Source organism: Streptomyces zaehneri (genome assembly GCF_032248645.1).
Taxonomy (GTDB): Bacteria; Actinomycetota; Actinomycetes; order Streptomycetales; family Streptomycetaceae; genus Streptomyces; species Streptomyces coriariae.
Genome location: NZ_JASTTJ010000025.1, coordinates 57,672 through 115,342, shown reverse-complemented (window position 1 = coordinate 115,342; position 57,671 = coordinate 57,672). Strand labels below are relative to the sequence as shown.

The 57,671-nt window shown below is 70.8% G+C and carries 47 protein-coding genes (2 of these 47 cut by a window edge); 31 read left to right on the top strand and 16 right to left on the bottom strand.

Features of this window, described 5'->3' with window-relative positions:
- The 5 genes from QQM72_RS33105 to QQM72_RS33085 form a co-directional block, all read right to left on the bottom strand.
- A protein-coding gene (locus QQM72_RS33105) for an FAD-dependent monooxygenase (protein ID WP_314224517.1) crosses the window boundary here: on the bottom strand, positions 1-519 show its 5' portion. 1,104 nt of this gene lie to the left of the window's left edge; the window shows 519 of its 1,623 coding nt (coding positions 1-519); the start codon lies at positions 517-519; its stop codon lies off the left edge, out of view.
- Positions 520-694: 175 nt separating this feature from the next.
- Positions 695-1,597: an amino acid ABC transporter permease gene (locus QQM72_RS33100; RefSeq protein ID WP_314224516.1), complete on the bottom strand. Its 903-nt coding sequence runs from the start codon at positions 1,595-1,597 to the stop codon at positions 695-697.
- The gene (locus tag QQM72_RS33095) at positions 1,594-2,259 is read right to left on the bottom strand and encodes an amino acid ABC transporter permease (RefSeq protein WP_314224515.1); all 666 of its coding nucleotides are present in this window, start codon (positions 2,257-2,259) and stop codon (positions 1,594-1,596) included. Before QQM72_RS33095 ends, QQM72_RS33100 begins: the two co-directional genes overlap by 4 nt.
- Positions 2,260-2,373: 114 nt before the next feature.
- Entirely contained in the window at positions 2,374-3,231 is an 858-nt protein-coding gene (locus QQM72_RS33090; protein WP_314224514.1) for a glutamate ABC transporter substrate-binding protein, read from the bottom strand.
- Between the two features lie 62 nt (positions 3,232-3,293).
- Positions 3,294-4,070 (bottom strand): amino acid ABC transporter ATP-binding protein, encoded by a 777-nt coding sequence (locus tag QQM72_RS33085; RefSeq protein WP_054243698.1) that lies wholly within the window; start codon positions 4,068-4,070, stop codon positions 3,294-3,296.
- Between the two features lie 314 nt (positions 4,071-4,384).
- Here QQM72_RS33085 and QQM72_RS33080 point away from each other — a divergent pair, with 314 nt between their 5' ends.
- Both QQM72_RS33080 and QQM72_RS33075 read left to right on the top strand, forming a co-directional pair.
- Positions 4,385-5,071, top strand: coding sequence for a response regulator transcription factor (locus tag QQM72_RS33080; protein WP_314224512.1), 687 nt, complete (start codon positions 4,385-4,387; stop codon positions 5,069-5,071).
- 12 nt (positions 5,072-5,083) lie between these two features.
- Positions 5,084-6,490 carry a sensor histidine kinase gene (locus QQM72_RS33075; RefSeq protein ID WP_314224511.1) on the top strand — a complete coding sequence of 469 codons (1,407 nt, stop codon included), beginning with the start codon at positions 5,084-5,086 and terminating at the stop codon, positions 6,488-6,490.
- A 9-nt stretch (positions 6,491-6,499) separates the two neighbouring features.
- On the opposite strand, the gene QQM72_RS33070 is transcribed toward QQM72_RS33075, so the two are convergent.
- Positions 6,500-7,498, bottom strand: coding sequence for a TAXI family TRAP transporter solute-binding subunit (locus tag QQM72_RS33070; protein ID WP_314224510.1), 999 nt, complete (start codon positions 7,496-7,498; stop codon positions 6,500-6,502).
- Positions 7,499-7,597: 99 nt separating this feature from the next.
- Between QQM72_RS33070 and QQM72_RS33065 the strand changes: the two genes are divergently transcribed.
- Complete coding sequence (locus tag QQM72_RS33065; RefSeq protein ID WP_314224509.1) at positions 7,598-8,005, top strand: pyrophosphohydrolase domain-containing protein; 408 nt, start codon at positions 7,598-7,600, stop codon at positions 8,003-8,005.
- Between the two features lie 254 nt (positions 8,006-8,259).
- Here QQM72_RS33065 and QQM72_RS33060 read toward each other — a convergent pair whose 3' ends face one another.
- Together QQM72_RS33060 and QQM72_RS33055 are read right to left on the bottom strand one after the other, a co-directional pair.
- The gene (locus QQM72_RS33060; protein ID WP_314224508.1) at positions 8,260-9,483 is read right to left on the bottom strand and encodes a cation:proton antiporter; all 1,224 of its coding nucleotides are present in this window, start codon (positions 9,481-9,483) and stop codon (positions 8,260-8,262) included.
- Between the two features lie 4 nt (positions 9,484-9,487).
- Positions 9,488-9,973, bottom strand: a complete 486-nt coding sequence (locus QQM72_RS33055) for a cation:proton antiporter regulatory subunit (protein WP_314224507.1) — start codon at positions 9,971-9,973, stop codon at positions 9,488-9,490.
- Between the two features lie 352 nt (positions 9,974-10,325).
- Between QQM72_RS33055 and QQM72_RS33050 the strand changes: the two genes are divergently transcribed.
- From QQM72_RS33050 to QQM72_RS33035, 4 genes are all read left to right on the top strand, one after another.
- Positions 10,326-11,306, top strand: a complete 981-nt coding sequence (locus tag QQM72_RS33050; RefSeq protein ID WP_314224506.1) for a sensor histidine kinase — start codon at positions 10,326-10,328, stop codon at positions 11,304-11,306.
- Positions 11,306-12,004 (top strand): response regulator transcription factor, encoded by a 699-nt coding sequence (locus tag QQM72_RS33045; RefSeq protein ID WP_314224505.1) that lies wholly within the window; start codon positions 11,306-11,308, stop codon positions 12,002-12,004. Before QQM72_RS33050 ends, QQM72_RS33045 begins: the two co-directional genes overlap by 1 nt.
- Positions 12,005-12,092: 88 nt before the next feature.
- Positions 12,093-13,622 (top strand): tRNA (N6-isopentenyl adenosine(37)-C2)-methylthiotransferase MiaB, encoded by a 1,530-nt coding sequence (gene miaB, locus QQM72_RS33040; protein WP_314224504.1) that lies wholly within the window; start codon positions 12,093-12,095, stop codon positions 13,620-13,622.
- 60 nt (positions 13,623-13,682) lie between these two features.
- Positions 13,683-14,399: a class III extradiol dioxygenase subunit B-like domain-containing protein gene (locus QQM72_RS33035; RefSeq protein ID WP_314224503.1), complete on the top strand. Its 717-nt coding sequence runs from the start codon at positions 13,683-13,685 to the stop codon at positions 14,397-14,399.
- Between the two features lie 124 nt (positions 14,400-14,523).
- Here the strand turns inward: QQM72_RS33035 and QQM72_RS33030 are convergent, their stop codons facing one another.
- Together QQM72_RS33030 and QQM72_RS33025 are read right to left on the bottom strand one after the other, a co-directional pair.
- Positions 14,524-14,793 (bottom strand): antitoxin, encoded by a 270-nt coding sequence (locus QQM72_RS33030; protein ID WP_314224502.1) that lies wholly within the window; start codon positions 14,791-14,793, stop codon positions 14,524-14,526.
- A gap of 24 nt (positions 14,794-14,817) precedes the next feature.
- Positions 14,818-15,039 carry a gliding motility protein gene (locus tag QQM72_RS33025; protein WP_314224501.1) on the bottom strand — a complete coding sequence of 74 codons (222 nt, stop codon included), beginning with the start codon at positions 15,037-15,039 and terminating at the stop codon, positions 14,818-14,820.
- Positions 15,040-15,304: 265 nt separating this feature from the next.
- Between QQM72_RS33025 and miaA the strand changes: the two genes are divergently transcribed.
- The 6 genes from miaA to hflX all read left to right on the top strand — a co-directional run bounded on the left by miaA (position 15,305) and on the right by hflX (position 23,649).
- Positions 15,305-16,243 carry a tRNA (adenosine(37)-N6)-dimethylallyltransferase MiaA gene (gene miaA / locus QQM72_RS33020; protein ID WP_314224499.1) on the top strand — a complete coding sequence of 313 codons (939 nt, stop codon included), beginning with the start codon at positions 15,305-15,307 and terminating at the stop codon, positions 16,241-16,243.
- 108 nt (positions 16,244-16,351) lie between these two features.
- On the top strand, positions 16,352-16,861 hold the full coding sequence (locus tag QQM72_RS33015) for a hypothetical protein (RefSeq protein ID WP_314224547.1): 510 nt from the start codon (positions 16,352-16,354) through the stop codon (positions 16,859-16,861).
- A gap of 104 nt (positions 16,862-16,965) precedes the next feature.
- The gene (gene dapF / locus QQM72_RS33010; RefSeq protein ID WP_314224498.1) at positions 16,966-17,835 is read left to right on the top strand and encodes a diaminopimelate epimerase; all 870 of its coding nucleotides are present in this window, start codon (positions 16,966-16,968) and stop codon (positions 17,833-17,835) included.
- Positions 17,836-18,135: 300 nt separating this feature from the next.
- Positions 18,136-20,331 carry a RelA/SpoT family protein gene (locus tag QQM72_RS33005; protein ID WP_314224497.1) on the top strand — a complete coding sequence of 732 codons (2,196 nt, stop codon included), beginning with the start codon at positions 18,136-18,138 and terminating at the stop codon, positions 20,329-20,331.
- Between the two features lie 177 nt (positions 20,332-20,508).
- Positions 20,509-22,020 (top strand): M1 family metallopeptidase, encoded by a 1,512-nt coding sequence (locus QQM72_RS33000; protein ID WP_314224495.1) that lies wholly within the window; start codon positions 20,509-20,511, stop codon positions 22,018-22,020.
- 135 nt (positions 22,021-22,155) lie between these two features.
- The gene (gene hflX / locus QQM72_RS32995; RefSeq protein ID WP_230194448.1) at positions 22,156-23,649 is read left to right on the top strand and encodes a GTPase HflX; all 1,494 of its coding nucleotides are present in this window, start codon (positions 22,156-22,158) and stop codon (positions 23,647-23,649) included.
- 305 nt (positions 23,650-23,954) lie between these two features.
- On the opposite strand, the gene QQM72_RS32990 is transcribed toward hflX, so the two are convergent.
- Positions 23,955-25,178: a trypsin-like serine peptidase gene (locus QQM72_RS32990; RefSeq protein ID WP_314224494.1), complete on the bottom strand. Its 1,224-nt coding sequence runs from the start codon at positions 25,176-25,178 to the stop codon at positions 23,955-23,957.
- A gap of 446 nt (positions 25,179-25,624) precedes the next feature.
- On the opposite strand from QQM72_RS32990, the gene QQM72_RS32985 reads away from it, so the two are divergent.
- The 4 genes from QQM72_RS32985 (at position 25,625) to QQM72_RS32970 (ending at position 32,272) form a co-directional block, all read left to right on the top strand.
- On the top strand, positions 25,625-27,322 hold the full coding sequence (locus tag QQM72_RS32985; protein ID WP_399079560.1) for a diaminobutyrate--2-oxoglutarate transaminase family protein: 1,698 nt from the start codon (positions 25,625-25,627) through the stop codon (positions 27,320-27,322).
- 157 nt (positions 27,323-27,479) lie between these two features.
- Complete coding sequence (locus tag QQM72_RS32980) at positions 27,480-29,420, top strand: IucA/IucC family protein (protein ID WP_399079526.1); 1,941 nt, start codon at positions 27,480-27,482, stop codon at positions 29,418-29,420.
- Complete coding sequence (locus tag QQM72_RS32975; protein WP_314224544.1) at positions 29,326-30,120, top strand: GNAT family N-acetyltransferase; 795 nt, start codon at positions 29,326-29,328, stop codon at positions 30,118-30,120. The genes QQM72_RS32980 and QQM72_RS32975 overlap by 95 nt, the downstream gene beginning before the upstream one ends.
- A 175-nt stretch (positions 30,121-30,295) precedes the next feature.
- Entirely contained in the window at positions 30,296-32,272 is a 1,977-nt protein-coding gene (locus QQM72_RS32970) for an ATP-dependent DNA helicase (RefSeq protein ID WP_314224493.1), read from the top strand.
- Positions 32,273-32,426: 154 nt separating this feature from the next.
- On the opposite strand, the gene lexA is transcribed toward QQM72_RS32970, so the two are convergent.
- Positions 32,427-33,206, bottom strand: a complete 780-nt coding sequence (lexA, locus tag QQM72_RS32965; RefSeq protein ID WP_314224492.1) for a transcriptional repressor LexA — start codon at positions 33,204-33,206, stop codon at positions 32,427-32,429.
- A 582-nt stretch (positions 33,207-33,788) separates the two neighbouring features.
- Here lexA and nrdR point away from each other — a divergent pair.
- Positions 33,789-34,358: a transcriptional regulator NrdR gene (gene nrdR, locus QQM72_RS32960; protein WP_314224491.1), complete on the top strand. Its 570-nt coding sequence runs from the start codon at positions 33,789-33,791 to the stop codon at positions 34,356-34,358.
- Between the two features lie 165 nt (positions 34,359-34,523).
- Positions 34,524-37,424 (top strand): vitamin B12-dependent ribonucleotide reductase, encoded by a 2,901-nt coding sequence (locus tag QQM72_RS32955; protein WP_314224490.1) that lies wholly within the window; start codon positions 34,524-34,526, stop codon positions 37,422-37,424.
- Positions 37,425-37,552: 128 nt separating this feature from the next.
- Here QQM72_RS32955 and QQM72_RS32950 read toward each other — a convergent pair whose 3' ends face one another.
- Positions 37,553-38,086: a TerD family protein gene (locus tag QQM72_RS32950; protein ID WP_314224489.1), complete on the bottom strand. Its 534-nt coding sequence runs from the start codon at positions 38,084-38,086 to the stop codon at positions 37,553-37,555.
- A gap of 155 nt (positions 38,087-38,241) precedes the next feature.
- Between QQM72_RS32950 and QQM72_RS32945 the strand changes: the two genes are divergently transcribed.
- The 3 genes from QQM72_RS32945 to QQM72_RS32935 all read left to right on the top strand — a co-directional run bounded on the left by QQM72_RS32945 (position 38,242) and on the right by QQM72_RS32935 (position 40,601).
- A complete protein-coding gene (locus QQM72_RS32945; protein ID WP_020125079.1) occupies positions 38,242-38,847 on the top strand; it encodes a YdbC family protein in 606 nt (201 codons plus the stop codon).
- A gap of 161 nt (positions 38,848-39,008) precedes the next feature.
- A complete protein-coding gene (locus QQM72_RS32940) occupies positions 39,009-39,668 on the top strand; it encodes a histidine phosphatase family protein (RefSeq protein WP_314224488.1) in 660 nt (219 codons plus the stop codon).
- 12 nt (positions 39,669-39,680) lie between these two features.
- Entirely contained in the window at positions 39,681-40,601 is a 921-nt protein-coding gene (locus tag QQM72_RS32935; protein ID WP_314224487.1) for an ADP-ribosylglycohydrolase family protein, read from the top strand.
- Positions 40,602-41,023: 422 nt separating this feature from the next.
- On the opposite strand, the gene QQM72_RS32930 is transcribed toward QQM72_RS32935, so the two are convergent.
- Positions 41,024-42,571, bottom strand: a complete 1,548-nt coding sequence (locus tag QQM72_RS32930; protein ID WP_314224486.1) for an MFS transporter — start codon at positions 42,569-42,571, stop codon at positions 41,024-41,026.
- Between the two features lie 202 nt (positions 42,572-42,773).
- On the opposite strand from QQM72_RS32930, the gene QQM72_RS32925 reads away from it, so the two are divergent.
- From QQM72_RS32925 to QQM72_RS32915, 3 genes are all read left to right on the top strand, one after another.
- Positions 42,774-43,397 (top strand): TetR/AcrR family transcriptional regulator, encoded by a 624-nt coding sequence (locus QQM72_RS32925; protein ID WP_314224485.1) that lies wholly within the window; start codon positions 42,774-42,776, stop codon positions 43,395-43,397.
- A 93-nt stretch (positions 43,398-43,490) separates the two neighbouring features.
- Positions 43,491-44,192 carry a ribonuclease HII gene (locus QQM72_RS32920; protein WP_314224484.1) on the top strand — a complete coding sequence of 234 codons (702 nt, stop codon included), beginning with the start codon at positions 43,491-43,493 and terminating at the stop codon, positions 44,190-44,192.
- Between the two features lie 68 nt (positions 44,193-44,260).
- Positions 44,261-44,899, top strand: coding sequence for a hypothetical protein (locus tag QQM72_RS32915; RefSeq protein WP_314224483.1), 639 nt, complete (start codon positions 44,261-44,263; stop codon positions 44,897-44,899).
- A 207-nt stretch (positions 44,900-45,106) separates the two neighbouring features.
- On the opposite strand, the gene QQM72_RS32910 is transcribed toward QQM72_RS32915, so the two are convergent.
- On the bottom strand, positions 45,107-45,727 hold the full coding sequence (locus tag QQM72_RS32910; RefSeq protein ID WP_020125086.1) for a hypothetical protein: 621 nt from the start codon (positions 45,725-45,727) through the stop codon (positions 45,107-45,109).
- 355 nt (positions 45,728-46,082) lie between these two features.
- Entirely contained in the window at positions 46,083-48,248 is a 2,166-nt protein-coding gene (locus QQM72_RS32905; RefSeq protein WP_314224482.1) for a RecQ family ATP-dependent DNA helicase, read from the bottom strand.
- A 167-nt stretch (positions 48,249-48,415) separates the two neighbouring features.
- Here QQM72_RS32905 and QQM72_RS32900 point away from each other — a divergent pair, with 167 nt between their 5' ends.
- The 6 genes from QQM72_RS32900 to QQM72_RS32875 form a co-directional block, all read left to right on the top strand.
- Positions 48,416-50,284: a DUF4192 domain-containing protein gene (locus tag QQM72_RS32900; protein WP_314224481.1), complete on the top strand. Its 1,869-nt coding sequence runs from the start codon at positions 48,416-48,418 to the stop codon at positions 50,282-50,284.
- Positions 50,285-50,984: 700 nt separating this feature from the next.
- Positions 50,985-52,904, top strand: coding sequence for a glycogen debranching N-terminal domain-containing protein (locus QQM72_RS32895; protein ID WP_314224480.1), 1,920 nt, complete (start codon positions 50,985-50,987; stop codon positions 52,902-52,904).
- Positions 52,905-53,034: 130 nt separating this feature from the next.
- Positions 53,035-53,793 carry an NUDIX hydrolase gene (locus QQM72_RS32890; protein ID WP_314224479.1) on the top strand — a complete coding sequence of 253 codons (759 nt, stop codon included), beginning with the start codon at positions 53,035-53,037 and terminating at the stop codon, positions 53,791-53,793.
- 130 nt (positions 53,794-53,923) lie between these two features.
- Positions 53,924-56,173, top strand: a complete 2,250-nt coding sequence (locus QQM72_RS32885; protein ID WP_314224478.1) for an ABC transporter ATP-binding protein — start codon at positions 53,924-53,926, stop codon at positions 56,171-56,173.
- Positions 56,174-56,335: 162 nt separating this feature from the next.
- The gene (locus QQM72_RS32880) at positions 56,336-57,223 is read left to right on the top strand and encodes a FadR/GntR family transcriptional regulator (protein WP_314224477.1); all 888 of its coding nucleotides are present in this window, start codon (positions 56,336-56,338) and stop codon (positions 57,221-57,223) included.
- Between the two features lie 425 nt (positions 57,224-57,648).
- On the top strand, positions 57,649-57,671 hold the 5' end (the start) of the coding sequence (locus tag QQM72_RS32875; RefSeq protein ID WP_314224476.1) for an RNA polymerase sigma factor. Its footprint extends 1,516 nt past the window's final position; 23 of the gene's 1,539 nt are visible here — the first part of the coding sequence; the start codon lies at positions 57,649-57,651; the stop codon falls past the right edge of the window.

The following is a 57,671-nucleotide window of genomic DNA, read 5'->3' as shown; positions in this document are numbered from 1 at the left end:
ACGGCCGGGAAAGCGGATGTCGAGGAGTTTGCGGACGGTGGAGCGCGGGCCGTCACAGCCGACCAGATGGCTGCCGCGCCACCAGGTGCCCTGGGGGCCGCGCGTGTGAGCCGTGACACCGGAAGGTTCCTGCTCGATGCCGTCCAGGCGGCTGTCCACGACGATCTTCACCAGCCGCCGGCTCACGAGGGCGGCGCGCAGGACGCCCGTCAGCACATGCTGGGCGATGTGCAGGGGAGCGGGATCCGTCGCGTCGTCGAACCTGACCTCGCGTGTCACCTGCTTGCGCCGCATCGACCGCCATCCGGCCCAGCGCAGCCCGGCCGCGTCGAGGGACGTTCCGGTGAGCCGCTCGATCAGGGCGGCGGTGTCCTCGCGCAGGACGACGGTGCGCGCGAGCCGTGGTTCGTCCTTGCCGGGGCCCTCGTCGAGGACCACGGACGGCACCTGCTGGCGCGCCAGCGCCAGGGCGAGCGTGAGCCCCACCGGCCCCGCTCCGACGATGATCACCGGGTCCACGGCGTGCCGCCCCCTGCCCGCGACGGTGTCCTCAGGGACGTAAGGGAACAAGAGGTAGGAGCAGGGTGCACGATCACAGAACGTATGCAACCCATTGCCGCTGCTTGCGTCAAGTGACGGAGGCAGCGGCGCGCACGCCACTGCCTCCGTACAGGTCACACCACTTGAGCGGGCGTCAGGCGGACGCGCCGCTTCCGAAGCCGCCGCCGACCTCGGCCGCGTTCAGGTCGTCCACCTTGTCGACGCCGAGGACCGCGCCCGTGCTGCGCTTGCTGCGCCGCAGGTAGCGCTCCAGCCAGCTCGCGAAGCTGGTGAGGATGAAGTTCAGCACGATGAACATGATCGCGACGACGATGAAGCTCGGAATCTGGTTGGCGTAGTTGGCCGCCAGGGTGCCGCGCGAGTTGAGCAGTTCGGTGAACCCGATCATGACCCCGCCCAGTGCGGTGTCCTTCACGATGACCACCAGCTGGCTGACGATGGCCGGGAGCATCGCGGTGACCGCCTGCGGCAGCAGGATGCTGCTCATCGTCTGACCCTTGCGCAGACCGATGGCGTACGCGGCCTCCGTCTGGCCCTTGGGCAGCGACAGGATGCCCGCCTTGACGATCTCGGCGAGGACGGCCGCGTTGTAGAGCACCAGACCGGTGACCACGGCGTAGAGCGGACGGTCGTCGCTGCTGACGTCCGTGGAGCGGGCGTAGAACTCGTTGGCGAACAGCATCAGCAGCAGCACCGGGATGGCCCGGAAGAACTCCACCACCGTGCCGGCCGCGCCGCGCACCCAGCGGTGGTCGGAGAGGCGGGCGATGCCGAAGACGGCGCCCAGCGGAAGGGCGATCACCATGGCGAGCGCCGCGGCTTTCAGCGTGTTGGCGAGGCCGGGCAGCAGATACGTCGTCCAGGCCTGGGACTCGGTGAACGGCTTCCACTGAGCGGACGTGAACAGGTCCTTGTCGTCCATCTTCTGCCACACCCACCACAGGAGCAGGACGAGCAGTACGGCGAAGACCACCGAGAACAGGACGTTGCGCCGCTTGGCACGGGGGCCGGGAGTGTCATAGAGGACCGAACTCATCGCTTCACCGCCAGTCGCTTGCCGAGCCAGCCCAGAATGAGGCCGGTCGGCAGGGTCAGTACCACGAAGCCGAACGCGAAGACCGCGCCGATGAGCAGCGTCTGCGCCTCGTTCTCGATCATCGTCTTCATCAGGTAGGCGGCCTCGGCGACGCCGATGGCGGCCGCCACCGTGGTGTTCTTGGTCAGCGCGATCAGGACGTTGGCCAGCGGACCGATGACCGAGCGGAACGCCTGGGGCAGCACGATGAGCCGCAGGGTCTGGCTGAAGTTGAGGCCGATCGCGCGGGCCGCTTCCGCCTGTCCGAGCGGCACTGTGTTGATGCCGGAGCGCAGCGCCTCGCACACGAAGGCCGCGGTGTAGGCGATGAGACCGAGGACAGCCAGCCGGAAGCCCTGGATCTTGAAGTCGTCGGAGCCCAGGGTGACACCGAAGACGTCGGCCAGGCCGAGCGAGCAGAAGAGGATGATGACCGTCAGGGGAATGTTCCGGACGATGTTGACGTAGGCGGTGCCGAACCCGCGCAGCAGCGGGACGGGGCTGACCCGCATGGCGGCCAACAGGGTGCCCCAGATCAGGGAGCCAACGGCGGAGAGGGCGGTGAGTTTCACCGTCATCCAGAACGCCCCTAGGACGTCGTAACCTTCAAGAAAGTCGAACACGATCTCCCGCGCTTCCGGGTGGGTGGCGTATGAGGAGGGCGGGGCGCGCCGCCGCCGTGATCGCGACGGACGGCGGCGCACCGCGAAATACCCCGCTTGGCTGAGCCGTGTGGTTTACGAGGCGTTCGGAACGATGACGCCGATCTTCGGGGCCTGCTCGTTCTTGTAGTTGGCCGGGCCGAAGTTGTCCTTGACTGCCTTGTCCCACGAGCCGTCGCTGACCATCTGCTCCAGCGCCTTGTTGATCTTGTCGACGGTCGCGGTGTCGCCCTTCTTGACGCCGACGCCGTAGTTCTCGTTGCTGAGCTTCAGACCCGCGAGCTTGAACTTGCCCTTGTACTGCTCCTGGGACGCGAAGCCGGCGAGGATCGAGTCGTCGGTGGTCACCGCGTTCACGGCGCCGTTCTGCAGAGCGGCGATGCACTCGGAGTAGGTGCCGTACTCCTTCAGGTTCGCCTTCGGGGCGATCGACTTCTGCACGTTCTGTGCCGAGGTCGAACCAGTCACGGAACACAGCTTCTTGCCGTTGAGGTCCGTAGCCTTGGAGATGTCTGAGTCCGACTTGACCAGCAGGTCCTGGTGGGCCAGCAGGTACGGGCCGGCGAAGTCGACCTTCTGCTTGCGCTCGTCGTTGATCGAGTAGGTGGCCGCGATGAACTTCACGTCACCACGCGCGAGGGCGTTCTCGCGGTCGGCGCTCTTGGTCTCGACGAACTCGATCTGGTCCGGCTCGTAGCCGAGCTGCTTGGCGACGTAGGTGGCGACGTCCACGTCGAAGCCGGCGAAGGACCCGTCGGGCTTCTTCAGGCCGAGGCCGGGCTGGTCGAACTTGATGCCGACCTTGATCTTGCCGCTGCCGCCGCTGGAGCTGCTGCCGCTGTCGTCCTTGTTGTCGTCGCCACCGCAGGCGGTCGCGGTCAGGGCGAGGACGAGGGCTGCGGCGGAGGCGGCGGTGACCTTGCGAAGCTTCATGAGGAACTTCCTTAGAAGAGTGGTGAAGTACTGCGTGCGGTGCGGGTTCCGTCAGATGCAGGTCAGTGGTGCAGGATCTTCGACAGGAAGTCCTTGGCACGGTCGCTGCGCGGATTGCTGAAGAACTGGTCGGGCGCAGCCTCTTCGACGATGCGTCCGTCCGCCATGAACACCACGCGGTTTGCAGCCGATCGTGCGAAACCCATCTCGTGGGTGACGACGATCATCGTCATGCCGTCCCGGGCCAGCTGCTGCATGACTTCGAGGACCTCGTTGATCATCTCGGGGTCCAGAGCCGACGTCGGCTCGTCGAAGAGCATGACCTTCGGGTCCATCGCCAGCGCCCGTGCGATGGCGACGCGCTGCTGCTGGCCGCCGGAGAGCTGTGCGGGGTACTTGTCGGCTTGGGTGGCCACACCGACCCGGTCGAGGAGGGCGCGCGCCTTCTCCTCGGCCTTCTTCTTGTCGGTCTTGCGGACCTTGATCTGGCCGAGCATCACGTTCTCGAGCACGGTCTTGTGCGCGAACAGGTTGAACGACTGGAACACCATGCCGACGTCGGCGCGCAAGCGGGCCAGTGCCTTGCCCTCCTGGGGCAGCGGCTTCCCGTCGATGGTGATCGCGCCCTCGTCGATCGTCTCCAGGCGGTTGATGGTGCGGCACAGGGTCGACTTGCCGGACCCGGAGGGTCCGATGACCACGACGACCTCGCCGCGGTCGATCGTGAGGTCGATGTCCTGGAGAACGTGCAACGCGCCGAAGTGCTTGTTGACGCTCCTCAGGACGACCAGTTCTCCGCTCGCGACCGCGTCTTCCTTGGTCACCGATACTTCGGTCATCGCTCTGGTGCTCCGTCCTCCTCGGTTTCGGAGGACAGTAGTGACCTGCCGCGACCAGCGTCATTACATCTGAGGGGAATCTGAGCATCACGATCCGATAGCAATCGGACACGTGTCGTAGCACTTGTGACCTGCGGGCGTATCGGGCGGATAACGGTGACCCGGTGCAACCGGAACCCTCTTGACGGCGTCCTCGTCCATCAGCGTGACTGCCATGATGCACACACGCGTGTGCCCGCGTTTTCCCGACCGGAGAACCGAACGCCTGTTTTAGTGAGTCAGACCGTATGCCCGATGAACCGGAGGAGGCCGGCATGAGACTGCTGCTCGTCGAGGACGACAACCACGTCGCCGCCGCGCTGTCCGCGGTCCTGAAGCGGCACGGCTTCGACGTCACCCATGCGCGCAGTGGCGAGGAGGCCCTCCAGGCGCTCGTCCCGGAGGGCCCCGGCTTCGGGGTCGTGCTCCTCGACCTGGGCCTTCCCGACCAGGACGGGTACGAGGTCTGCGGCAAGATCCGCAAGCGCACCGCCACGCCGGTGATCATGGTGACCGCCCGCTCCGACGTGCGCTCGCGCATCCACGGCCTCAACCTGGGCGCCGACGACTACGTGGTGAAGCCGTACGACACCGGGGAACTGCTCGCCCGTATCCACGCCGTCAGCCGCCGCACCGTCCACGAGGACACGGAGGCCGGCGGGGAGGACGCGTTGCTCCTGGGCCCCGTGCACATCGAACTGCCCACCCGGCGCGTCACCGTGGACGGCGCGGTCGTCCAGCTGACCCGCAAGGAGTTCGACCTGCTGGCGCTGCTCGCCCAGCGTCCCGGTGTGGTCTTCCGCCGGGAACAGATCATCAGTGAGGTGTGGCGCACCAGCTGGGAGGGAACGGGGCGCACCCTGGAGGTGCATGTGGCCTCGCTGCGCGCCAAACTGCGCATGCCCGCGCTGATCGAGACCGTGCGCGGCGTCGGCTACCGGCTCGTCGCCCCGGGCGCGTAGCGGGGACCTCGGTTGCGTACACGTCTCCTGCCGCTGCTCATCGTGCTGATGGCGGCCGTACTGCTGGCCCTCGGGGTGCCGCTGGCCGTCAGCGTGGCGGGCGCCCAGCAGCAGAACGTCGTCGTCGACCGCATCGACGACACCGCGCGGTTCGCGGCGCTCGCCCAGTTCGTCACCGCCTCGTCGGGCGTCAACGACTCCGCGTCGGCCACGAACGAGCGACGCGCGACGCTCAGCCGGGAGCTCGACAGCTACTACGACGTCTACGGCATTCGTGCCGGTGTCTTCTACGGCACCGACACCCCCATGGCTCATGCCCCGAGGGACTGGTACCTCCCTGAAACGGGGGAGGTGCGGGAAGCCTTCGAGGAGGCTCTGCTCAGCCGTCGCAGCCACGACCCCCGGCAGGTGTGGCCATGGCAGCGCAACCGGCTCGTCGTGGCGTCGCCGGTCATCCGGGACGGTGATGTCGTCGCCGTCGTCGTCACCGACTCGCCCACCGGGCCGATGCGGTCGCGGATCCTGCACGGCTGGCTGGTGGTCGGCGCGGGCGAGATCGCCGCGATGCTGCTGGCCATCGGCGCCGCCCTGCGGCTGACCGGCTGGGTGCTGCGGCCGGTGCGGGTCCTGGACGCCACCACCCACGAGATCGCGAGCGGCCGCCTGAAGTCCCGGGTCGCGGTGGCCGGCGGGCCCCCGGAACTCCGGCGGCTGGCCGGGGCGTTCAACGAGATGGCGGACAACGTCGAGGACGTGCTGGAGCAGCAGCGCGCCTTCGTCGCCGACGCCTCGCACCAACTGCGCAACCCGCTCGCCGCACTGCTGCTGCGTATCGAACTGCTCGGGTACGAACTCCCTGAGGGCAACGAGGAGATCGCCTCCGTCCAGAACGAGGGCAAGCGCCTGGCCCAGGTCCTGGACGACCTGCTCGACCTGGCCCTGGCCGAGCACGCGGAGGCCGACCTGCGGGTCACCGACATCGGCGCGCTGGCCGCCGAGCGCGTGGCCGCCTGGGCGCCCACCGCCGCGGCCAAGGGCGTCCGGCTGGTCGGCGACTGCCCGCCCACCACGGCATGGGCCGACCCGGTGACGCTGTCCAGCGCGCTGGACGCCGTGATCGACAACGCGGTGAAGTTCACCCCGGAGGGAGAGAGCGTCACGGTCACGGTCACGGCCGACGGCGAGACCTCGACCGTCGTCGTCACCGACAACGGCCCCGGGCTGACCGACGAGGAACTGACCCGCGTGGGCGACCGTTTCTGGCGCAGCGGCCGTCACCAGAACATCAAGGGCTCGGGCCTCGGCCTGTCCATCTCCCGGTCCCTGCTCGCGGCGGGCGGCGGCTCCCTCTCGTACGACCATCACCAGCCGCGTGGACTGACGGCGACCGTGTCGGTGCCGAGGTCGCCGACGTCGTAGCCGGGAGTCCTACGGCTTGACGGAGCGGTAGTAGCGCCGGGCGCCCTCGTGCAGCTTCAACGGGTCGGTGTAGATGGCCGTACGCAGGTCGACCAGTTGCGCGGAGTGCACATGCGCGCCGATGCCGTCCCGGCTCTTGATCACGGTCCGGGTCAGCCACTCGGTGAGCCGGGGAGCCATGTCCGTCCGGGTCATCAGCAGGTTGGACACCGCGATCGTCGCCACGGTCGAGCCGTTCTGGATGGTGGGGTACGCCGACTCCGGCATGTTCGTGGCCCGGTAGAACCCGGTGGAGTCGTCCTGGTCGTGCATCTTGGCGACCAGGTCGGGGCCGATCGGCACGAACCGGAAGGTGAAGGAGTCGGCCAGCTTCTCCAGCCCGGCCGTGGGCACCCCGCCGGACCAGAAGAAGGCGTCGATCTTGCCCTTCTTCAGCTCCTCGGGGCCGGTGTCGATGCCCTGCGACACCGCCTTGATGTCCTTCGCCGGGTCCAGGCCCGCCGCCTTGAGCACCCGCTCGGCGATCAGCCGCACGCCCGAGCGGGGCAGCCCGGTCGCCACGGTCCTGCCCCGCAGGTCGGCGACGGACCGGACATCGGAGTCACGCGGCACCACGAGCTGGACGTAGTCGTCGTACAGGCGGGCCACCCCGCGCAGCCGGGCGGCCGAGCCTGGATGCTGCCGTTCGTACGTCTCCACGGCGTCGGCCGCGGCGATGGTGAAGTCGGCCTCGCCGGTCGCCACGCGCGCGACGTTCTCCTGCGATCCGTTGCTGGTCGACAGCTTCACGTCCAGGTCCGGCATGTCCCGGGCGAGCTCCGCGCGCAGGCGGCTGCCGTACTCGTAGTAGACGCCGCTCGTCGTGCCCGTGCTGAAGGTGATCGACCCGCTCGGCGGGTCCTCGCCCAGCGGCAGCAGCCACCACAGCAGCAGCCCGAGGACGACGACACCGGCGGCCGTGCCCTGGAGGGCACGGCGCCTGCCGATACGGGAGAGCGACGGGGACATGGGCGCGATCCTGCCAGCCGGAACGCCGTGCTGACCAGGGCGGGGCTCACAGGGCCGGTTCCGGGCCGCAGTGTCGGTGCCCGTCGTTACAGTCGGTGCATGAGTTCCTCGCCCGCCGAACTGGTCCGTGAGTTCCACCGCGCCTTCGGGCTCGACGCCCGCAGCACGCCGACGGAGGTGTCGCCCGGCCTCGCCGCGCACCGTGGCGAGCTCCTCGCCGAGGAGGCGGCGGAGGTCGCCGAGGTGTCGGTGAGCGGCCCGCTGGACCGGCTCGCGCACGAGCTGGCCGACGTCGTCTACGTCGCCTACGGCACGGCCCTGGTGCACGGGATCGACCTCGACGCGGTGCTCGCCGAGATCCACCGGTCCAACATGACGAAGCTGGGCCCCGACGGCCGGGTCGCCCGTCGTGCCGACGGCAAGGTCCTCAAGGGGGAGCACTACGAGATACCGGACGTGTCCGCCGTGCTGCGCCGCCAGGGCTGGAACCCCGGCGGCGCGGCCTGAATCCGGTGGACCGCTCAGGCGGGTGACCCGCCGCCCGCCTGCTTCCACTCCCGGTGCAGCGCGCCCAGCGGATGTCCCGCCGGAACACCGGCGTGCCGAAGACCCTCAGCCGCAGCCGCAGGGTGCCGCTCGGTTCGACACCGCCGTACGCGGCCCGGGAACCGTCGGCTTCGAACACCGAGTCGGTGCCGGTGACCGTGCCGGGTGCGGTCCGGGCGCCCACCGCGCCCCGTGGCGCATTCCCGTGGTACGCCTCAGTCGCGCACCGCCGTCTGCGTCCTGGCCTCGGGAAGCCGCTCGGTGGTGCCGTGGTCGGGGGGTGTCCGGCGCCGCGCCCACCAGGCCGCCAGTGGCTCCGTGTAGCGGGCGGTCAGCGGGCCCAGCACGACCAGGATCAGGACGTACGCCGTGGCCAGCGGTCCGAGAGAGGGCTCGATCCCCGCGGTCACCGCCAGCCCCGCGATGACGATCGAGAACTCCCCGCGCGCCACCAGCGCGCCGCCCGCACGCCAGCGCCCCTTGACCGAGATGCCGGACCGCCGGGCCGCCCAGTAGCCGGTGGCGATCTTGGTCGCGGCGGTGACGACGGCCAGCGCGAGGGCGGGCAGCAGGACGGGAGGGATGCTCGCCGGGTCGGTGTGCAGCCCGAAGAAGACGAAGAAGACGGCGGCGAACAGGTCGCGCAGCGGGCTCAGCAGCGTGTGCGCGCCTTCGGCGACCTCTCCGGACAGGGCGATGCCCACCAGGAACGCCCCCACGGCCGCCGACACCTGGAGCTGCTGCGCCACGCCGGCGACCAGGATGGTGAGCCCCAGCACGACGAGCAGCAGCTTCTCCGGGTCGTCGCTCGACACGAACCGGGAGATGACCCGGCCGTAGCGCACCGCCGCGAACAGCACGAGCCCCGCGACGCCCAGCGCGATCGCCAGGGTGATGCTGCCGGCCGCCAGCCCGACCCCGGCCACCAGGGCGGTGACGATCGGCAGGTAGACCGCCATGGCCAGGTCCTCGAGGACCAGCACGCTGAGGATCACCGGAGTCTCCCGGTTGCCGACCCGGCCCAGGTCGCCCAGCACCTTGGCGATCACCCCGGACGAGGAGATCCAGGTGACGCCCGCGAGCACCACGGCCGCCACCGGCCCCCAGCCCAGCAGCAGCGCGGCGGCCGCGCCCGGCAGGGCGTTGAGGGCGCAGTCGACGAGACCGGCCGGATAGTGGGCCTTGAGGTTGGAGACCAGATCGCTGGCCGTGTACTCCAGGCCCAGCATCAGCAGCAACAGGATGACGCCGATCTCGGCGCCGGTGGCGACGAACTCCTCGCTCGCGCCGAGCGGCAGCAGCCCGCCCTCGCCGAAGGCCAGACCGGACAGCAGGTACAGCGGGATCGGCGAGAACCGGAAACGGGCGGCGAACCGGCCGAGCAGGCCGAGGCCGAGGATGATGGAACCGAACTCGATCAGCAGGACCGCGGAGTGCACTCGATCACTCCCGACCGAGTATGGCCGCGGCCGCGTCCACACCTTCGCGGGTGCCGATGACGATGAGGGTGTCGCCGCCCGCGAGACGGAAGTCCGGTGTCGGGGACGGGATCGCCTCGGCCCGCCGCAGCACCGCGACGATGGAGGTGCCGGTCTCCGTGCGCATCCGGGTATCGCCCAGCAGCCGTCCGTTCCAGCGCGAGGCGGCCGCGACCTCGATGCGCTCGGCGACCAGCCCCAGGTCCGTCGTGTACAGCAGGCTCGCGCTGTGGTGGGAAGGCATCAGCGCGTCGATCAGCGAGCCCGCCTCGGCACCGGTCAGCCGCAGGGAATGGGCGCAGGAGTCGGGGTCGTCCGCCTGGTAGAGGCCGACCGTCCGTGTGCCGTCGCGGTGGGCCACCACGGACAGGTGGCGCTGCTCCCGCGTCACGAGGTCGTACTGGACTCCGATGCCTGGTAGCGGTGTCGTCCGGAGGCGTGGAGCAGACACGTTTCTTCCCCTTGCTGGTCGTTGCTGGTCGTTTCCTGCGACGTCTGGGACGAGTGCCCAAAACCGTCATGCTGCCATTCCCCCGTACGGTGACGACATGGGTGTCGTGACGGATGGACAGGGCCGGCGGTGGGCGGAGAGGCTGGTCACGGCAGTGCCATGGAGGGGCGGAGGTGCGGCACGAGCCGCACGGGACCAGCCGGACGGAAACGAAAGGCGGGACGGGCGCGACGAGCCGGCCCGACACGACAGGCGAGACGCACGCGACAAGCGAGTCGGTCGAGACAGTCGAGACAGTCGAGTCAGGCAAGTAGGGCAAGTAGGGCGAGTGGGGCAAGGAGGAGCTGCGCACATGTCACTGTTCTGGCGGATCTTCGTGCTCGACGCCGTCGGTCTGATCGTCGCGGCCGCGCTGCTGCTGGGCCCGGTCACCGTCTCCACGCCCATACTGCCGGGCGAGGTGCTCGTCGTGGTCGCGGGTCTGGCCGCGCTGCTGACCGTCAACGCGGTCGTGCTGCGCGTAGGACTGGCCCCGCTGGGGCGGCTGGGGCGCGCCATGGCCGACGCCGACCTGTTGCACCCCGGGGCCCGTGCCGTGGTGTCGGGACCGGTGGAGACGGCCGAGCTGATCACGACGTACAACGCCATGCTGGACCGGCTGGAGGCCGAGCGCGCCGCCAGCGCGGCCGGGGCGCTGTCCGCCCAGGAACGCGAGCGCCACCGCATCGCCCGTGAACTCCACGACGAGGTCGGTCAGACCCTCACCGCCGTGCTGCTCCAGCTCAAGCGGGTTGCCGACCGGGCCCCGCGGGACCTGCGCGAGGAACTGGGCCAGGCGCAGGAGGCCACCCGGGCCGGTCTCGACGAGATCCGCCGCATCGCCCGTCGGCTGCGCCCGGGAGTCCTCGACGAACTCGGGCTGCTCAGCGCCCTGCGCTCGCTCGCGGGCGAGTTCACCACCCATGGACTGACGGTGCGCCACGACCTTCGCACCGGCCTGCCCCCGCTGACCGAGGAGACGGAACTCGTGCTCTACCGCGTGGCCCAGGAGGCCCTCACCAACACCGCCCGGCACTCCGGCGCCGACCGCGCCGAGCTGAGCCTGCGCCCGGTCACCGACGGCGTCGAGCTCCTCGTACAGGACAACGGGCGGGGTCTGGGCCCGACTGCCGGGGAGGGCGCCGGGATCCGGGGGATGCGGGAGCGGGCCCTGCTGATCGGCGCGACCCTCACGGTGTCGTCCAGGACCGACGGCGGCGGGACGGACATACGGCTGCGGGCGGCCGCGCGGGCCGGCCGGGCGGCCGTGGCGGCCCCTGTGGGAGGCCGCTGATGGCGGACGGCACAGCACCGGCCGCGTCCGGTTCGGGGCTGTCCGCGACGCGCGTCCTGCTCGCCGACGACCACACCCTCGTACGCCGGGGGGTACGGCTCATCCTGGACGGCGAGCCCGACCTGACGGTGGTCGCCGAGGCCGGGGACGGCGCCGAGGCGGTCGAGCGCGCTCGGGCCGGGGACATCGACCTGGCCGTCCTCGACGTGGCCATGCCCCGGATGACCGGTCTTCAGGCGGCCCGTGAACTCTCCCGTCGCCTTCCGGCCCTGCGCATCCTCATCCTGACGATGTACGACAACGAGCAGTACTTCTTCGAGGCGCTGAAGGCCGGCGCCGGCGGGTACGTCCTGAAGTCGGTCGCCGACCGGGACCTGGTCGAGGCGTGCCGGGCGGTGGTGCGGGACGAGCCGTTCATCTATCCGGGCGCGGAGCGGGCCCTGGTCCGCTCGTACCTGGACCGGCTGCACCGCGGCGGCGGTGTCGACGGGCTGCCCGAGCGGCCCATCACCGAGCGCGAGGAGGAGATCCTCAAGCTCGTCGCGGAGGGGCACACGTCCAGGGAGATCGGCGCGCTGCTGTTCATCAGCGCCAAGACGGTGGAACGGCACCGCGCCAACCTCCTGCAGAAGCTCGGCATGCGCGACCGCCTGGAGCTCACCCGCTACGCGATCCGCGCGGGCCTCATCGACCCCTGACGCCCTGACGCCCTGAGAGGCTGGCGGTGGAGGGCGCAGAGGAGGCCGGACGGGCGGGCGTTCTTCGGGGAGCGCCTACCCTTGAGCCATGACCAGCAGCAGCGACCGGAGCCTCGCAGTGGACGTTCACACACCCAAGAGCTACGAGATCCGCACCTATGGGTGCCAGATGAACGTCCATGACTCCGAGCGATTGTCCGGGCTGCTCGAAGAAGCCGGCTACGTGCGCGCCCCCGAGGGGTCCGACGGTGACGCGGACGTCGTCGTCTTCAACACCTGCGCGGTGCGCGAGAACGCCGACAACCGCCTCTACGGCAACCTCGGCCGGCTCGCGCCGAGGAAGGCGAGCCGGCCCGGGATGCAGATCGCGGTCGGCGGCTGTCTCGCCCAGAAGGACCGCGACACCATCGTGAAGAGGGCGCCCTGGGTGGACGTCGTCTTCGGCACGCACAACATCGGCAAGCTCCCGGTCCTGCTGGAACGCGCGCGCGTGCAGGAAGAGGCCCAGGTCGAGATCGCCGAGTCGCTCGAGGCGTTCCCGTCCACCCTGCCGACGCGGCGCGAGAGCGCCTACGCGGCGTGGGTGTCGATCTCCGTCGGCTGCAACAACACCTGCACCTTCTGCATCGTCCCGGCCCTGCGGGGCAAGGAGAAGGACCGCCGTACCGGCGACATCCTCGCCGAGATCGAGGCGCTGGTCGGCGAGGGCGTCTCCGAGATCACCCTGCTCGGCCAGAACGTCAACGCCTACGGCTCCGACATCGGCGACCGCGAGGCCTTCAGCAAGCTGCTCCGCGCGTGCGGCGCGATCGAGGGCCTGGAGCGCGTCCGCTTCACCTCCCCGCACCCGCGTGACTTCACCGACGACGTCATCGCGGCCATGGCCGAGACGCCCAACGTGATGCCGCAGCTGCACATGCCCCTCCAGTCCGGCTCGGACACGGTCCTGAAGGCGATGCGCCGGTCGTACCGGCAGGAGCGCTACCTGGGGATCATCGAGAAGGTGCGGGCCGCCATCCCGCACGCGGCGATCACCACCGACATCATCGTGGGCTTCCCCGGCGAGACCGAGGAGGACTTCGAGCAGACCCTGCACGCGGTCCGCGAGGCCCGTTTCGCGCAGGCGTTCACCTTCCAGTACTCCAAGCGCCCCGGCACCCCGGCCGCGACCATGGAGAACCAGATTCCCAAGGAGGTCGTGCAGGCGCGCTACGAGCGTCTTGTCGCCCTTCAGGAGGAGATCTCCTGGGAGGAGAACAAGAAGCAGGTCGGCCGCACCCTGGAGTTGATGGTGGCCGAGGGCGAGGGCCGCAAGGACGGCGCCACCCACCGCCTCTCCGGCCGCGCCGCCGACAACCGGCTGGTCCACTTCACCAAGCCGGAGCAGGAGGTGCGCCCCGGCGACGTCGTGACCGTCGAGGTGACGTACGCCGCCCCGCACCACCTGCTGGCCGAGGGCCCCGTCCTGGAAGTGCGCCGCACGCGCGCGGGGGACGCCTGGGAGAAGCGCACCGCCGAGAAGGCGGCGAAGCCGGCCGGCGTCCTGCTCGGCCTGCCCGGGATCGGCGTGCCCGCGCCGCTGCCGGTGGCCACGGGCAGCGGCTGCGGCTGCGACTGACGGCGACGCAACGCCTGGTCGGTGCCCCCGTGGTTCCGGTACGGGGTTACCCTGCCGGTCATGCTTGTCGCCGCCGCAGTCTGTCCCTGTCCGCCCCTGCTGGTGCCCGAGGTCGCCGCGGGCGCCGCTGCCGAGCTGGACACCGCGCGAGCCGCCTGCTCGGACGCGCTGGCCGTGCTGGCCGCCGCCCGGCCGGACCGGCTCGTGGTAGTCGGGCCGGCCGGGCAGTCCGGGCGTGGCCCGCACCCGGAGGGCGGCCGGGGTTCGTTCGCCGGCTTCGGGGTGGATCTCGTCGTACGGCTGGGCCGGGGCGGCGGGGACCCGCCGCCGGCACGCGAACTGCCGCCGTCCCTCGCCGTCGCCGCGTGGCTGCTCGACCGGACGGGGTGGTCGGCCGCCCCCGTCGAGGGACTCGGCGTCGGGGAACCGCTCGCGGCCGACCGGTGCGTCGACGTCGGCAGGGGCATCGGCGCGGCGGCGGATCGGGTCGCGCTCCTGGTCATGGGTGACGCCAGCGCGTGCCGGACGCTGAAGGCGCCTGGCTACCTCGACCAGCGCGCGGCACCGTTCGACGCCGAAGTCGCGCGGGCGCTCGGCACGGCGGACATCGAGGCCCTCAAAGCGCTCGACGCCGAGCTGGCGTACGAGCTCAAGGCCTCGGGCCGGGCACCATGGCAGGTGCTGGCTGGCGCGGCCGAGGACGCCGGACTGGCGGGCGCGCTGCTCTACGAGGACGCGCCCTACGGGGTGGGATACGTGGTCGCGACCTGGTCGTAGGCGGCCGGACGGCGGCGTCCTGCGGCGCCCGGCCGAGCGGCGCCGACCGGGCGAACGGCGGACGGCCGCGAGCGTCCGCGCCGCGCGGCCGTCCGCCGATCGATGGGCCGGCGTGAGGTGTTGCTCAGGAGGCCGGCGGGGGAGTGTTCGGCGGGGTGAAGGTGTCGCCGCCCCCGGCGGGTCCGTCCTTGTGCGCGAGCCGGTCCATGGCGCCCTTGGCCTTGCCGGTGCCCGACTGGATCCGGTCGCTGTACTTGCCCTTGGTCTTCTCGTCGACGACCTTCGCGGCCTTGTCGAGACCGTGCTGGACCTTGTCCCCATGCTGTTGCGCCAGGTCGGAGACCTTGCCCTTGGCCGGGGAGAGTCTGGCCTTCAAACTGTCCAAAAGACGCATGGGGCACCTTCCTCGCGGGTTCCGCTACGCGCGGGCGCCTTCGCCCGCTTCGCTGTCGGCCGCCTCTTCGGCGGACTGCTGCCGGGGAATCTCGACCCCGTCGGTGCCGGCGACGGCAGCCGGTTCCGTCGTCTTTTCCGTCTCCGGCTCGGCGGCGTTCCCGGCCTTCTCGGCTTCGACCTCGGCATCGACCGAGTCCCGCGCCGACGTCGGCTCGCCCGTCCGCTCCGCCTCGACGCCGTCCACCGGAGTTCCGATCCATGCGTCGGCGGCGCTCGCCGCCTCCGCCGTCGCCTTCGACCTCCGGAAAATTCGCGCCAATACGCCCATATCCACTCCATACGGTACTCGTGCGGGCGAAATCCCGCGTTGACCGGTGCGTCCGTCCGCGTCACCGGGGTCACCGCCCCCGCGAAGGGTGACGGGAATCTCGCAACGGGCAACGACCTCGGACCGGCGCTGTCACGTAACTCGTTCGAGGGTGGTGGCCGGGGTTTGCGAGACTGGTGCCGTGAGCAGCGCACCCCCCGTCCCCCACGTCATCGCCGTCGTCGGACCGACCGCGGCCGGAAAGTCCGATCTGGGCGTTTTCCTGGCCCAGCGGCTCGGCGGCGAGGTCGTCAACGCCGACTCCATGCAGCTCTACCGAGGGATGGACATCGGTACCGCCAAGCTGACGCCCGAGGAGCGCGGCGGCGTCCCGCACCACCTCCTGGACGTCTGGGACGTGACGGAGACCGCCTCCGTCGCCGAGTACCAGCGGCTGGCCCGGGAAAGGATCGACGCCCTGCTCGCCGAGGGCCGTTGGCCGATCCTCGTCGGCGGCTCCGGGCTGTACGTCCGTGGCGCCGTCGACAACCTGGAGTTCCCCGGCACGGACCCCGAGGTCCGGGCCCGGTTGGAGGAGGAGCTCACGCTGCGCGGTTCAGGTGCGCTGCACGCCCGGCTGGCCGCCGCCGACCCCGAGGCCGCGCACGCCATCCTGCCCGGCAACGGCCGCCGTATCGTGCGGGCCCTCGAGGTGATCGAGATCACCGGCAAGCCCTTCACGGCCAACCTGCCCGGTCACGACTCGGTCTACGACACCGTCCAGATCGGCGTCGACGTGGCTCGCCCCGAACTCGACGAGCGCATCACCCGCCGCGTCGACCGGATGTGGGACGCGGGGCTGGTGGACGAGGTCCGCGCGCTGGAGGCGCGAGGCCTGCGTGAGGGGCGCACGGCCTCGCGCGCGCTCGGTTACCAGCAGGTCCTCACCGCCCTGACCGGCGAGTGCACGCAGGACGAGGCGCGCGCGGAGACGGTCCGTGCCACCAAGCGCTTCGCGCGCCGTCAGGATTCGTGGTTCAGGCGCGATCCGCGGGTGCACTGGCTGAGTGGGGCCGCGGCTGACCTCACAGAACTTCCGGAGCTCGCGCTGGCGTTGGTGGAACGACCGGTCACAGCCTGATCACGTCATGGCATCGGGACGCCCAGGCCGTCATCCGGGCGTCCGACGCCGTGCCATCATCGAGCTTCGATCGACCAAGTGGAGTCCGAGTTGGGAGGGCGCGTGGCGATGGAGGCCGGCCCTCGCGACACCGCAAAAGGCACCGAGCACCTCACTACCGAGCGTGGTGAACCGGAGCCCGAGGAAGGCCGTCTGAGCCCCGACGGGCCGGACGAGGACGACACCCGGGACGGCGTGAGCGACGACGGTCCCGAGCCCGAGGAGATGTTCGCGGGCGGACCCGAGGTCGAGGTCGAGCTGCGCCCGCAGCGCCGGCTCCGGATCTGGCAGCTCGCGCCCATCGTGGCGCTGGCCGCAGGCGGCTCCCTGATGTTCGCCTTCCCGCTGGCCTTCGACTTCGGTGACAGCGGCGCCATGATCGCCATGCTCGGGCTGCTGATCTGCCTCTGCGCGGCCGGCTGGGGCATGACGGCCGCGCGCCGCGTGGGTTACACGTGGCCCGGTCTGCCCCAGCGCGGCTCCGGGCGCCGTCCCGACTGGCGGGTCGTCCTCGCGTACGTCGTGCTGGTCGCCGCGGTGGTCGCCCTGGCCGTCGGGCGGGTCGCCCGGCTGCGCTGAGCTCCACGCGCGCGCTGTCCACCGGCACTGAGCCCCACGGGCGCGTGCTCACCGGCGCCGCGACCCCGGGACGGGGTGTCCTGGCCACCCCGTACGATCGAGGAATGAGCACGCGGATCGCCTTCCTCAAGGGTCACGGCACCGAGAACGACTTCGTGATCGTCCCGGACCCCGAGAACGCCGTCGACCTTCCCCCGGCCGCTGTCGCCGCCCTGTGCGACCGGCGTGCGGGCATCGGCGGTGACGGGCTGCTGCACGTCGTGCGGTCCGTGGCGCACCCCGAGGCGAAGGGCATGGCGGCCGAGGCGGAGTGGTTCATGGACTACCGCAACGGCGACGGCTCCGTCGCGGAGATGTGCGGCAACGGCGTCCGGGTGTTCGCGCGCTACCTCCAGTACGCCGGGCTCGTCACCGAGGGCGACATCGCGGTCGCCACGCGCGCGGGCGTGAAGCGCGCGCACCTCGACAAGGAGGGTGACGTCACCGTCGGCATGGGCAGGGCCCGCCTGCCCGAAGGGGATGTCACGGTGAGCGTCGGCGAGCGCAGCTGGCCCGCGCGGAACGTGAACATGGGCAACCCGCACGCCGTCGCCTTCGTGGCGGACCTCGCGCACGCGGGCGACCTGTCGGCCCCGCCGCCGTTCACCCCCGCCTCGGCCTACCCGGACGGGGTCAACGTCGAGTTCGTCGTGGACCGCGGTCCGCAGCACGTCGCCCTGCGCGTGCACGAGCGCGGGGCAGGGGAGACCCGCTCGTGCGGCACGGGCGCGTGCGCCGTCGCCGTGGCGGCCGCGCGCCGGGACGGCGCCGACCCGGCGGCCACCGGTGTGCCGGCCACGTACGTCGTGGACGTCCCCGGCGGACGTCTGGTGATCACCGAGCGGCCCGACGGCGAGATCGAGATGACCGGGCCCGCAGTGATCGTGGCCACAGGCGAGATCGATCCGGAGTGGCTGGAAACGGTTGCCCGCTGATTCCGCGCGGGCTTGGCATCGGAGGCGGGAGCGGCTCGCCGACCCGAAGAGCCGCTCCCGGGGGTCCGGTCGTGGGCTCGAATTCGCGATCGAGATCAGGCCGGGTGGCGCAAAACCGTAAACCTCCGATCCGTCGCTCGAATGGGTGATCCGTTTCACGCTCGGCGAGAGGCGGTCAGTCGCACGTGATGGGCTCGGTAGCATCAAGCACCGGCCCGGACGGGGGACCGTTCGCCAGTCCCCTGAGCCGTGTCCGCCCTGGGACACCCCGTCCGCCGGTCCACGCAGCCGGAGGTGCCCATGAGTGCGGAGGCCACGAATCCCGCGACCCCAGGCCCGGTAGTGCCTTCAGCGCCCCGCAGGCGCAGTCGCCCCCGGATCGACCTGCGTCGCCTCGGCCGGGCGGCGCTGCTCGGCCCGGCCTCCCGCGGCCGGCTGCCCGACGCGATCGGTCACGTCGTCGAGGCCCATCGCGCCCACCACCCGGACGCCGACCTGGAACCGCTGCACCGTGCCTATGTGCTCGCCGAGTCCTCGCACCGCGGCCAGATGCGCAAGAGCGGCGAGCCCTACATCACCCACCCGCTCGCCGTGACCCTGATCCTCGCCGAACTCGGCGCGGAGACCACGGCCCTGACCGCCTCGCTGCTCCACGACACCGTCGAGGACACCGATGTGACGCTGGATCAGGTCGGTGAGGAGTTCGGCGCCGAGGTGCGCTATCTCGTCGACGGCGTCACGAAGTTGGAGAAGGTCGACTACGGCGCGGCCGCCGAGCCCGAGACCTTCCGCAAGATGCTCGTCGCCACCGGCAACGACGTCCGCGTGATGTCGATCAAACTCGCCGACCGGCTGCACAACATGCGCACCCTGGGCGTGATGCGGCCCGAGAAGCAGGAGCGCATCGCCAAGGTCACCCGCGACGTCCTCATCCCGCTCGCCGAACGCCTCGGTGTCCAGGCCCTCAAGACCGAGCTGGAGGACCTCGTCTTCGCGATCCTCCATCCCGAGGAGTACCAGCACACCCGCGAACTGATCGTCGACAACGCCTCCCGCGCGGACGACCCCCTCGCGGAGTTCGCCGAGGCGATGCGCACGGTCCTGCGCGACGCCGACATCCAGGCCGAAGTCCTCATCCGGCCACGGCACTTCGTCTCCGTGCACCGCGCGTCCCGCAAGCGCGGCCGGATGCGGGGCGCCGACTTCGGCCGGCTGCTGGTGCTGGTGAACGAGGACGCCGACTGTTACGCCGTCCTGGGCGAACTGCACACCTGTATGACGCCGGTCGTCTCGGAGTTCAAGGACTTCATCGCGGTTCCCAAGTTCAACCTGTACCAGTCGCTGCACACCGCCGTGGCCCGCGAGGACGGCCAGGTCGCCGAAGTCCTCATCCGCACCCACCAGATGCACAAGGTCGCCGAGGCCGGCGTCATCGCTCTCGGCAATCCCTACACGGCTCCCGCGGAGGAGCAGGCCCGGGGGCGGGTTCCGGCCGACGAGGAACGCGTCGACCCGACCCGGCCCGGCTGGCTCTCCCGCCTCCTGGACTGGCAGGAGGCCGCGCCCGATCCCGACACCTTCTGGTCCACCCTGCGCGAGGACCTCGCCCAGGACCGCGAGATCACCGTCTTCCGCCCCGACGGCGGCACGCTCGGCCTGCCGGAGGGCGCCACCTGCGTCGACGCCGCGTACGCGCAGTACGGCGAGGACGCCCACGCCTGCATCGGCGCCCGGGTGAACGGCCGTCTGGCGACTCTCAGCACCGTTCTGCGGGACGGCGACACGGTCCAGCTCCTCATGGGCCAGGACCCCGCCTCGGAACCCTCCAGGGAGTGGCTGGAGCACGCCCACACCCCCGCGGCCCGCATCGCCATCCAACGCTGGCTGGCGACACACCCCGCCCCGGCCGAGCACGAGGGCGCGGAGCCGGCCGAGCACTCCGGGGCCGCCAAGCCGACCAAGGCCGCAGAGGGGACCGCCCGGACCCCGGCCGACACGGTCAAGCCCGAGGCCCCCGCCCCGCGGCCCGGCGCCGCGATCACCGTCGTCGACCGGCCCGAAGCGAGCGTCCGGCTCGCCGGGTGCTGCACGCCCGTGCCCTTCGACGAGGTCACCGGCTTCGCGGTGCGCGGCGGAGTGGTGACCGTGCACCGCGCCGAGTGTTCCGCCGTGGCGCGCATGGCCGACGCAGGGCGCGAAGAGGTCGACGTGCGCTGGGGCGACACCAGCGGCTGCCGGGTCACCCTGGTCGCCGAATCGTTCGGCCGCCCGCATCTGCTCGCCGACCTCACCGAGGCCATGGCACTGGAGGGTGCCGAGATCGTCTCCGCGACCGTCGAGCCCCCGAGCCAGCAGCGGGTGCGCCACACGTACACCGTGCAACTCCCGGACGCCGGCCACCTGCCCACCCTCCTGCGCGCCATGCGGAACGTGCCCGGCGTCTACGACGTGGGCCGCGCGCAGCATCACGCTCCCGCCTCCCCGGAACCGGCGTAGGCCTGCTCACGCGCGCGTGACGTGGACGGCCGCGCCGGTGTCCACGCGCGCGTGGAGCGAGGGCGCGTCGCGCGGTCGTCCTCCCGAGCGTCAAGCGCGTGCGCGTGCGCAACCCGTTCGAGTGGGCCGGGTGCGCGTCGCCGACGCCACGGACGCGCGCGCTGGTAGCGGTGGTGCATGCTGCTCACCCCTCGCGCCCGGCTGAAATCCGCGCTCCTCGCCTCGGCCGTCTCCGTCTGCCTCGTCGCCGCGAGCGCTCCGGAGGTCCCGCTCGGCGTCGGCGACCGCCTCTTCCCGTACCTGGGCAACCCCGGGTACGACGTCGCCTCGTACGACCTGGCCTTCACCTACCCCGGCACCAACACCAAGCCCCTCCAGGCGGTCACCACCATCGACGCGTGGACCACCACCGCCCTGGACCGGATCAACCTCGACTTCGCCCAGGGCAAGGTCGAATCGGTCGAGGTCGACGGCGCACCAGCCACGTTCGTCAGCGCCGGTGACGACCTGGTGGTCACCCCGGAGGACTCGTTGCCGGCCGGCAGCTGGATGCGGATCACCGTGCGGCACACCAGCGATCCCGTGAGCACCGGCGGCCGGGACGGCGGCTGGGTACGGACCGCCGACGGCCTCGCCATGGCCAACCAGGCGGACGCCGCGCACCTGGTCTTCCCGTGCAACGACCATCCCTCCGACAAGGCGATGTTCACCGTCCGGATCACCGCTCCCAACGGCTACACGGCCGTCGCGGGCGGGCTGCCGACCGGGGTCGAGCGGACCGGCGAGGCCACCACCTGGACCTATCGCACCCAGCACCCCATGGCCACCGAGCTCGCCCAGGTGTCCATCGGCCGCTCCACGGTCGTACACCGCGAGGGGCCGCACGCACTGCCCGTACGGGACGTCGTGCCCACGAAGGACCGCGAACTCCTCGAACCGTGGCTGAAGAAGACTCCCGGCCAGATCGCCTGGATGGAGCGCAAGGTCGGCCCCTACCCCTTCGAGACCTACGGCCTGCTCATGGCGGAGGCCTCCACCGGGTTCGAACTCGAGACGCAGACCCTCTCCCTCTTCGAGCGAGACCTCTTCACGGAGCCCGCCTACCCCAAGTGGTACGTCGAGTCGATCATGGTGCACGAGCTGTCCCACCAGTGGTTCGGCGACAGCGTCAGCCCGGGCACCTGGTCCGACCTGTGGCTGAACGAGGGGCACGCCACCTGGTACGAGGCGCTGTACGCCGAGGAGACGGCGGGGCGCACCCTGGAGACGCGGATGAAGGCGGCGTACGGCGCCTCCGACCGCTGGCGCACCACGGGGGGCCCGCCGGCGCAGCCCAAGGCACCCAACCCCGGCCAGAAGATCAGCATCTTCCGGCCCAACGTCTACGACGGCGCGGCCCTGGTCCTCTTCGCCCTGCGCCAGGAGATCGGCCGCACCGCGTTCGAGCACCTGGAGCGGGCGTGGGTCCACAACCACCGGGACTCCACGGCGACCACGGCCGACTTCGAGCGCCTCGCCCAGGAGATCTCCGGACGCGATCTCGCCCGGTTCTTCAAGGACTGGCTGTACGGCGAGAAGACCCCGCCGATGCCCGGCCACCCGGACTGGAAGCCGGCGGCGCTGCTCGCCAAGGGCGAGCCGAAGGCCGTACCGAAGGTCGCCCCGCCGGCAGCGCGGGCCGCGAAATAAGGCCGTGACGAGACGGGCCGTACCGTGCGACCATCGTGAGGTCGGTGCAGCGCGGGACGCGGGAATCTCCCGGGGCGCTCGCGCGTTGTCCACCATGAAGGCAGCCGTACCGGCATCCAACGACGTAAGGACCCAATGACCTCCTCTTCTTCCCCTTCCCAGGACACCCAGCGCGTCACGAACGCCTACCCCGAAGGTCTCCGGGCCGATGCCCTGATGGAAGAGGACGTCGCCTGGAGCCACGAGATCGACGGAGACCGGGACGGCGACCAGTTCGACCGCTCCGAGCGCGCGGCCCTGCGCCGCGTGGCGGGCCTCTCCACCGAACTCGAGGACGTCACCGAGGTCGAGTACCGCCAGCTCCGCCTGGAGCGGGTCGTGCTCGTCGGTGTGTGGACCACGGGAACCGCACAGGACGCGGACAACTCCCTCGCGGAGCTGGCCGCCCTCGCGGAGACGGCGGGCGCGCTGGTGCTCGACGGCGTGATCCAGCGCCGTGACAAGCCCGACGCGGCCACCTACATCGGCTCCGGCAAGGCCCAGGAGCTGCGCGACATCGTGCTCGAGACGGGCGCGGACACCGTCATCTGCGACGGTGAGCTCAGCCCGGGCCAGCTGATCCACCTCGAGGACGTCGTCAAGGTCAAGGTCATCGACCGTACGGCCCTGATCCTGGACATCTTCGCCCAGCACGCCAAGTCCCGAGAGGGCAAGGCGCAGGTCGCGCTCGCGCAGATGCAGTACATGCTGCCGAGGCTGCGCGGCTGGGGTCAGTCGCTGTCCCGTCAGATGGGCGGCGGCAAGGGCGGCGGCCTCGCCACCCGTGGCCCCGGTGAGACCAAGATCGAGACGGACCGGCGCCGGATCCGCGAGAAGATGGCGAAGATGCGCCGTGAGATCGCGGAGATGAAGACCGGCCGCGAGATCAAGCGCCAGGAGCGCAAGCGCCACAAGGTGCCGTCCGTGGCCATCGCGGGCTACACCAACGCCGGCAAGTCGTCGCTGCTCAACCGCCTCACGGGCGCGGGCGTCCTGGTCGAGAACGCCCTGTTCGCGACGCTGGACCCGACCGTGCGCCGGGCGGAGACGCCGAGCGGCCGCCTGTACACGCTGGCGGACACGGTCGGCTTCGTCCGGCACCTGCCGCACCACCTGGTCGAGGCGTTCCGCTCCACCATGGAAGAGGTCGGCGAGTCCGACCTGATCCTGCACGTGGTGGACGGCTCGCACCCGAACCCGGAGGAGCAGCTGGCCGCCGTACGCGAGGTGGTGCGTGACGTCGGCGCCACCGGCGTGCCCGAGATCGTCGTGATCAACAAGGCGGACGCGGCGGACCCGCTGACGCTCCAGCGGCTCATGCGGATCGAGAAGCGCTCCATCGCGGTCTCGGCCCGCACCGGCCAGGGCATCGACGAGCTGCTCGCGCTGATCGACAACGAGCTGCCGCGGCCGTCGGTCGAGGTGGAGGCGCTCGTGCCGTACACCCACGGTGGCCTGGTCGCCCGCGCCCACACCGAGGGCGAGGTGATCTCCGCGGAGCACACGGCGGAGGGCACCCTGCTGAAGGTGCGGGTGCACGAGGAGCTGGCGGCGGACCTCGCGCCGTACGTACCAGCTCCGCTCGGCTGATTCTTCGCGGCCCGCGCTACGCCGGAAGGCCCGCCCCCTGCGTCGAGCAGGGGGCGGGCCTTCCGGCGTGCTCGGCTCACCGACCGCCGTGCGTCTTGCTCATGTTCCGGTAGAGCGCCGCGGCCTCCCGGCCGGGCCGGTGCCCGGACAGCCAGCCCGCAGTGTCATGAGCCTGCCAGACGCGCTTTCGGGTCGACGCCGCGCTCGCTCACAGGCAACACCCCGTCATGCCCGGGGAATTCGGGACGATCGGCGGTGGGACGGCGAAGATTTCCGTCAGGCGTGGCGTCCCACCGCCGATCAAGCTACTGACCGGCGAACTTGTCGCTCACCGAGTCGTACACACCCTTGGCCACATCGCCCAGCCGCGGCCCCGCGAGCCACCCCGCGTTCACCGGGCCGATCGAGGTGTTGGACACCAGCGCGGGCTTCCCGTCCGACCCCGCCGCGACCCAGCCGCCGCCCGACGAACCGCCGGTCATCGTGCAGCCGATGCGGTACATCGTCGGGTCCGAGGAACTCAGCGAGAACCGTCCGGGCTTGTCCTGGCACTGGTAGAGCTTCTGCCCGTCGTACGGTGCCGCCGCCGGGTAGCCGGTCGCGGTGATGCTGCTCACCTTCGGCACGGCCGGGGCGTTGAAGTTCACCGGGAGCGCCGAACCGACCGTCTCCTCCAGTGACTTGCCCGTACCGCCCGCCTCCGGCGTCACATGGATCACGGCGTAGTCGTACGAGGCACCGTCACCGCCGGTCTGCCCGCCCTGCGCGATCCACTGGTCGGACGTCTTCGTCCAGTCGCCCCACCAGACCCCGTAGGGGGCCACCTGCTCCTTGGTGGCCGTCTCCAACTGCTCGGCCGACATGCCCGAATCGTTGTACGACGGCACGAACGCGATATTGCGGTACCAGCCGCCACCCTTGCCGGCGTGCACACAGTGGCCGGCCGTCCACACGAGGTTGGACTTCCCGGGGTGAGCCGGGTCCTTCACGACCGTCGCCGAGCAGACCATCGTGCCCTCGGGGGAGTCGAAGAGCACCTTGCCCGCCTCGGCGGCGTTCTCGTGGTACGAGGGCGAAACGGCCTTCGCGTCCACCTCCTGCGGCGTCGGGTCGGTCACCCCCTGGTCGCCTGAGAGGTCGTTCTCGTCGACGCTCCGGTCCGGGTCCTCGGCCTCCCGCATCCGGTCCGGGTCCCACAGCCCCTCGATGATCGGGTTGACGTAGTCCTGCGCCTCACGCAGCCAGTCGTCCTTGTCCCAGTTCTTCCAGGCGCCGTTCTTCCACTTGTCGAGGTCGATCCCGTGCTCTTTGAGCCTGTCCTTGATGTCGTCCGGAATCGTGATCTTGCCGTCGCTGCCGGTCGACGCCGTCGCGCCGGCCTGGTTGTCCGCCTCGGTGTCGCCCGAATCACAGGCGGTCGCGGTGAGCGCGAGCACCGAGGCGAGGGCCACGGCGCCCAGTACGGGGGAGGTTCTGCGGCGCGCGTTCCTCCCCCGCCGAGCGGTGAACGACGGCCGTATGGATCGCATGATCTGACTCCCCCTGCTGTCAACGAACTTGAAGTACCGGCCGCCCCCGCCGAGTGGAACTCATGGTGATCTCACACCGAGTTCAAACGGGTCTCACGGCCATGTGTGATGCCACCACACGATATGCGGTCGCCGCGTGCGACTCCCGACCGAATGGCAACTGTTCCGCCACAGACCGCTGACGGAACCGGCCAGGAGAGGGACCGCGGTGGGCGGCACGTGGCCGCCTCGGCGCCGACGTGGGGCACGGTCATTCTCGTAACGACCCGTAACCGGCACGGCCGTCCGGTGTTGGTAGCGATGAGGTCTGCTGTGTTTGTGCTCGCCCTTCGACGGGCGGGAGGACAGGGGGAGGCGTGGCCGTGACCGAGCCAGTACCCGAGGAGGCCCCCTCGGGGCGTGCCATCGGAACTCGCGCCGACGGAGCCTCCGGCCCGGCATCGCCCGTGGCCGGATCCTCCGTCACGGGAGCCCTCGGCGCCGGAACGGCCGCCGCGGGGAGCCGGCCGGACGGCCGGCCCGCGCACGAGGGGATCCTGCGGCGCCAGTCGGCTCGCGAGTCGGCGGCGCGTACCTACGCGCGTGCCCTGCCGATCGTGCCGGTAAGGGCGCGCGGGCTGACCATCGAGGGCGCGGACGGCCGCCGTTACCTCGACTGCCTCTCGGGGGCCGGAACCCTCGCGCTCGGCCACAACCATCCCGTCGTACTGGAGGCCATCCGCAAGGTCCTCGACTCGGGGGCACCCCTGCACGTCCTCGATCTCGCCACCCCGGTCAAGGACGCCTTCGTCACCGAACTGTTCCGGACCCTGCCGCCGGGTCTCGCGGACCACGCGCGCGTGCAGTTCTGCGGGCCGGCCGGTACGGACGCCGTGGAGGCCGCCCTCAAGCTGGTCCGGGCCGCCACCGGCCGCTCCGGTGTCCTGGCCTTCACCGGTGCGTACCACGGGATGACCGCCGGATCCCTCGAAGCCTCCGGGGGCGCCTTCGACGTGCGAGTGGCGCGGCTGCCCTATCCGCAGGACTACCGCTGTCCCTTCGGCATCGGCGGCGAGCGCGGCGCCGAACTCGCCGCCCGCTGGACCGAGTCCGTCCTCGACGACCCCAAGTCGGGGGTGCGGCAGCCCGCCGGGATGATCCTCGAACCGGTCCAGGGCGAGGGTGGTGTGATTCCCGCGCCGGACGGGTGGTTGCGGCGTATGCGGCAGATCACGGCCGAGCGCTCGATCCCCCTGATCGCCGACGAGGTCCAGACGGGCGTGGGCCGGACCGGCGCCTTCTGGGCGGTGGAGCACAGCGGGGTCGTCCCCGACGTGATGGTCCTGTCGAAGGCCATCGGAGGCAGCCTGCCGCTCGCCGTCGTCGTCTACCGCGACGCCCTCGACGTCTGGCAACCCGGAGCCCACGCGGGCACGTTCCGCGGCAACCAGCTCGCCATGGCCGCCGGTACGGCCACCCTCGCCTACGTCCGCGAGAACCGTCTCGCCGAACGCGCGGCCACCCTGGGAGGCCGCATGCTGGGTCAACTCCGCCTTCTCGCCCAGGAGTTCCCGTGCATGGGAGATGTGCGGGGCCGCGGGCTGATGATCGGGGTCGAGATGGTGGACCCCGAGGGCGGTGGCCGGCCCGGCGCGATCGGCGCTCCGCAGGCCGCCGCGTGGACCGGTGACGAGCCCGGCGCGTCGGCCGACGGTGTCCGGGCCCATGACGTCACGCCCCGCCCGGCGCGGCCTTCGGCTCCCGGGCGCGCCCCCTGCCCCGCCGCGCCCGAGCTGGCCGCCGCCGTCCGACAGGAGTGCCTGCGCCGGGGCCTCATCGTCGAACTCGGCGGGCGTCACGCCAGCGTCGTACGGCTGCTTCCGCCCTTGACGATCACCGACGAGCAGGCCGCCGCGGTGCTCGACCGGCTGTCGGACGCGATGGCGGCGGTGTCCCGAAGCCACCTCCGCGGTGCGGGACCCAGGGTGCCCGATCAGCCGAACCGTCAGCCCGAGCGCCGACACCAGCCGGAGCACCGACCCCAGCACCGATCGCAGAACCAACCCCAGAACCAACCCCAGAACCAACCCCAGCCACTGGACCGGCCAGGACGGCCGCCGGGGCCGGACCGGTGCCAGGACGGTCGTGCCGGATGGACGGGGTAGCGCCGGGCAACCGGCGGCGTACCCCCGGGCCCGCGGACGCCGACGGCACCGGTGCCGACCCCTCCATCGGTGTGGGTCGCCCACGCGGCACGCGGGCGCGCGGGCTCCGCACCACTGCCTGCTCGCGGCCGACTCCAGCACTTCACGAGGAACGACCTTGACCACCTCCTCCCACCTGTCCATCTCCCGTACGTCCCCCGTCCCCCATCAGCAGGGCGACGCCGTCCACGTGGCATCGCCGAGCCGCGCCGCCGATCTCCTCGACCACCCCGATCCGCACACGGCGGCCGACGTGGCCGCCGTGGAGAGCCTGCTGCGCTGCTGGGTGCGCGAGACGGGCTTGCCCGCACCCCACGACGGCGTCCTGCGCGTGCCGATGCCCGCCAGCGGCATCACCTTGCTCGCTCCCGTCCACTACTGGTCGCCGGCCGGCTGGCACCGCTTCGGCCTCCCTCGTCTGGCCGGCGCACCCGAGCACTCCCCGCCTGCGGACGCCGTCACGGTCGCGGCCCTGCTGGTCCGCGAGACGCTCCAGGACGGTGGCCCGTCCGACGGAACCGCCGAAGCCGTGGCAGCGGCCCAGGCGGGTATCCTCCCGGAGGAGCACGCCACCGCTGCCGAGCCGACCCCCTGTCCCGCGCACACGAACAGGAGCAGCGGCGAAGGCATCGACCTCGTCGCCCGCGTCGCCGATTCCGTCCGCCGCACCGCGGTGTTCATCGGCGAGCGCCGGAAACGCTCCGACGACCAACCCGACCTGTTCCTCACCGCCGAACAGGCACTGCTGCTCGGGCATCCGCTGCACCCGACGCCGAAGAGCCGGGAAGGCCTCTCGGAGGGCGAAGCGCGTCTCTACTCACCGGAGTCGCGTGGCTCCTTCCCCCTTTGCTGGCTCGCTGTCGCTCCTTCCGTGGTCGCCACCGACTCCGCCTGGACCGAAGGCGGCCGTCCCGTCCCCGCCGCCCGGTTGACGGCCCGACTCGGCGGCGCCGGGCTGCCGTTGCCGACCGGGTTCGCCGCCCTGCCGGTGCATCCCTGGCAACTGCGCGAGGCCAGGCACCGCCCCGAGGTCGAGGCCCTGTTGGACGCCGGGCTCCTCCAGGACCTGGGCGCCCACGGCCCTTCGTGGCATCCGACCTCCTCCGTACGCACCGTGCATCGGACCGGAGCCCCCGCGATGCTCAAGCTCTCGCTCGGTCTGCGCATCACCAACTCCCGTCGTGAGAACCTCCGCAAAGAACTCCACCGCGGTGTCGAGGTGCACCGGCTACTGCGCGCGGGCCTGGCCAGGCAGTGGCAGGCTGCCCACCCGGACTTCGACATCGTCCGAGATCCGGCCTGGCTCGCGGTCGACGGTGCCGACGGCCTCCCGCTGACAGGCCTCGACGTGATGATCCGCCACAACCCGTTCGCCCCGGAGGACGACGTCTCCTGCATCGCCGGTCTCGTCGCACCCCGGCCGGACACGGCTTGCGCCGGCCGCTCCCGGCTGGCCGCGATCGTCGGGAACCTCGCCGCACGGACAGGCCGGCCGCTCTCGGCTGTCGCCGCCGAGTGGTTCCTGCGCTACCTGGAGAAGGTCGTCCGCCCCGTCCTGTGGCTCGACGGTGCGGCAGGCATCGCCCTGGAGGCGCACCAGCAGAACACGCTTCTCCTCCTGGACCCCGACGGCTGGCCCGTCGGCGGCCGCTACCGCGACAACCAGGGCTACTACTTCCGCGAGTCCAGCCGCGCGGAACTCGAGGCCCGGCTGCCCGGCATCGGCGAACACAGCGACACCTTCGTGTCCGACGACGTCACCGACGAGCGCTTCGCCTACTACCTCGGCATCAACAACGTGCTCGGACTCATCGGTGCGTTCGGTTCCCAGCGGCTCGCCGACGAGCAACTGCTGCTCGCCGCCTTCCGGCGCTTTCTCGCCGACGTCGCCTCCGGCCCTCGCCGGCTGCGTGGCTCGCTGCCCACCCGACTGCTCGATTCGCCCCGCCTGCGCTGCAAGGCCAATCTGCTCACCCGGTTGCACGGCCTCGACGAACTCGTCGGTCCCGTGGACACCCAGTCCGTCTACGTCACCATCGCCAACCCCCTGTGGTCCTGAGCCGTCGCTTCACCGGCCACCCCGCCCCCTGCCCTTCTCCGAGGAATACATCCCGCCCGACCTGCCGAGAGGAGCTGCCGTGGTTCCCGTCGAGACAGCCTCCGACAGCCGCCGTACCCTTCCCGCCTCCTCCGACCTGCTCGACAGTGTCTGCGGCTGGGGGCCCGCCCCCACCGCGGCGGGTGCGTTCCAGCTGGTTCCCGTACAGGTCGAGAGGGACCTCCCGCTCGTCTGCCGGTGGATGAACGACCCCGTAGTCGCCGCGTTCTGGGAACTGGCGGGGCCCGAATCCAGGACGGCGCTGCACCTGCGCCGCCAACTCGACGACGACGGGCGCAGCATCCCCTGCCTCGGGGTACTGGAGGGCCGGCCCATGAGCTACTGGGAGATCTACCGGGCGGACCTCGACCCGCTGGCGTGCCACTACCCGGCCCGACCGCACGACACCGGGGTCCACCTCCTCATCGGCGGTGGCGCCGACCGAGGGCGAGGCCTTGGCAGCCGTCTGCTCAGAGCCGTGGCCGACCTGATCCTCGACAGGAGGCCCGGTTGTGCCCGTGTCGTCGCCGAACCCGACCTGCGCAACATTCCGTCCATCGCCACCTTCCTGAGCGCGGGATTCCGGTTCCTCACAGAGGTCGACCTGCCCACCAAGCGGGCCGCCCTCATGGTGCGGGACCGAGCCCCGGGTGATCTGTAATGACGCTGAGTGATCGAGCTGTCACAAAGGGAACGCTCGTCGCGGCGCATCGGTTCCCGACCCCGCCGAAGCCCGGCTTCCCCACTCGCACCGAGAAGCCCACCGTCTTGATCCCTTCCCTCCCGTCCGCCTTGACCACACGTTTGTCAGTGCCGCGCCGTAGGGTGGTCGCGCTATGACGAAGCCCTCACTCCCCGAACTCCTGCACGCCGCCGTCGCCGCTGTCGGCGGCACGGAGCGCCCCGGCCAGGTGACCATGGCCGAAGCCGTCGCCGAGGCGATCGACGACGGATCCCATCTGCTGGTCCAGGCCGGCACCGGCACCGGCAAGTCGCTCGGCTACCTCGTGCCCGCGCTCGCGCACGGGGAGCGCGTCGTGGTCGCGACCGCCACGCTGGCCCTCCAGCGCCAACTCGTGGAGCGGGACCTGCCGCGTACGGTCGACGCGCTGCACCCGCTGCTGCGCCGTCGCCCCGAGTTCGCGATGCTCAAGGGCAGGTCGAACTACCTGTGCCTGCACCGACTCCACGAAGGTGTCCCGCAGGACGAGGAGGAGGGCCTCTTCGACCAGTTCGAGGCGGCCGCGCCCACGAGCAAGCTGGGCCAGGACCTGCTCCGGCTGCGGGACTGGTCGGACGAGACCGAGTCCGGCGACCGGGACGACCTCACGCCGGGTGTCTCCGACCTGGCCTGGGCGCAGGTGTCGGTGTCCTCCCGGGAGTGCCTGGGCGCCACGAAGTGCGCCTACGGCGCCGAGTGCTTCGCGGAGATGGCCCGCGAGCGCGCCAAGCTCGCCGAGGTCGTCGTCACCAACCACGCCCTGCTCGCCATCGACGCCATCGAGGGTGCGCCGGTACTTCCGCAGCACGAGGTGCTGATCGTCGACGAGGCGCACGAGCTGGTCTCGCGGGTCACCGGTGTGGCCACCGGCGAGCTCACTCCCGGCCAGGTCAACCGGGCCGTTCGCCGGGCGGCGAAGCTCGTCAACGAAAAGGCCGCCGACCAGCTGCAGACCGCAGCCGAGGGCTTCGAGCGGCTCATGGAGCTGGCGCTGCCCGGCCGTCTGGAGGAGATCCCGGAAGACCTCGGGTATGCCCTCATGGCGCTGCGTGACGCCGCGCGGACCGTCATCTCGGGGATCGGCGCGACCCGCGACAAGTCCGTGCAGGACGAGGACGCGGTCCGCAAGCAGGCCCTGGCATCCGTGGAGAGCGTGCACGACGTGGCGGAGCGGATCGTCAACGGCTCCGAGTACGACGTCGTCTGGTACGAGCGGCACGACCGTTTCGGTGCCTCCGTGCGCGTCGCGCCCATGTCCGTGTCGGGCCTGCTGCGGGAGAAGCTCTTCGCAGACCGCTCCGTGACCCTGGCCTCGGCGACCCTGAAACTGGGCGGGGACTTCAACGGTGTGGGCGCCTCGATGGGGCTGGCGCCGGAGGGCACCGAGGGTGAGGACGTCCCGCAGTGGAAGGGCATCGACGTGGGGTCGCCCTTCGACTACCCCAAGCAGGGCATCCTCTACGTGGCCAAGCACCTGTCGCGTCCCGCGCGGGACGGCGACCGCGGCGACATGCTCGACGAGCTGACCGAGCTGATCCAGGCGGCCGGCGGACGCACGCTCGGCCTGTTCTCCTCCATGCGGGCCGCGCAGCTCGCCGCCGAGGAACTGCGCACGCGTGTTCCCGAGTTCCCGATCCTCCTCCAGGGCGAGGAGACACTCGGTGAGCTGATCAAGAACTTCGCGGCGGATCCGCAGACATGCCTCTTCGGCACGCTGTCGCTCTGGCAGGGCGTCGACGTCCCCGGTCCCAGCTGCCAGCTGGTCGTCATGGACAAGATCCCGTTCCCGCGCCCGGACGATCCCCTGATGAGCGCCCGCCAGAAAGCGGTGGAGGAATCCGGCGGCAACGGCTTCATGGCCGTCGCGGCCACCCATGCGGCGCTGCTGATGGCCCAGGGCGCGGGACGACTCGTGCGGGCGTCGGGGGACCGTGGTGTGGTCGCCGTTCTGGACCAGCGGCTGGCGACGGCCCGCTACGGGAGCTATCTGAAGGCGTCCCTGCCGGACTTCTGGTACACGACGGACCGCAATCAGGTCCGCAGGTCGCTCGCGGCGATCGACGCGGTGGCCAAGCAGGCGGAGGCGCAGTGAAGGAGGGGGCCGTCCCGCTTCCGGGACGGCCCCCTCCTTCACTGCTGATCGGGTTCATGGCTGATCGGGCACAGCACAGGGCCCCGGAACCGGCGCAGGGATCCCGGGGCCCAGCTTCAAGGGGCGGACGGAGGTGTCCCGTCCACCGCCGTACTCAGATGCGGCGGAGTACGGCCACCACCTTGCCGAGGATGGTCGCGTCGTCACCCGGGATCGGCTCGTAGGCAGCGTTGTGCGGGAGGAGCCACACATGGCCGTCCTCGCGCTTGAAACGCTTGACGGTGGCCTCGCCGTCCAGCATCGCCGCCACGATGTCGCCGTTCTCGGCGACGGGCTGACGGCGGACGGTGACCCAGTCGCCGTCGCAGATCGCGGCCTCGATCATCGAGTCACCGACGACCTTCAGGACGAACAGTTCGCCGTCACCCACCAACTGCCGCGGGAGGGGGAAGACATCCTCGACCGACTCCTCGGCGAGGATCGGGCCACCGGCGGCGATGCGTCCGACCAGTGGGACGTACGACGCGGCGGGTTTGCCGGCGGTGTCCGTGGGCTGCACGGAGCTGGCCTGGTCGGAACCTCGCACCTCGTAGGCGCGTGGCCGGTGCGGGTCGCGGCGCAGGAAGCCCTTCCGCTCCAGTGCCATCAACTGGTGGGCGACCGAGGACGTGCTGGACAGGCCGACCGCCTGACCGATCTCCCGCATGGACGGCGGGTATCCACGCCGCTGTACGGAGTCCCTGATGACCTCGATCACTCGGCGCTGCCGGTCGGTGAGTCCCGAGCTGTCGGCGCGGATGCCTGGAGGTCGCCCAGGCAGAGAGCGCTTGTGTCCCTCGGGATTCATGGCTTCGTTCATCGCATGCACCGGCTCGAGTCGGCCCTGGGAGCGGTCCTGGGCAGTGATGGTGGCACTGTCTGCGGTGGTGGTCACGTCGGCCCCTCTCGATTGTCTCCCTGCTGGACAACGGTAGTTGCTTTCGAAAGGTTGCGCCAAACACACGTTCGAGTGAAAAAGCGTGGATAGCCGGACTTGATCATGTGTCTGGGTGTATGGCTAACGTGCCGCCCGGCGGACAAAAGAGCTCATTGTTGTACTCTTCACCGCCGAGACGGATGACCTTGTGAGGCGTGGCCTCAGTCTGCCATCCGGCGCCCCGCAGGCCGGGAATTGGCCCCGCTCTGCGCGAGAGTCCCACCTCTCCTCCCTGTGGCGCCCACGGTATCGCCGTATACGGCGCGCCGACGCGGGTGCACGCACGCGTGCGCGGGTGGTTTTCGGGTGCTGGGTGTGACGGCGGGATCGCGAGGGGTGAAGGTGTCGGACGCGACACGCGTCGCAACCTGGGTGTATGGGCCAAGCCCCCATATGTAGTGGTTGGATTGCACCAGTGGCCCAGAAGTTGTGGTCCCGGTGTCTTCGGATGCTCGTGGATCCCCTATGCTTGGGGCTGCTTCGAGGGGCCTGTGAGGCCCGGCGAGGCCATTGAGTCTGCTGTGAGGAGGGTTGGAGTTCATGCACTGCCCCTTCTGTAGGCACCCCGACAGCCGTGTCGTCGACAGCCGTACGACGGATGACGGCACGTCGATCCGCAGGCGCCGCCAGTGCCCTGACTGCTCCCGTCGTTTCACGACCGTGGAGACGTGCTCGCTCATGGTGGTGAAGCGGTCCGGAGTCACCGAGCCCTTCAGTCGTACCAAGGTCATCAACGGCGTGCGCAAGGCATGTCAGGGGCGGCCTGTCACCGAGGACGCGCTGGCTCAGCTCGGCCAGCGGGTCGAGGAGGCGGTCCGGGCCACCGGAAGTGCCGAGTTGACCACCCATGACGTGGGGCTGGCCATACTCGGCCCGTTGCAGGAGCTCGACCTCGTCGCCTATCTGCGATTCGCCTCCGTCTACCGGGCGTTCGACTCGCTCGAGGACTTCGAGGCCGCCATCGCGGAACTCAGGGACCAGACGGCTCGCCCCGCCGCGGACGACGACGACCGCGAGGGCGATGCAGGGACTGTAGTGGGGAGCCGGGGAGACGGAGGCGGGCCCGGAGGGGCCGCGCAGGTCCCCGAGCCCGCCCACGCCGCCGACTGACCGGAGGGCCGGAACCGGGGTTTCGAGCCTGAGGAAGGCCGGGCGGCGGCGGACCAAGACCTGCTGTGGGTGAGAGCGCGTGGGGCCCACAGCACAAGACAGAACACCGTGTCACGGGAACAAACGTGGCATTTTAGGGCGTTTTCGCCCGTAGAGGGAGGCGGCATGACAGAGACGGCGAGCGGTCCGGCACGAGGTTCCCGAGCCAAGGGCACCAAGACCACCAAGGGCCTGCGCATCGAGCGCATCCACACGACCCCCGGCGTGCACCCCTACGACGAGGTGGCCTGGGAGCGTCGTGACGTCGTCATGACCAACTGGCGCGACGGCTCGGTCAATTTCGAGCAGCGTGGCGTCGAGTTCCCCGACTTCTGGTCGGTGAACGCGGTCAACATCGTCACCAGCAAGTACTTCCGCGGTGCCGTCGGCACCCCGCAGCGCGAGACCGGCCTCAGGCAGCTGATCGACCGCATCGTGAAGACGTACCGGAAGGCCGGTGAGGACCACAGGTACTTCGCCTCGCCCGCCGACGCCGAGATCTTCGAGCACGAGCTGGCGTACGCCCTCCTGCACCAGATCTTCAGCTTCAACAGCCCTGTGTGGTTCAACGTCGGTACGCCGCAGCCCCAGCAGGTCTCCGCCTGCTTCATCCTCGCCGTCGACGACTCCATGGAGTCGATCCTCGACTGGTACAAGGAAGAGGGCATGATCTTCAAGGGCGGCTCCGGCGCCGGCCTGAACCTCTCCCGCATCCGCTCCTCCAAGGAGCTCCTCTCCTCCGGCGGCAACGCCTCGGGACCGGTCTCCTTCATGCGTGGTGCCGACGCCTCCGCCGGCACCATCAAGTCCGGTGGCGCCACCCGTCGCGCGGCCAAGATGGTCGTCCTCGACGTGGACCACCCGGACGTCGAGGACTTCATCGCCACGAAGGTGAAGGAAGAGGAGAAGATCCGCGCCCTGCGCGACGCGGGCTTCGACATGGACCTCGGCGGCGACGACATCACGTCCGTCCAGTACCAGAACGCCAACAACAGCGTCCGCGTGAACGACGAGTTCATGACGGCCGTCGAGAACGGCACCGAGTTCGGCCTGCGCGCCCGTATGACCGGCGAGATCATCGAGAAGGTCGACGCCAAGGCGCTGTTCCGCAAGCTCGCCGAGGCCGCGTGGGCCTGTGCCGACCCGGGCATCCAGTACGACGGTGTGATCAACAACTGGCACACCTGCCCCGAGTCCGGCCGGATCACCGCGTCGAACCCGTGCAGCGAGTACATGCACCTGGACAACACGTCCTGCAACCTCGCCTCGCTGAACCTGATGAAGTTCCTCAAGGACGACAGCAAGGGCAACCAGTCCTTCGAGGCCGACCGCTTCCAGAAGGTCGTCGAGCTCGTCATCACCGCGATGGACATCTCCATCTGCTTCGCCGACTTCCCGACCCAGAAGATCGGCGAGAACACGCGCGCGTTCCGCCAGCTCGGCATCGGCTACGCCAACCTCGGCGCCCTGCTGATGGCCACCGGCCACGCCTACGACTCCGACGGCGGCCGCGCGCTGGCCGGCGCCATCACCTCCCTGATGACGGGCACGGCGTACCGCCGCTCCGCCGAACTGGCCTCCGTCGTCGGCACGTACGACGGCTACGCCCGCAACGCCGACGCCCACAACCGCGTCATGAAGCAGCACTCCGACGCCAACGGGACGGCCGTCCGCATGGACGACCTGGACTCCCCGGTATGGGCCGCCGCCACGGAGGCATGGCAGGACGTCCTGCGGCTCGGTGAGAAGAACGGTTTCCGTAACTCCCAGGCGTCCGTGCTCGCCCCGACCGGCACCATCGGTCTGGCGATGTCCTGCGACACCACCGGCGTCGAGCCCGACCTCGCCCTGGTCAAGTTCAAGAAGCTGGTCGGCGGCGGCTCGATGCAGATCGTCAACGGCACCGTCCCGCAGGCCCTGCGTCGCCTGGGTTACCAGGAGGAGCAGATCGAGGCGATCGTCGCCCACATCGCCGACAACGGCAACGTGATCGACGCCCCCAGCCTCAAGCCGGAGCACTACGAGGTGTTCGACTGCGCCATGGGCGAGCGCGCCATCTCCCCGATGGGCCACGTCCGCATGATGGCCGCGATCCAGCCCTGGATCTCCGGTGCCATCTCCAAGACGGTCAACATGCCGGAGACGGCGACCGTCGAGGAGGTCGAGGAGATCTACTTCGAGGCCTGGAAGCTCGGCGTCAAGGCGCTCGCGATCTACCGCGACAACTGCAAGGTCGGTCAGCCCCTCTCCGCGAAGACCAAGGAGAAGGAGAAGACCGAGATCACCGAGAAGGCCGAGGAGACGATCCGCACCGCGGTCGAGAAGGTCATCGAGTACCGCCCGGTCCGCAAGCGTCTGCCCAAGGGCCGGCCCGGCATCACGACCTCCTTCACGGTGGGTGGCGCCGAGGGCTACATGACCGCCAACTCCTACCCGGACGACGGTCTCGGCGAGGTCTTCCTGAAGATGTCCAAGCAGGGTTCGACCCTCGCCGGGATGATGGACGCCTTCTCCATCGCGGTCTCCGTCGGTCTCCAGTACGGCGTGCCGCTGGAGACGTACGTCTCGAAGTTCACCAACATGCGCTTCGAGCCGGCCGGCATGACCGACGACCCGGACGTGCGGATGGCGCAGTCGATCGTCGACTACATCTTCCGTCGCCTGGCGCTCGACTTCCTGCCCTTCGAGACGCGTTCCGCGCTCGGCATCCACTCCGCCGAGGAGCGTCAGCGCCACCTGGAGACCGGTTCGTACGAACCGACCTTCGAGGAGGAGAACGTGGACGTAGAGGGGCTCGCGCAGTCCGCTCCGCGTCCGACGGACCTGAAGGCCGTGGCCGCCCCCAAGGCCGACGTCGAGGTGATCGAGCCCGCCCCGAAGCAGGCTCACACCAGCGCCGAGCTGGTGGAGATGCAGCTGGGCATCCAGGCCGACGCCCCGCTGTGCTTCTCCTGCGGTACGAAGATGCAGCGGGCCGGTTCCTGCTACATCTGCGAGGGCTGCGGTTCGACCAGCGGTTGCAGCTGATTACTGCGGTGCCGGTCAGGTCGCGATGACCTGACAAAGGGCGGTGGAGCCGGTTCCCGGCTCCACCGCCCTCGGTGTTTTCCGGAGGTTCCACCGTCAGCGATACGGCGGTGGCGTCCTCCGCGCCTTCAGGAGCGGCGCACCTGGCCCATGATCCTCGTGAACGCCGCAGGGTCGTCCTCGAAGCCCTGGACGCCGGAGTGGAACGACCATCCGTCGGACGACTCGCGCAGGAACTCCCCGACCGTCGCCGCGGTCGCGCCGAGGACGCCGGCGAAGTCGTCCTCCTCCAGGACGGTGTAGCCCTCCCGTATCCGGAAGGCGGGGTTGAGCACACCGACGAACGTCCGGTGTTCCTGGTTCTGCTGGATGACGACACCGACGACCACGCGCCCGTACCGCGCGTCCAGGCGGTCGAGCTCCAGTGTCATCACCTCGTCCCAGCCGAATCCCTTGCCGTCCTTGCTGTCCCGGTTGAGGTAGATCGTTCCGTCGGGGGAGCGACTGTCGAAGTGCACCACATAGGCAGGGGCGCCATGCGGATCGCTCTCCAGGTAGGTCGCGGCCACGATGTCCAGGTCGGTGGGTGGCCGACCCGCCGGACTCGGGTCCCACTTCAGCGCCATCTCGACTTTGCGGATTCCCTTGTTGAGGCCGCTCACCGGATTCCCCTCCCCGTTTCCCCATCTGATATCGCCCCGAACCCGCCCACTCTCAGGGCCGGTTGTCCATCCTGCCACGCGCGTGTGCGGCATCGCAGCGTCGCTCTGCGAACGAGGGTGACCAACGCCACGCCCACTGGCCGTACGATGGCGCGGTGCTGGTCAAGTGGATTCGCTGCACCGTGGTGGACCGCCGCGGTTTCGAACGGGGACAGCGAAAGTGGGCGGGGCTTCTGGGGGAGCCGGGGTTCCGGGGGCAGGGCGGGGGCTGGAGCAGGGGGCGGCCCTCCGTCGCGCATGTCTTCGCGTTCTGGGAGAGCCGCGCCTTCTACGACTCCTTCATGGCGCGTTCCCATGACCGGCTGGCGGCGGCTCAGTCGGGCACCTTCAAGGACGCCCAGGTGCGGCTGTTCGACTACCGCTTCGACGTGAAGACGGGCTTCGAGCCGCGCTTCACCGACTCCGACCTGCTGCGGGTGGCCCTCTGCCGGGTCCACGAGGAACGCGCCGAGCACTTCACCCTCATGCAGGAGAAGGTGTGGAACCCCGCCATGGCCGGCTCGCCCGGCATGATCCGGGGGCTGTTCGCCGAGGCGCCCGGGCACGAGTTCATGGTGCTCTCGATGTGGCGCTCGGCGGCCGAACACGGAAAGTACCGAACCGAACGCGTGGAGCGGCTCGCGTTGCGCGCCCAGACGGAGGCGGACATATCCGCCCTCACCGGTGACATCGTCGAACTCGAGTCGACCTGGACGGTTTGAAATCCGGACTCATTGACTGACGCCCAGACGGGCTCGTAGGAGTCCGCCGGACGCGCCGATCGTGTGCGGTATGCGCTTTCTGTTGCGGGATTTGTGTGACCTACGCTGTATGAAGGCCGTACGAGTGCTCAGTCGGCCGTCACCCGATCTAGGGTTTTGGCATGGCACGACCACGGCGCATCGTCCTTGTCCGGCACGGGGAGTCAACGGGCAATGTTGATGACACCGTCTACGAGCGTGAACCCGACCATGCACTGGCCCTGACCGAGCGAGGGTGGCAGCAGGCCGAGGAGACGGGAAAGACCCTGCGGGAGGTCTTCGGGCACGAGCGGGTCAGCGTGTACGTCTCCCCCTACCGGCGTACGCATGAGACCCTCCGGGCCTTCCACCTGGACCCCGACCTCATACGGGTACGTGAAGAGCCCCGGCTGCGCGAGCAGGACTGGGGAAACTGGCAGGACCGCGACGACGTGCGGCTGCAGAAGACCTACCGGGACGCCTACGGGCACTTCTTCTACCGCTTCGCCCAGGGCGAGAGCGGTGCCGACGTCTACGACCGGGTCGGCGGCTTCCTGGAGAGCCTCTTCCGCAGCTTCGAGGCCCCTGACCACCCACCGAACGTGCTCATCGTGACCCACGGCCTCGCGATGCGACTGTTCTGCATGCGCTGGTTCCACTGGACGGTCGCGGAATTCGAGTCCCTCGCGAATCCGGGGAACGCCGAGATGCGGATGCTCGTTCTCGGGGACGAGGACCGGTACACGCTCGACCGGCCCTTCAACCGCTGGCGAGATCCGGAACCGTACGGGATCACCGGATAGAGTGGCAGAGCGATGACCGCTGACTCCTCTCCCGACCGGCGCCTGGAGCGCGCGCTGGCCAGCCTGCGCGGCCTCGCCCTTGGCGACGCGCTGGGCTCACAGTTCTTCGTGCCGGTGAACTATCCGCTGCTCCAGCGCCGCGCGTTGCCGCCCGGACCCTGGCAGTGGACCGACGACACCGAGATGGCCTGCTCCGTCGTGGCCGTCCTGGCCGCCCACCACCGCATCGACCAGGACGCACTGGCGCGGTCCTTCGCGCAGCACCACGACTTCGACCGCGGGTACGGTCCCGCGGTCAACCGGCTGCTGAGGCTGGTCAGAGAAGGCGCCGACTGGCGTGAGCTGTCGGCCGCCTTGTTCAACGGGCAGGGGTCCTGGGGCAACGGCGCCGCCATGCGCGTCGCCCCGCTGGGAGCCTGGTACGCGGACGATCCCGAGCAGGCGACCCACCAAGCAGAAATCTCCGCCTACCCCACGCATCAGCACCGGGAGGCCGTGGTCGGGGCCATGGCCGTCGCCGCGGCCGCCGCGCTGGTCGGTGCCCCGGGAGGGCCGCCCAGCGCCGAAGAGCTTCTGGACGGCGTCGTCGCCCTTGTTCCGAAGAGCGCCGTCGGTGCCGGTCTGCGGCGGGCCAGGGACATGCTCGACTACGCCGACGCGGCCACCGTCGCGGCGGTGCTGGGCTGCGGGAGGCGGACGTCGGCCCACGACACCGTCCCCTTCGCGGTCTGGTCGGCGGCGCGCGCCCTCGATGACTACGAGACGGCGTTCTGGACCACCGCGCAGGTCGGCGGCGACGTCGACACGACCTGCGCCATCGTGGGCGGAATACTCGCGTCCGGCGAGGCGGGGACTCCTCCGCAGGCGTGGACGCGGCAGGTGGAAGCGCTGCCGGGGTGGATGCCTGTGCGCCACGCGGTGCCAGAAGCCTGAAGCTGCCGCATGCCGCATGCCGCATGCCGCATGCCGCATGCCGTTTGTCGGGGGGTCGGCGTGCCGAACTCCAGCGCCGCGCGGTCGAGCGCACCGGTGACGGCGGGTTGCAGACCATCACCTCCCCGGTGCCGGTGTGCTTCTCGGACCGGCGGAGGCGGTGCGGTGGCCGTCGAGAACTCTCGGTGTTCGATGGGAACTCTGCGTGATCGCCCAGGCGTTGTTCGGACATCCGCTGTGCGGCCTGTGCATGCGGGTCGGCGGGTGGCCGTGGGACGACACAGGGGGTGCGCGTGCGGTTCGATCTGTTGGCGATCATGAGGTCGGTATCGAGAGGTCGCGCGGGCCGACCCGGAAGAGATCGACGCGCCTTCGTGGGGACAGGCGGTGGCACTCCCGGGCCGGCCGGCAGCGCTGGTCCGTCAGCCGGCCATGGGGCCCGCCGTGCCGGACAGCGCCTCCAGGTCGCTCTTCTGGACACGGATGACGAGCCAGGCGGTCACCAGGGCGAGTACGGCCATCGCGGCGGCCGGGACGAAAGCCGTCGAGATGCCGTGGGCGAGTACGTCATGCCCCCAGGGAGCGGGCAACTGGTGCGTCTTGGCGAACTCGGCCTTCTGCTGCGGGGTTCCATCCGCGAGGAACTTCGGCAGCTGCTTCTCCGCCTCGTCCTTGCTGGCCGTACCGAAGACGGTCGTCAGGATGGACAGGCCGAGCGAACCGCCGACCTGCTGAGTGGCGTTGAGCAGACCGGACGCGGCGCCCGCTTCGTGCGGGGCGACACCCGAGACAGCGGTCACCGTCACCGTCACGAAGTTCAGACCCATGCCGAAGGCGAAGACCACCATCGGCCCGAGCACTCCGCCGACGTAGGAGCTGTCGGGGCTGATGAAGGCCTGCCAGGTGAGGCCGACCGCCACCAGCGCGGAACCGACGAGCATGAACGGTTTGGGGCCGACGGTGGGCAGGAAGCGCTGCGACAGACCCGCGCCCGCGGCGATGGCGACCGTGACGGGGAGGAAGGCGAGGCCCGCCTTGATCGGGCTGTAGCCCAGCACGTTCTGTACGAAGAGCACGATGTAGAAGAACATGCCGAACATGGCCGCAGCGAGGCTCAGCATGATCACGTACGTACCGGAGCGGTTGCGGTCGGCGAACATCTTCAGCGGAGTGATCGGCTCCTTGGCCCGCGACTCCGTGAACACGAAGGCGATCAGCAGGACCAGCGCGACCGCGAAGGCGCCGACTGTCAGACCGTCCCGCCAGCCTTCCTCCGCCGCGCGGATGAACGCGTAGACCAGGGAGGCCATGCCGAGTGTCGAGGTCAGTGCGCCGGCTATGTCGAAGCGTCCGGGGTGGCGTTCGGACTCGCTGATGTAGAGCGGCGTGAGGAAGGCGATGAGCATGCCGATGGGTACGTTGACGAACAGCACCCAGCGCCAGTCGAGCCACTCGGTGAGCATGCCGCCCGCGAGCAGGCCGATGGCGCCGCCGCCCGCGGAGACCGCGGCGAAGACGCCGAATGCCCGGTTCCGCTCCGGCCCCTCGGGGAACGTGGTGGTGATGAGCGCCAGCGAGGTGGGCGACGCGATGGCGCCTCCCACGCCCTGGAGGGCGCGTGCGGCGAGCAACTGCCACGGTTCCTGAGCCAGTCCGCCCAGGAGCGAGGCGAAGGTGAAGAGAAGGATGCCGGCCATGAACACTCGCCGCCGGCCGAGGATGTCACCCGCTCTGGCGCCGAGCAGCAGCAGGCCGCCGAAGGTGAGCGTGTACGCGCTGACCACCCAGGTGAGATCGGTGGTGCTGAACTTGAGCGAGTCCTGAATGTGCGGAAGCGCGATGTTCACAATCGTCGCGTCCAGTACCACCATGAGCTGGCAGGCCGCGATCACGGTGAGTGCGATGCCGGGATGTCCCTCCCGACGGGCCGCCCCGGGTTTCTGGTTCTGAGTCAGCTGAGAGGTTGTCACTATGAGTCCCCCACAAGAGCATTAGTGAACGATGGCGTTCACTGGCCGTCAACGGTAGTGAGTCCTTCGTAGTGAACGCAAGCGTTCACTTGTGGCGTCGCCTCTCGGCGTGTCCCCCGTCGCGGTCGCGCGGAGCCTCGCTCCACCCCCTGATCCCCGCTCCCCCTGATCCCCGCTTCTTCTGCTCGCTGGAGACACCTGGATGGATACTTCGCGCTGGACGGCCGCCCCCGCTCAGGCGTCCTCTCCCCGCCGGCGCGGTGCCGTGCTCGAACGTGCGATTCTCGATGCCACGCTGGAGCAGTTGGGCACCGTCGGCTGGAACGGCCTCACGATGGAAGGCGTGGCGGCCGGGGCTCAGACCGGCAAGGCCGCCGTCTATCGCCGCTGGCCCTCCAAGGAGGCCCTCGTCACGGACGCCCTGCGGGCCGGACTGCCCCGGCTGGACGCCGTACGCGATCTGGGCAGTGTGCGTGCGGATCTGATGGCGCTGTGCCGTGACGCGCGTGACGCGATGTTCTCCCCTCCGGGGTCCGCGTTGCGTTCAATCATTCACGAATGCGATCCAATTCAGGCTGAACGCTTCCATGCCCTGATCGTCGACGGAGTGGTGGAGCCGACCGTGAAACTGCTGCACGAGGTCATCACCCGTGGAATCGAGAGAGGTGACGTGCGGTCCGACGCGGCGAACAGCTATGTCTTCGATGCCATTCCGGCCATGATGATGTATCGATCAAAGGTGTGCGGATGCGAATGGGGTGATCGAGATCTCGACGAGATGATCGACCGGCTCATGCTGCCGCTGCTGCGGCCTGACCGGTCCTGAGCGCGGATTCGGCGCCCTGGCGACCGGTCGGCGGGGGGCCGGTGCCGACCGGGGTGTCGCGACGGGACCATGGCGGCGTAATCTAAGGGCGCCATGCCGTACGAACCACCCACTCACACCGTCGAGCGCTCCCTCCGCGCCACGACCGGAGCGAAGGTCGTTGCCGGTGTCGACGAGGTGGGCCGCGGTGCCTGGGCCGGACCCGTCACCGTCTGCGCGGCCGTCACCGGACTTCGTCGACCCCCCGCGGGTCTCACCGATTCCAAGCTGCTCACCGTCAAGCGGCGCAACGAGCTCTCTCAGGAGCTGCTGACGTGGGTGACCTCGCACGCCTTGGGCCACGCCTCCCCGGAGGAGATCGACGACCTGGGGATGACCGCCGCGCTCCGGCTCGCCGCCGGGCGGGCCCTGGAGGCTCTCCCGATCCGTCCGGACGCGGTGATCCTCGACGGGAAGCACGACTACCTCGGCGCCCCGTGGCGGGTCCGTACGGTGATCAAGGGTGACCAGTCCTGTGTGGCGGTCGCGGCGGCCTCGGTGATCGCCAAGGTCCAGCGCGACAAAATGATGGCCGAACTGGGTGTCGACCATGCAGACTTCGGTTTTGCGGACAATGCCGGGTATCCGTCGCCCGTGCACAAGGCCGCACTGGAGGAGCGGGGACCCACTCCGTTCCACCGGTTGTCGTGGGCGTATCTTGATGCGCTGCCCCAGTGGCGGCACCTCAAGAAGGCCCGTACGTGGGCGAACGGGAGCGTTCCGGGAGTCGAAGGTCAACTCGGCTTCGACTTCTGACGATTCCGGTCGCACTGATGTGCCACCCGCTGGCGCTTGCCGCACCAACGTTTGATAAATAACAGCTCATGCCTCTCATTCCCCAGGAGCCTCAGATTCACGAGAGTGCCCAGGGTCCCCGCGCCACTCCGGCCAGCGGCCGCACAGCGCCGACCCCTCGACCTGTACCCGGACCCCGTCCCGCGGCTCCGTCGCGTCCCGGTCGTCCCGGACCCGTCCGGCCCACACCACCGGCGCAACGCGCGCCGCGTGACGCGGCCGCCAAGCCCGGGCCCTCGGCCCCGGCCGCCCCCGCCGTCGCAGCGCCCGCTTCGGCGACTCCCCAGGTCCAGTTGATCCCGGCCTCGGCCGAGGGAGCGCTGGACGCCGCCGAGGAGGCCGTGGACCTCCTCCTGGACTCGGGCCGTACGCCGGGAGACGTGCTGGTGGTCACCACCGGCGAGCAGCACCCCTGGGCCACCCACGAACTGTCCTTCGGCGAGGCGCCCTACTGGGCACAGCATGACGCGGGAGACGACGTCTTCTACGCCGATGCCGCAGCGCTGGACCGGGCGGGCGTGCGTCCCGTCGTCGTGGTCGCCGTCAACGGCGGCCCCGACACCGTGGCCGCCACGGCTCTGCCGCTGGCCCGCGCTCGGGCCGCCGGACTGCTGATCGTCTGTGGCGACCCGCAGCAGATCAACGCGGCGCTGGGCGCGGGCGTCTGAACCGGTTCCGGTAGGCCGGCAGGCGCCGGGGTCACGGAGGCGTCGCTTGTGCGGCGCCTCTGTGGTGTGTGCGCCGACGGCACCGCCGCCTTGCGCGTGCCGGACGGCCCAGGTCTCGGCGCGCGACGATGCGGGTCGGCCCCCGGGAGGTTTGCGCCTCCCGGGGGCCGACGTGGTTACGGGCTCTCTTTGCCGCCCGGCCGTCTCTCAGCGGGCCGCGGCGCGACGGAGTACCTCCGAGGCGGCGCCGCCGGTTCGGGGCAGCGGCGGTGGGGCCTCGGACAGGGCGAAGGGTTCCGGAGTCGAATCGGCGTGGGGCCGGCGGCCTCCGCGCCCCTCGCCGAGGACCTGCCAGCCGTCCCGGGTGAGAGTGATGTACGCCCCGCAGCGCAACCCGTGCAACGTGCAGGCGTCGCGCAGACCCCACATCCACGCCCCGTCCTCCTCCGTCCAGCGTGCGTCGCCGTCCCGGCAGTAGAGCAGCACGGCGGTGCGTACGGGCGTGCGCAGCCGCAGATCGTGCGGGATGACCCGGCGTAGTTGGGCGAGCAGGGCGTTGCGGAACATCCAGCCGTCGGACGATGCCTGGCGCCGGGTGAACGAGGCGCTGGCCCGCACCCGTTCGTCCGGGTCGAGCACAGCCACGATCGCGGTGGCCGGCCGTGGTCTGTGCCGTGAGTGCAGACCGCTGACGACCTCCCGCGGGTTGCGCAGCAGTGGGATGCCGGCCGCTGCCCATTCGGCGGGCTCGAGCAAGCGGGTGGCGGAGGTGGCGGACGTGGACGTCGACAACGATGCCGCCGAGGACGGAGCGAATCCGAAGGTCACGATCCTCCCTTCGGCTACGGCCCACACTGCGGGCGGGTCGGATTCGGGGGAGCGCACGCCGCAGCAGAGCCCTACCGGACTACGGGCAAGCCGTGCGGGGAGCGGAACTCAATTCTTCCTGCCGAACTTGGATGCGGCAACGAGCAATTGGGGCCACCGACCGTTATGTGACGATGAGTGACTTATATCCTTACCCAGTGATTCGCGGAAGGACACGTGAGCCGTCAGCTCACGCCTTGTGAGTGCTTCCGAAGCAGCGGATTCGGCGGACAGCCATACCGGCACACCGGCGCCGAGGCGCCACCGGAAGGCGGCCGGGACGCTCGGGGCGGGCTTCGTCGGTCGCAACCCGTGGTCAGCCTTGCACGGCCAGTACCAGAGGCAACACCCCTTGCGCGCCGGCGCGACGGAGCAACCGGGCCGCGACCGCGAGGGTCCAGCCCGTCTCGGTGTAGTCGTCCACGAGCAGAACGGGCCCTGGGGCCTCGGCGAGCGCGGCGGCGAGTGCGGGCGGCACCTCCAGCATGCCGTGGAGCGCCTTGAGACGTTGGGCGCTGTTGCTCCGGGAGATCGGCGAGGCGTCAGCGGTGTACTCCACCGAGCCCAGGAGCGGCAGTCGGCCGACTTCGGCGATGCGCGCGCCCAGGGAGTGGATCAACCGCGGTCGGGTGCGGGAGGCGATGGTGACCACGCCGACCGGGCGCGGCGAGGCGTCGGCCACCGCGGAGGCCCAACCGCCGGGACCCTTCGCCCAGTCGGTCAGCACCCCCACCACGGCCCTCGCCACATCGTCCGGAACCGGCTCGTCGGAAGCCTGGGCAGTGAACATCGGGCGCAGCCGGTTGCCCCAGCCGATGTCGGAGAGGCGCCCCAACGCACGTCCGGTCGAAGCCTGTTCACCGGCCGGAATGCGCCCCTTGAGCTCCACGCCGATCGCCGGGAGGCCGGTCGGCCACATCCGGCGGGGCTCCACCTCGACGCCCGCGCGACCCAGGTCCACTCGCGCGGCGTCCAGCGCGGCCGTGGACGTCTCGGCGGTGTAGCGCGCCCCCGCGCAGTTGTCGCAGCGGCCGCAGGGCTTGGCGCCCTCGTCGTCGAGCTGGCGCTGCAGGAACTCCATACGGCAGTCCGTCGTCGACGCGTACCGCCGCATCGCCTCCTGCTCGGCCTTGCGCTGCCGGGCGACCCACTCGTACCGCTCGGTCTCGTACCTCCACGGCTGCCCGGTCGCGAGCCAGCCGCCCTTGACCCGCTTGACCGCCCCGTCCACGTCGAGGACCTTGAGCATGGTCTCCAGACGGGAGCGGCGCAGCTCGACCAAGGGCTCCAGGGCGGGCAGCGACACGGGGCGCTCCGCGCGCGCGAGGACATCCAGGGTGCGGCGCACCAGTTCCTCCGACGGGAAGGCCAGAGACGCGAAGTACTCCCAGATCGCCTCGTCCTCCTTCCCCGGCAGCAGGAGCACCTCCGCGTGCTCCACACCGCGACCGGCGCGTCCCACCTGCTGGTAGTACGCGATGGGAGAGGAGGGCGAGCCCAGGTGCACGACGAATCCGAGGTCGGGCTTGTCGAAGCCCATGCCGAGCGCGGAGGTGGCGACCAGTGCCTTGACCTTGTTGGCCAGCAGGTCCTCCTCGGCCTGCTGCCGGTCGGCGTTCTCCGTGCGTCCGGTGTACGAGGCGACGATGTGGCCGCGCTGGCGGAGGAAGGCGGTGACCTCCTCCGCGGCGGCGACGGTGAGCGTGTAGACGATTCCGGAGCCGGGCAGGTCGTCGAAGTGATCGGCGAGCCACGCCATGCGGTGCGCGGCGTCGGGCAGTCGCAGCACGTTCAGGCTGAGGCTCTCGCGGTCCAGCGGGCCGCGCAGCACCAGGGCGTCCGAGGTGCCACCGGTGCCGAGTTGTTCGGCGACATCGGAAGTCACGCGCGCATTGGCGGTCGCGGTCGTCGCGAGCACCGGTACGCCCGGCGGGAGATCGGTGAGCATGGTCCGCAGCCGACGGTAGTCCGGGCGGAAGTCGTGACCCCAGTCGGAGATGCAGTGGGCCTCGTCGACCACGAGCAGTCCGGTCGCGGCGGCCAGCGCGGGCAGCACCTCGTCACGGAAATCAGGGTTGTTGAGCCGCTCCGGGCTGACGAGCAGGACGTCGACCTCGCCGGCGGCGATCTCGGCCTGCACGGTGGCCCACTCCTCGGTGTTCGAGGAGTTGATGGTCCGTGCGTGGATGCCGGCCCGGGCCGCGGCCTCGACCTGGTTGCGCATCAGGGCGAGCAGCGGAGAGACGATCACCGTGGGGCCGGAACCCCGTGCTCGGAGCAGAGAGGTCGCCACGAAATAGACGGCGGACTTGCCCCACCCCGTCCGCTGTACCACCAGGGCCCGGCGCCGGTCCGCGACCAGTGCCTCGATCGCCCGCCACTGGTCCTCGCGCAGCCGGGCCACGCCCGTGGCGCCGCCGACGAGGCGGGCGAGGACTGCGTCGGCGTCGGCTCGGAGATCCGCGTTGTTCGTGTGCTCCATGCCCCCATACAACAGGACGGCGCTGACAATCCGGTCAGCGGCGGGTGGGTGGAGGCACGGCGTTGCCCGACGGTCCCGCGGCCCTTCCGCTCGGGTATCTGACGTGCTCCTGATCGGACTTATCCACAGGCCAAGCGGAACTTCGTGATCCGCGAGATCGTCGGCGCATGACGAATCACAGCGAAAGCACTGGATCCTCCGAAAACGGCGACATCACCGGACGGGACGGACGTGAGCACCCGGCCTGTGTCGGCCACACGGTGTTCGAGGGAGACGTCGGATACGGCGCAAGCCCCGCCGACCACCAGGTCACCCTGCGGACTCCGGCGGAGCTGGCCGACGCCCTGCCCTACCTGCTCGGGTACCGACCGGAGGACAGCATCGTCCTGGTCGCCCTGCACGACCGCGGCGGACGAGGCCGGTTCGGCGGCCGTGCCCGGCTCGGCATTCCAGCGAACCCGGACGACTGGGGAGCCGTCGCCCAGCAGTTGACGCAAGGACTCGTGAAGGGCAGCGAACGCCGAGGCACCCGTCCCGCCAGCATGGTCGCCTACCTCTGCCAGGAACCGGTGAAGGGGGAGACGGGCCGTCAGGTCATGGAGCGGCTCGAACCGCTGGCCCACCGACTGCGTCTCGAGTGCGGCCGCCTCGACGTCCCCGTGATCGAGGCGCTCTGTATCGCCGACGGCCGTTTCTGGTCGTACTGCTGCGGCGGCAAGGGCTGCTGCCCGGTCGAAGGGGTGGCCATGGGCCTGCCCGGCACCTCTGTGCTGGCCGCGGCCGCGACCTACGCGGGCATCCAGGTCCGGGGCACCCTGCGCGAGTTGCGTGCCCGACTGCTGCCCCTGGAGACCGGTGCGGCACTGGAGCAGGAGATCGCCCTGGACACCGCAGGCATGGTGCTCGTCCCGAGGATCCTCGACGAGGCGAGTCGTGCGGCGGTGGCCGAGGAGACGCTGGACCTGGCCGGGCGGGTCGTGCGCCGACTCGCCGAGGTGCCCGTCGTGCCGGGTGCTCTCCTGGCGGACCGCCGAGACGACGAACTGCTCGGATGCGACGAAGCCGCCGCTCTGATTCTCGGCCTCCAGGACCGGGTGACGCGTGACCGGGCGGCGGGGTGGATGGAGGGCGACGAGGCGGCCCCCGCCCTGCGCCTCTGGCGGGCCCTGGCACGGCGCTGCGTCGGACCGTACGGCGAACACGCGGCGGCGCTCCTCACCCTCGCCGGCTGGGTCGCCTGGTCCACCGGCGATGAACTCGAGGCGAGGGAGGCCCTCGCCATGGCCCTGGGCGCGGACCCGGACTATCTGTTCGCGCGCCTTCTGCACCAGGCCTGCAACGAGGGCCTCGACCCCGAGTCGGTACGGCGCTGTCTGCGCGCCGAGCGCGAGGGACCCGGGCTGCCCACGGCAGCAAAGACGCCTGGCGGGCCTGCTGCGGCCGTGGGCTCCGAAGACTCCGAGGGCGTGAAGGACCCGGGCGGGACGGAGTTCCGCGCAGGCCTGCGCGGAACAGAGAGGGAGGAGGTGTCCGCCGGCTTCCGGTGTCCAGACACGGAGAATCACCCCGATGAGGGAAGCTGCCCCGAGCAGGGGAGCCGCTCCGGCGAGGAAGGCCGCTGCAGCGAGGCGGACGACCTGGACGGCTCCGGCGAAGCCGAGCCCGAGGACCGACCCGGCGAAGTGAAGGGCCGCACCTCCGGCACACTCCCGGACGCTCCGGCCATGTGCGCATCAGAATCTGCGCCGGTACCCGCCCCCGCGGCTGCTCGCAGGGGTCGCCGTGTCCGTCCCACCGGGGTCGGCGCGGTCCACGCACAGGCTGCGGCCGGAACGGAAGGCCAGGAACAGCAACCTCGCGCGCGGGGAGCGCACGAGCTTCGCGTTCGCACACCGAGGCCGCATGTCGCGCGCCCTGCCGCACAGAGCCGAGGCGGATCCCGAACCCGACCTGTGGGGAAGGCCTCCACACGGCGCCGCTTGGACTGCCCGGAAGGCCTGCGGTCCGACAGTGACGACACTACGGGGCAGGGGTGACGCCCGTTCGGCCGCTGTGGTGAAAGTCGGTGCCGCTGCGCGGGCTGGCCTGCGATGACCAGGGCCGGGTCAACCGACTGCCCCACCGGTGAACGCCCGTGGTCGGACACCCCGCCCAGCCAGCCTGGCGTGGCCTCGAAGTCGGCTCACCAGGCTCCGAAGCCGGCCCGGCCTGTCCGATCCGGCGGCCATTCGGTGGGGCCTGCGGCCCAGGGGCGTGACCTGGGGGAGCCCCACCCCGTTCACCTGAGTGGCGGAACGCCTGCACGGGGCGTGCCGCCGCAGCGCACCCGCCCTGCCGGAGCCGTCCACCCGGCCTCGACCATGCCCGAGGCGCACAGAGAGCAGAAGAAGTCACCGCATGCATCAGCCGACTCCGCCCTCAGCCGCCGACGAACGCTCCAGCCATGACACCTCGACGCCGGTCCCCGGCGCGGGAACCGACCCACCGCTCGCGGACGGGCCGGGTCCGCAACGGGCCGGACTTCCCGGCGAGGGCCGGCGCACCTCACCACCCGCTCCACCCATCGGTCCGGCGGGAGGCCCGCGTCTGTCCACCGGTCCGGGCATCCGTGGCATGTCCGCCTTCCCGACGGGCGGCACAACGCGTCGCCCGCCGCCCTCGTCCAGAGCCGCCGGATCTGCGCCCGGGACGCCGGCCCAGCCTCGCTCGGTCGGCCTGCCCCCCGCCCACACGGCGATGATCTGCGTCGCCCTGCCGGGCCTCGCCATCTCGACGGATCAGGGGCAACTGACGGGACATGGGCTGGAGGGGTACTACCGGGCGGGCCGTCGCATCCTGTCCCGCTGCCAGGTGCGCGTGGCGGGACGTGAACCGCTGGCGGTCCAGGCCCGGATGACCTCGGCCGACCGGGCGCGTTTCGTCGGCACGCTCCGTGTCGCACCGCACGGCGGCCCGGACCCGGACATCGTCGTCGAGCGGACCCGTTCCGCGGACGGCACGGAACTGATCATGCTGCACAGTGCCGCCGTCCGGCCGCTGCGCCTCCCGGTCGAGGTGGCGCTCGGCACCGATCTGGCCGACCTGGGGGCGATCGCGTCCGGCACCGCGGGGCCCGAACTGGCCGCCACCGTCCATGATTCCGGCCTGCGGTGGTCCTGCGCCGCCGGGGCCTCGAGCGTCACGGCCGACCCGCCCCCGGCCGACGCGATCGCCTCCGCGGGGCTGCTGCGCTGGGACTTCGAGGTGCCTCCCGGGGGGACTGTCCGTGTGGAGCTGAGGGTCCGCCTGGACGGTGCGGGGCCGGTCCGAGCCGTGGGGCTGGCGGTCACGAGCCCGTTGGCCACGGCACAGGCGACGGGCGACGATCCACGCATCCGGGCGCTCTTGGCGACGAGCGTCGCGGATCTTCAGGCCCTGTTGGTGCGAGACCCCGCGCATCCGGCGGACACCCACCTCGCGGCCGGGGCGCCGTGGCGTTGCGGACTGGCACCGGCGGACGCGCTTGCCGCGGCCCGCATGACACTGCCTCTCGGTACCCGCCTCGCCGCCGGGACGCTGCGCACCCTGGCCCGTACACAGGTCACGGCTCCGGGGCCACGGTGCGGCATGATCCCCGGCCCCCGTCGGGACGCGGGCGCGCACCTTCCGCCGGGATGCACGGGCACCGAGGCCACGCTGCTCTTCCCGGTGCTCCTCGCGGAGGCCCGCCGATGGGGCCTGTCCGACCACGAGACGGAGGAACTGCTCCCGGCGGCCGAGCGCTGCCTGACCTGGCTGCGTACCACGGTCGGCGAGCGGCCCTACCTGAGCGATCCCCAGCCCGGTGGGCCCGTCCGCTGCGAGACACAGGCCCACGCCCACCGGGCCGCACTGCTCGGCGCCGACCTGCTCGATGCCTGCGGCAGACCGGGCGGGGACCGGCTCCGGGAGTGGGCCTGGAAGCTGCGCGCCACCTTCCGGCGGGACTTCTGGATCGACGACCCCGGAGGCGGCCGGCCCGCTGCCGCCCGTACACCGGACGGACGGCCGCTGCCCCACCTCTGCGCGACGGCCGTCCACCTGCTCGACACCGGGTTGCTGGGCGGCGGCGCCCACGCCCCCGGGCTGCTGGACCGGGTGCAGACCGAACAACTGGCCCGGCTGCTCGGCAGCCCTGTCATGGACTCGGGGTGGGGGCTCCGTGGCCTCGGCGCGAAGGAGGCCGGCTACAACCCCTTCGGCCACCGCAGCGGTGCCGTCCGGGTCCACGAGACGGCGATCGCCGTTGCCGGTCTGGCCGCCGCAGGCCACGAGAAGGAGGGCGCCGCGCTGCTGCGAGGCGTACTGACGGCGGCCGAGGCCTTCGGACACCGCCTCCCGGAGATGTACGCCGGGGAGCAACGCGGTGACGGGACAGCGCCGCTTCCCCATCCGGCCGCCTGCCGTCCCGCAGCCACCGCGGCGGCGGCCGGTGTCCTGTTGCTGACCACCCTGGTCGGCGTCAGGCCCGACGCCCCGGCCGGAACCGTCACGCTGCGACCCTTGGGCGGCGCGCCCCTGGGGGAGATCTGCGTGACCGGGCTGCGGGTCGTCGGCGCCCCCTTCTCCGTACGGGTCAGTCGGCTCGGTCTCGCCGTGGTCGAGGAAGCGGCCGAGGGCCTCCAATTGGGAGTGTGACCTCGCACGACGCGGCTCCGTACGTCGGCTCGGGTGGACGACGACCGCCGTGCGGTACCGAAGTGGATCAGCCATCGAAGCGGCCGACGAAGGGAGTGTTTATCGTCAGGAAGACGACTATGATCGCCGCATGCCCTACGACCCGTCAGCCTTTCCGCCCTTCGCCGTCACCGTGGACCTGGTCGTGCTGACCGTGCGCCGTCATGCCCTGTGCGCGCTGGCGGTGCGCAGGGGCGAGGCGCCGTTCCAGGGGTGGTGGGCGCTCCCGGGCGGCTTCGTACGGGCAGACGAGGACCTTACCCAGGCCGCGGCGCGCGAGCTGGCCGAGGAGACGGGACTCCGCGCCCACGACCCCTCGGCCCCGGCGTACGACAACGGTGCCCATCTGGAGCAGCTCGCCACGTACGGCGACCCCAAGCGCGACCCCAGGATGCGCGTCGTCAGCGTCGCGCACCTGGCGCTCGCACCGGACCTGCCGGCGCCGCGAGCGGGCGGAGACGCCAGCAACGCGCGTTGGGCGCCGGTCGAGGAACTGCTTCAGCACGGCGGTTACGGGCGGGACGGGGAACCGGTCGCGCCACTCGCCTTCGACCACGCCCAGATCCTCGCGGACGGCGTGGAGCGGGCCCGTTCCAAGATCGAGTACTCGTCTCTGGCGACCGCTTTCTGCCCCACCGACTTCACGGTCGGCGAGCTCCGCCGGGTCTACGAGGCGGTGTGGGGCGTGGCGCTCGACCCGCGGAACTTCCACCGCAAGGTGACCGGCACACCCGGCTTCCTGGTGCCCACCGGTGGCACCACCACTCGGCAGGGCGGCCGCCCGGCGCAGTTGTTCCGAGCGGGCGGCGCCACCTTGCTCAATCCGCCGATGCTGCGGCCCGAGGTGTGACGCAGGCCGACCGCCTCGGCCCACAGGCGCGGGAGGGGCTTGAGCCGGTCGGTCGCGGCTGCGCAACGTACGCATGGTGCCACCGTGCGGTGAACGGAGAAATGGGATATACCGCGCTATCTTGCTACAGGTGATCCAGGCCTTCGGATTGACCAGCAACTCCCGCAAGGCGCTTCCGCCCGCCGTCGACGATGTCTCCTTCGAGGCGCACGCGGGCCGCGTCACCGTGCTGCTCGGAGCGCCGGGCGCGGGCAAGACCACGGCGCTGAGACTGATGCTCGAACTCCAACAGGGCCGCGGGCTCGCCTACTTCCGGGGCCGTCCGCTGCACCGCATCGCCCACCCCTCGCGCGAGGTCGGCGTGCTCCTCGGCGATGTTCCGGGCCACCCGGCCCGCACGGTCCGGGGTCACCTGCGCATGCTGTGCGCGGCCGCCGGGGTTCCGGTGCGGCGGGCCGACGAAGTGCTCGAGGTGGTCGGCCTGGTCAGTCTGCGCGACGAACGCCTCGGCACCCTGTCCCGCGGCATGGACCGGCGGCTGGGCCTGGCCTGCGCTCTTCTCGCGGACCCGCACACCCTCGTCCTCGACGATCCGGCCACCGGGCTCTCCGGGCGGGAGAACCGCTGGCTCCACGGCATGCTGCGCACCCACGCGGACCAGGGCGGCACCGTCCTGACGACCACGACCGATCCCAAGGAGGCCGCCCGCGCCGCCGACCGGGTCATCACCCTGGAGCGGGGCGCAGTGGTCGCCGACCAGGAAGCCGCCGACTTCGCCCGCACCCGGCTGCGCCCCCGGGTGGCCGTCCGCAGCCCGCACGCCGCCCGCCTGGCCGCCCTGCTCGCCAGGGAGGCGCGAGCCGCGCAACGCTCGGTCGAGGTCGTGCAGGAGGACGGCAACCGGCTTTCCGTGTACGGCAGTAGCTGTGCCCAGGTCGGCGAGACGGCGTTCCGGCACGACATCCTGGTCCATCAACTCGCCGACGAGACAGGCGACATGGGGCCGGGAGCAGGGGCGGAGGACCAGCGGCGGGCGCACCCCGAAGCAAGGCAGGGCTCTTTGGCGGAAGCAGGCCGGGAGCCTTCGGACGGAGAACCGGCGGCCCTCGCCGCCGCCTCCGAGCCGGGCACGGAACGCGCGGAGGCCCCGGAAGACGCGCGGGTGGCGAGTGAATCCCGGCGCACGGGCACCGCGGACGCGCTGTTCGGCCCCGACGGTGAACCGCTGCCGTCCCCAGCGCCGTACCGGCCGGTCGCCGCGGCGCCTCGTGACGGCATCACGGCTTCCGGTGGCGGCTCCCCGTCCGGTATCGCGGCGTCCGTCGCCGTCGTCCGAGCCGCGGACAGCCCGGACGCGACGGCGTCGCCGGCTGCCCCCGGTAGGCACCCCGCGAGCGCGCCGGCCGTCTCCGCAGGCGCGATCGTCGACGAACTCCGGCGGCCCGGAGAAGCCGACACCGCCGACGGCACCGCCCCTGCTGCCGGCTCCGCACCCTCCCGTTCCTCGGCCGCGTTTGTTATGTCCTCGGCTCAGCGTCCCGTCCGCCGCGCCGCGTCTCGCGATGTCCGCACCCTGCCCGCCCTGCCGCCTCCCATCTCCGTCCGCCCGGCCCCCAGCCCGCTGCGTCCGCTCCGCTACGAACTCCGTCGAGCCACCGGGGTCGGCACCGGATTCACCACCGGCGCCGCCGTGCTGATCGTCTCCGCCCTCACCGCCCTGCTCCTGGCCCGTGCGGGTCACACCGCGCAGGCACGGCTGCTGGCCGCGTGGCCCGTGGAGCTTCCGCTGCCGCCCGCGGCGCTCGGTGCGGGGCTGCTCGGTGCGCTGGCCTTCGGAGACGAATTCCGCCACCCTGCCCTGGCCGCGGACCGCGGTACCGTGCCCCGAAGGCTGGGGGTACTCACCGCCAAGCTCCTCGTCGCCGCTCTCACCGCACTGATGCTGGCGTTTGTCACGGTGGGCTGCGACGCCGAAGCGCTCTATCTCGTCTACGGACGGGAGGTCGCACAGGTTCCCGGGGACTGGCTTTCGCTGAGCGCGAGTTGGATCGGCCTCGTGGTCGGCTGCGCCTGGACCGGTGTGCTGGCCGCCGGCGTCTTCCGCTCCACCACGGCCGGGATGGCGGCGGTGGTCGCCATGCCCGTCGTCGTCCTGCCCGTCGTACAGAAGGCCGTGGAGAGCGCGTCCGTGCGGACGGCGGCCGGATTCCCGATGCGGGTGCGCGAGCTGCTCCTGGTGCAGTGGCCCTTCGGTGGAGAGCGCTATCTGGCCGCCGCGGCACGTGTGATCGTCCAACCGGTCGGCGGCGCAATGACGTTGTCGCTGACGGCTCTGCTGTGCGCCTACCTGGTCACGAGCCTGCGAAACAGAGTCCGGTGACCATCGTCCGGGCCGATCCGATCCCGGCGTGTGCGCAACTCCCCGAAGAAAGCCCATTTCTTTCCGATAAGGCGTCAATTGCGACGGGGTGAGCGATCACCCTTTCGTGTGCTTTTCACCAAAGACCTCAAGGGAGTTGGGAGCAGCGCCGACAAAGGATCCGTGAGTACCCTTGCGCACACCATGATGACCGCCGCCCGCTCCACCGACTCCGGTCTGGCCGGCCCGGGCGAACTCGACCGCTATCCCTTCGGTGAGGCACCCGTGGCCGAACGCGTCGGAGCCCCCGTATGGGAGTCCGCGGAACCTGAGCTGGGCCGCGTGGGCCGCCGTGCCGCGGGCAGCCGCGGACGCGGACTGCACGGCCAGCTCGTCCAGCAGCTCGGTCAGATGATCGTCTCGGGCGACCTGGGTGCCGACCGTCCGCTGGTGCCCGAGGAGATCGGTCAGCGGTTCGAGGTGTCCCGCACCGTCGTCCGCGAGTCGCTGCGTGTCCTCGAGGCCAAAGGCCTGGTCAGTGCCCGGCCGAATGTCGGCACGCGCGTGCGTCCTGTGAGCGACTGGAACCTTCTCGACCCGGACATCATCGAGTGGCGGGCGTTCGGCCCCCAGCGCGATGATCAGCGGCGGGAGCTGAACGAGCTGCGCTGGACGATCGAGCCCCTTGCCGCGCGCCTTGCCGCGGGGCACGGGCGCGCCGAAATCCAGCAGCGAATGTCCGACATGGTCGAGATCATGGCGCACGCCATGGGGCAGGGTGACGCCCTCACCTACTCCCGGGCCGACGCGGAGTTCCACTCGCTGCTCATCCAGGTCGCGGGCAACCGCATGCTGGAACACCTTTCCGGGATCGTCTCGTCCGCCCTCCAGGTCTCCGGCGGCCCGGTCACAGGCTGTGACCGGCCCAACGACGCGTCGCTGGGGCACCACGGCCGGATCGTCGACGCCCTGGCTGCGGGCGACGGCACCGCCGCCGAGACGGCCATGCGAGCGCTGCTCACCGTCCATCCCGAGGTGGAGCGCGTCGTGCCGGCGCCGCGCGAACACTGACCCCACCGCGCGGGGGACGGTCGGGGCACCTCCCCGCTTCCGCATCGTCCTCGGCCGCTCCATCCGTACTTCCCTCGGACCCCGCAGAACCCGTAACGGGGCCTGCGGGGTCCGACGGTCGATGTGGCGGAATAGGCCCCCGGCGGTACGGGTACGCTCGACGGTGACCTCATCTGCCCGCGTCTGACCGTTTTTGAGTGCTTACGGGGTGTGACTCGGGCCACGAAGATTGGGCGTAACGCTTGTGGAAACAACGCGATGACCTAAGAGGTGACTGCCGCGGAGGGAATACGGACGCCGTGCAAGGCGCTGTGAATCCTCCCGGCCCCCGCCCGCGCCGTCGGCCCACCCCCAGGCCGGTGGTCGGCTCCTGTCCGTCACGGACGGGGCCGGAAGCCGTTTTCCAACGTTCCGAGAGGTTGTTCGTGTCGGCCAGCACATCCCGTAC

What these genes read in the sequence shown, in the direction of transcription:
- QQM72_RS33100 (WP_314224516.1), bottom strand. Translation starts at nt 1,597, where the DNA reads ATGAGTTCGGTCCTCTATGACACTCCCGGCCCCCGTGCCAAGCGGCGC.
- QQM72_RS33090 (WP_314224514.1), bottom strand. Translation starts at nt 3,231, where the DNA reads ATGAAGCTTCGCAAGGTCACCGCCGCCTCCGCCGCAGCCCTCGTCCTC.
- QQM72_RS33085 (WP_054243698.1), bottom strand. Translation starts at nt 4,070, where the DNA reads ATGACCGAAGTATCGGTGACCAAGGAAGACGCGGTCGCGAGCGGAGAA.
- QQM72_RS33080 (WP_314224512.1), top strand. Translation starts at nt 4,385, where the DNA reads ATGAGACTGCTGCTCGTCGAGGACGACAACCACGTCGCCGCCGCGCTG.
- QQM72_RS33070 (WP_314224510.1), bottom strand. Translation starts at nt 7,498, where the DNA reads ATGTCCCCGTCGCTCTCCCGTATCGGCAGGCGCCGTGCCCTCCAGGGC.
- QQM72_RS33065 (WP_314224509.1), top strand. Translation starts at nt 7,598, where the DNA reads ATGAGTTCCTCGCCCGCCGAACTGGTCCGTGAGTTCCACCGCGCCTTC.
- QQM72_RS33050 (WP_314224506.1), top strand. Translation starts at nt 10,326, where the DNA reads ATGTCACTGTTCTGGCGGATCTTCGTGCTCGACGCCGTCGGTCTGATC.
- QQM72_RS33045 (WP_314224505.1), top strand. Translation starts at nt 11,306, where the DNA reads ATGGCGGACGGCACAGCACCGGCCGCGTCCGGTTCGGGGCTGTCCGCG.
- miaB (WP_314224504.1), top strand. Translation starts at nt 12,093, where the DNA reads ATGACCAGCAGCAGCGACCGGAGCCTCGCAGTGGACGTTCACACACCC.
- QQM72_RS33035 (WP_314224503.1), top strand. Translation starts at nt 13,683, where the DNA reads ATGCTTGTCGCCGCCGCAGTCTGTCCCTGTCCGCCCCTGCTGGTGCCC.
- QQM72_RS33030 (WP_314224502.1), bottom strand. Translation starts at nt 14,793, where the DNA reads ATGCGTCTTTTGGACAGTTTGAAGGCCAGACTCTCCCCGGCCAAGGGC.
- QQM72_RS33015 (WP_314224547.1), top strand. Translation starts at nt 16,352, where the DNA reads ATGGAGGCCGGCCCTCGCGACACCGCAAAAGGCACCGAGCACCTCACT.
- dapF (WP_314224498.1), top strand. Translation starts at nt 16,966, where the DNA reads ATGAGCACGCGGATCGCCTTCCTCAAGGGTCACGGCACCGAGAACGAC.
- QQM72_RS33005 (WP_314224497.1), top strand. Translation starts at nt 18,136, where the DNA reads ATGAGTGCGGAGGCCACGAATCCCGCGACCCCAGGCCCGGTAGTGCCT.
- QQM72_RS33000 (WP_314224495.1), top strand. Translation starts at nt 20,509, where the DNA reads ATGCTGCTCACCCCTCGCGCCCGGCTGAAATCCGCGCTCCTCGCCTCG.
- hflX (WP_230194448.1), top strand. Translation starts at nt 22,156, where the DNA reads ATGACCTCCTCTTCTTCCCCTTCCCAGGACACCCAGCGCGTCACGAAC.
- QQM72_RS32990 (WP_314224494.1), bottom strand. Translation starts at nt 25,178, where the DNA reads ATGCGATCCATACGGCCGTCGTTCACCGCTCGGCGGGGGAGGAACGCG.
- QQM72_RS32970 (WP_314224493.1), top strand. Translation starts at nt 30,296, where the DNA reads ATGACGAAGCCCTCACTCCCCGAACTCCTGCACGCCGCCGTCGCCGCT.
- nrdR (WP_314224491.1), top strand. Translation starts at nt 33,789, where the DNA reads ATGCACTGCCCCTTCTGTAGGCACCCCGACAGCCGTGTCGTCGACAGC.
- QQM72_RS32955 (WP_314224490.1), top strand. Translation starts at nt 34,524, where the DNA reads ATGACAGAGACGGCGAGCGGTCCGGCACGAGGTTCCCGAGCCAAGGGC.
- QQM72_RS32940 (WP_314224488.1), top strand. Translation starts at nt 39,009, where the DNA reads ATGGCACGACCACGGCGCATCGTCCTTGTCCGGCACGGGGAGTCAACG.
- QQM72_RS32935 (WP_314224487.1), top strand. Translation starts at nt 39,681, where the DNA reads ATGACCGCTGACTCCTCTCCCGACCGGCGCCTGGAGCGCGCGCTGGCC.
- QQM72_RS32925 (WP_314224485.1), top strand. Translation starts at nt 42,774, where the DNA reads ATGGATACTTCGCGCTGGACGGCCGCCCCCGCTCAGGCGTCCTCTCCC.
- QQM72_RS32920 (WP_314224484.1), top strand. Translation starts at nt 43,491, where the DNA reads ATGCCGTACGAACCACCCACTCACACCGTCGAGCGCTCCCTCCGCGCC.
- QQM72_RS32915 (WP_314224483.1), top strand. Translation starts at nt 44,261, where the DNA reads ATGCCTCTCATTCCCCAGGAGCCTCAGATTCACGAGAGTGCCCAGGGT.
- QQM72_RS32905 (WP_314224482.1), bottom strand. Translation starts at nt 48,248, where the DNA reads ATGGAGCACACGAACAACGCGGATCTCCGAGCCGACGCCGACGCAGTC.
- QQM72_RS32900 (WP_314224481.1), top strand. Translation starts at nt 48,416, where the DNA reads ATGACGAATCACAGCGAAAGCACTGGATCCTCCGAAAACGGCGACATC.
- QQM72_RS32895 (WP_314224480.1), top strand. Translation starts at nt 50,985, where the DNA reads ATGATCTGCGTCGCCCTGCCGGGCCTCGCCATCTCGACGGATCAGGGG.
- QQM72_RS32890 (WP_314224479.1), top strand. Translation starts at nt 53,035, where the DNA reads ATGCCCTACGACCCGTCAGCCTTTCCGCCCTTCGCCGTCACCGTGGAC.